A 41,092-nucleotide genomic window follows, 5' to 3' on the forward strand; every position below is an offset into this window, starting at 1 on the left:
AGATGTGTATAAGAGACAGAGCTCTGAGAGTCCGTCCTCTACTGAGAGGACAGGATATTTTTCTATTATATGCTCATAATAGGCAATAAGCTCTTCTGTGGAGATAGTCTTGCCCTCAAATTTATAAGCACCTTTCTCATAGAATTCGGAGGCAGCTACATCAAGAGCTATAAATACATCCTCACCAGGTTTATAACCAGAATCCTCTATCGCCCTCATTATAAGAGAGATGGCTTCAGTATTGCTTTTAAGGTCCGGAGCAAAACCACCCTCATCACCTACCGCTGTATTAAGACCCTCCTTTTTTAATATCTTTTTAAGGGTGTGAAATATTTCTGCACCGGCCCTTAATGCCTCACTGAAACTCTCAAATCTTACAGGCATTATCATAAATTCCTGAATATCAAGATTGTTGTCAGCATGGGCACCGCCATTTATTATGTTCATCATCGGCACAGGTAATACCTTTGCGTTCACACCTCCAAGATATTTGTATAAAGGAAGTCCCGACTCCACTGCACTGGCCCTCGCAACAGCCATGGACACGCCAAGTATTGCATTGGCACCGAGCCGTGATTTGTTTTCTGTTCCGTCAAGCTCTATTAATAATCTATCGATATCTGACTGCATGGATGACTCAAGCCCCCGAATCCTCGGTGCAATCTCTTCCATTACATTTCTTATTGCATTAAGAACTCCTTTACCAAGATATCTTTTACCGCCATCCCGCAATTCAAGGGCTTCATTCTGTCCTGTAGAAGCCCCTGAAGGAACCTTTGCAATTCCTATAGCTCCACTGTCAAGAACAACCTCTACCTCAACTGTGGGATTTCCCCTTGAGTCAAGTATTTCTCTTGCAAATACATCGACTATCTCACCCATCAGACTCCTCCTTTGAAAAATTCTCTTTGAATGAGTTTTATGCTATAAGCATTATAGCATAGTTTATTTATGGAATTAGCAGTGTTGCTGTAATGGCAAATTCTATTCCTTCTCTATTTCCCGAAGGACAAATTGTTCCATAATATTTCTTATCCGCTCCTCATCTATAGGTTCACCCCTGAGTTCTTCTCTCTGAGCTATCTGTCTCAGGATTGTTTCGAGGAATATTTTAAAGTGATTTAGGCGTTCAATGAATTTATGTAACAAGATATCTTCTTTCAATCCTCTCCTGAGATATCCTATAATTTCCTCTATAAAGCCTGAAAATTCTTCATAATCATCATATCTTAAAAGCCTGAATGTAAAACTCTGAAAATAGTGAATGTAATTTTTAAGACTCTCATGAAGACCCTCTCTCTTAGGATTATCAATCAAGAGGGAAACGATTCTGTGCATGACCATAATATCTTCTCTAAGTTTAAGTGAAAGCTGTTTCTTTGTAACAAAGGACGGAAAGATATCTTCTCCCATTATATAAGGATTAAAGAGCTGTAGGGTCTGGACAACTGATTGAGTTACAAAATTTTTTATTATTCCTGAGCTATTCTCTATCCTGCCTCTCTGTCTCTTCTGTCCACCTTTTTTTGTTATATCCTTAAGCTCCTGGAAAAAGACCCTTTTCGTCTCCATAGATATCTGATAGGATAATCCTGAAAGAAAATTGCTTATATCAGGCCTCTGGATTTTCAGAACTGTTATCTCCAAAAGTCTTTTTAATTCCTCGAGCTCGCTTCTTATAAGAAAAAGAATTGCTATGCTCCTGTTAAGAACAGCCTGGTCAGAGGTATCTGTCACAACATACCTCAGATCTCTCAGTATTCTGAAAAAACTGACCATGATCAGGGAAATATATTTTTTTATTGTCCTGTCCTCTATGGTCTTCAAGGTTTTTGAGATCAAAGGATTATCAATCCTGTCCTCTTCAGAAATAGCTTTTGTAAAAGGGTTGAAATATTTATTTTCCCTTATCTCCCTTGAGATGATATCTCCAATATCCTTATAACTTATATAGTGAATTGTCTGGTACTTCAGTAGATCAAATACCAAGGTTTTAATATTAACAAAGCTATCGTAAAGAAGAAGCAGCCCCTTCTCTGGTGAATCCTGTCTGTAAAGTTCATTTCTCAGGGTATCCCTTGCAGGAATGGTCATGAATCTCTGCTCTGCATATTTTCTGAACCAGTAAGAATTTTTTTCATTCTCTGGCATTAGAAGCTCTATAAGATTTATTATCCTAAGTATAACATCCCTTAAGACAAGAAATTCCTCATAAAAATTTCTTGATGGATAGTCCTGGTCTGAGAGCGAGAGATTTTCTATGATAAAAAGGCGATCAACTGCTCTCAGAAAAACTGAGAGCTCAGAGAGCGTCTGAGGTCTTTCCTCTTTTATATTTTGAAACCATCCCACAGTGTTTCAGAAGAGCTCAGTGAATCTTGTATTATGAATTTTGACTTATACGGAATCACATTAAAATGACCTGTTTCACATATAACGATTTTTAGGTGGTAGGTGAATTGCCATGCTGTAGACATCCTCGGCAGCCTCCATGAGGCCTTCTGAAAGCGTTGGATGGGCATGAATCATATTGGCTATATCCTTAACCTTCAGTCCAGCCTTTATGGCAAGGGCTGCCTCATGGATTATATCTGAGGCATGAGCACCAATAATGTGAACACCGAGCACCCTGTCTGTCTTGCCGTCTGCTACTATCTTAAAGATACCTGATATCTCACCCATTGCATGGGCCTTTCCGAGTGCCCTGTACGGAAATGTGCCAGTAACAACCGGAATACCTCGCTCTTTGGCCTGGTATTCCCTCAATCCTACAGAGGCTATCTCGGGCGATGTGTATATTGAGATGGGCACAACTGAATAATCAATGCTCTCATTACCACCGCAGGCATTGATTGCTGCTACAATCCCTTCCCTGGAGGCTACATGTGCAAGCAGCATGCCTCCGGTAACATCTCCCACAGCGTATATTCCCTTCTCAGATGTCTCCATCCTTTCATTAACCTTTATCTCACCCCTTGTACCCTTCTCTATGCCTGTTTTTTCCAGTCCTATATTTTCTGAGTTTAAGGCCCTCCCTATAGAAACAAGGAGCTTCTCTGCTCTGATCTCCTTTCCATCGGAAAGTTTTAATGAAACACCAGCCTCTGAGATGGAACATGATTCAACTTTTACCGATGTAAGAAGTTTAATCTTCTTTTTTTTCAGTTCCTTTTCCATTATATCTGATATTTCTTCATCTTCAGTTGAAAGGGCACGGTTCATGATTTCAACCATAGTAATATCTGTACCGAGCTCTCTGAATAGGCATGCAAACTGGCATCCTATAACACCAGCTCCAATGATTACCATGCTCTTCGGTATCTCTGTGAGTTTCCAGACATCATCACTGGAAAGTATATTGATGCCATCAACTGGAAGGCCCGGAATCTTCGCTGGTCTTGAACCAGTTGCGATTATGATTCTATCCCCTTCAAAAAGCTCCTCACTACCATCCTTTCCTTTTACCCTTACTTTCAGGCCACCGGCTAGTTCACCTCTTCCTTCTACGAGTTTTATATTTCTGTGTTTAAAGAGTGACCTTATTCCTTTGACCTGGGTACTTATAATCCTGTCTTTTCTTTCCATTATCTTTTTAAAATCAGGTCTTATCTCTCCATTTATAATGACCCCGTATTCATCTGCCTTTCTTATGATAGAAAGAGCCTCTGCAGAAGCAACAAGTGCCTTTGATGGAATACAGCCAAGATTAAGGCATGTGCCTCCAACCTCTCTTTCTTCAATAACAATCACCTCTGTTCCGAGCTGGGCTGCCTTGATTGCTGCCACATAACCACCTGGTCCAGCACCAAGAATAATCAGCCTCATTGTCTTTTAACCTCCCCTTTATCCTTCGCCTTATCAGGAAATAATTTAAAAATTCCCAGACTCTGAACTATATACCGAATTATAGCTATTAGGCTGAACTACCTTCCTCTTCTATAAATCTGGCATATTCAGAGGCATCCATGAGCTCATCAAGCTCTGAAGGATCCTCTATTTCTATCTTTGCAATCCAACCTTTTCCGTAGGGATCCTCATTTATAATCTCAGGAGATTCTGCAAGATCTTCATTAACCTCAATGACAACTCCTGTAACAGGAGCTATAACAGAGGAAGTGGCTTTAGTTGATTCAATCTCCGCCATCTCTGTATTTGCCTCTACCTCTGAGTCAATCTCCGGAAGGTCAATATATACAATATCACCTAGCTGGTCCTGGGCATAATCAGTAATGCCCACAATTGCCTTTTTACCGCTCAATTTCACCCATGTGTGCTCCTTATGATACTTGAGATCTTCTGGAATCTTCATCACTCTTCCTCCTCATCATGATTTTTATAAAGGGCAAGGCCCTTTTAAATTGAGGCAAAGATTGCAACTCTTTAATATGCGATGAGCAAAATTTTTATCCGATTTCAGTGATGGAAAAATTCATTAATCGGATCAACACTTACATTATAAATATGCATGCATTGAATTTCATATCATAGGTGATTGTACTTTGTCAATACTACTTTTTATTAATTATTGGAAGCTTCAGGTTTAAGAAATAGACCTGCCAAATTAGTTATTTTTAAATATATAACCGTAGCACCGTAACTCAAGTGAATTATATAAGACAGAAGAAGAAAAGATAATTTCAGGCTGATTTAAGAATATCTTCAAGCTCATCAAGTCTGAAAGGTTTTTTTAGAATACCTATTCCTTTATCCTTTAGAATGGAGGTCAGTTCATTATTTATGTAAGCAGAACACACTATTACCCTTGTCCCCTGTGTAATTTCACCCATCCTGCCCAGTAATTCTGTGCCATTTCCCCCAGGCATTCTGATATCTGTAAAAATAATATCAAATTTTTCTTTACTCAACTCTTCACAGGCATCCCTGATATTTCTCGCAATAACAACTTCATAGCCTCTTTTCCTGAGAGCCTTTTCAAGAAACCACAGTATTAATTCTTCGTCATCCACCACTAAGACTTTCTTCACATTTAAATTGAAAGCAATATTTATGCCAGCTTTATAAAAAACCGAATTTCTGCATTCTGTATCTTAACGCATCTCGTGAAAGATTAAGAAGTTTTGCTGCTTTTGTCTGATTATTTCCTGTCCTTTCCAGTGCCTGCCTTATTAGCTCCTTTTCTACCTCTTCTATATCTATACCTGACTCGGGGAGCCTGATGAAAAAGGAGTTTTTATTCTCCTTACTATATGCTGGATTAATTTCACAGGGAAGGTATTCAGGAAGTATTATGTCTCCTGATTCAAGTATCATTATTCGCTCAATCAGGTTCTTCAATTCCCTTACATTGCCCGGCCAGTGATAGTTCAGAAATTTTTCCTCAACTACAGGGTGGATACCCTTGACATTTTTCTTAAACTCCCGGTTATAGTGTTCAATGAAATACCTTGCAAGGACAAGCACATCCTTATCCCTTTCCCTCAAAGGTGGAAGCCTTACAGGAATAACATTAAGTCTGTAATAAAGATCCTCCCTGAAGGAACCTTCCTTTATAGCTTCTTCAAGGTTCTTATTTGTTGCAGCAATTATCCTCACATCTACAGTTATATCTCTGACACCACCTATCCTTTTAAAGGTCTTGTTCTCCAGTACCTTGAGGAGTTTTGTCTGAGTTCCGAGTTTCATATCACCTATTTCATCAAGATATACTGTCCCGCCATCTGCAAGTTCGAAAAGTCCCTTTTTGGTGGACTTCGCATCTGTGAATGCACCCTTTTCATAGCCGAAAAGTTCACTCTCTATAAGGCTTTCTGGAAGGGCTGTACAGTTTATCTCAAGAAAGGGTTTATCTGCCCTTTTTGATTGATAATGAATAACCTTTGCAAGAAGATCCTTGCCCGTTCCGCTCTCACCATGAAGCAGAATGGTTGTGGCATCAGAATAGGCAATCTTCTTTGCGATCTCTATAACCTTCTTTATCTCAGCTGATTCCCCTATAATACTTGAAAAATTGTATCGTTCTGAAAGTATATGTCTGTAAGTTGATACATCCTTTCTGAGAGAAACCGTCTCTGCAGCCTTTGCAATAAGTATATTTAACTTATCCATATTAAAAGGCTTTTCTATGAAATCGTAGGCACCGAGCTTCACTGTCTTAACAGCAGTGGGCACATCACTGTACGCTGTTATCATGAATACTATTGCATCCCTGTTGATCTCCATAATCTGTTCAAGAACATTAACTCCAGAAACATCAGGCAGATTTATATCCAGAAGAACAATGTCCGGCAACTCCTCCTTGAATATCTTCAAGCCCTCTGACCCTGTCTCAGCAGTAAAAACTGTATATCCATCCTTTGAAAGGCTCTGCTGAAGAGACCATCTCAAAAGCTTCTCATCATCCACTATGAGTATCTTTGTCTCGCTCATATGCGCTACACCTATGTAATTCTATAAGGAAGATAAACACTGAAAGTAGTACCCTTTCCTATTATGCTCTCAACCTCAATCCTTCCGCCGTGTTTTTCTATTATACCCCTGCTGATCGTAAGACCGAGGCTACTTGAACCTGATTGTCTTGTATAAAAAGGTTTAAAAAGGAGCTTAATCTCATCAGGTGGGATGCCAGGACCTGTATCGGAAAATAAGACAGCATGAAATCTTTCCTGAGTAATAAGCTCTATCTTCAGGGTTCCTCCTTCTGGCATATTCTGGATTGATGACTGAGCTATATTAAAAAAGGCCTGGTGTATATGGTCAGGGTCAACATAAAGCTCCTGATCCTCGGGTATTTGTAATACTATGTTAACATTACTCCTTTTTGCCTGGGGCTCTATGAATCTCACAAGCCTTTCAAAGATAAATTTTGCAGGTACATGTTTTAATGATAGATCCGGTGTTTTCGCAAATATTAAAAGATCTTTGACAGAGCGGTCAAGTCTTTCTACTTCATTGAGTATCTCCTTTATTATCGGCTGCCTCGGATCGGATGCAGGGAATTCCTCTGAAAGCACCTGGACTGCTCCACTTATACCTGCAAGAGGATTTCTTATCTCATGGGCGATAGCAGAAGCAAGTTCTCCCAGGGTTGCCATCTCCTGAACCCTTCTCATTTCAGCTAGGTGACAGAGTTCAAAGTCCTTTCTTGTTCTTTCAAGGTCTGATATAATTTCATTAATGCCTCTTGCCATATCTCCTATCTCGTCTAGCCTTTCTGTAATAATACGGGCTCTGAGATCATTTTTCTTCACCTTTTCAACTGTGCTAAGAATATCTCTGATAGGTTTTTCAAAAATAACTCCTGCAAGTAACCATATAATACCTGTTGATAGAACAACTAATATTATAAAATTTAAAAAAGCTTTTCTCTTAATACCTGATGCTGCCTCAAAATACTTCATGGAGCTTATCTCTATTCCCAGTATGGCTCTTATCTTTTTGTTGTCAGTGTGACATCTCTGACAGAACATCTCGTTATAAAGTGGAATATAAAGGGAATAGACGCCTGCAGTATTGGTGGTATCTTCTATGATTTTTGAGAATCTTTCTGCACTCTCGCCTGCTAATAGATGAATTTTTTCTTGAGGATAATAGGTATTTACTTCCGCCGGGCTGGATGAACCTATTACCAGTCCATCATCTCTTAGGAGCCTTATTGCTTTAATATCCCCGATGAGCTCAGATTCTATATACCTCTGAAAGTCCCTTCCCTTACCCTCAAGCATCAGGGCTACAAAGCCGTTCTTTATATGCTCTGATGAAAACCTTATCCTTTCTGAAAAATCCAGCTTGAACTGGCTGAGCGCTGCAACTGTGAAAAAAAGAGACTGTAACCCTAGCAGAATGGAAAAAAAAATGCTGAACAAGAAAGTAATTTTTTTTCTTAAAGTCAAGTTCAGAACCCGTTTTTTTTATTTAATATTTACTTCAGACCTCCGTAAGCATGGAGTCCGCTCAGAAGGAGATTCACACCGAGATAGGTAAATATAACAGCGAAAAATCCAATTGATGCAACAACCGCAATCTTCCTTCCTCGCCAGCCTCTTAAAAGCCTTGAATGAAGATAAAAGGCATAAACAAACCATGTAATAAGGGACCATGTCTCCTTTGGATCCCATGACCAGTAAACCCCCCATGCCTGGTCAGCCCATATAGCACCAAATATTAGTCCTCCAAGGGTAAAAATGGGAAAGCCAATTGCTATTGCCTTATAGGTTATCTCATCAAGGAGTTCTGGTGTAATATTAAAGGAAAGGATTATATTTTTTATTATATAACCGTATCTCCAGAGCCCAAAAAGTAAAAGCAATGCACCACTAAAACTCAGGATAGAGATAAAGATATTATCATTGAGAAAGGTTGACTTTAAAAGATAGCCCTTCTTAAAAATTACATCAGGTCTTCCAGCTTTAAAGACAAAATAATCAATACCCATTGATATGAGTAAAATCAATGTAAGACCAAGGCTCATGACCCAGAAGATGTAGGAAGCCTCTTTTCTCTTATCCGTGGTAATTATTAGATACATAATGGCTGTGGCAAAAGATAGGGCAAAGAGTGCATAAGCTATAAAGCTCATCATTACATGGGCAAGAAGCCAGTTGCTCTGCAGTGCTGGTACAAGAGGCTGGATCTCCTTTGATACACCCGACATTTCTATAAAAGCCAGTGCGAGACCTGCTATAGGAGTAACAAAGGCTCCGAAAGACTTGTTCTTATATCTCCATTCAATAACAAGATAAGCAAGAATGAGACACCATACAAAGAATATGAGAGACTCGTAGAGATTTGTTACAGGTATTGACCTTATGATTCCCTGAAGAGGTGACCTGATAACACCAGTATCCTCAAGAAGACGGTAAAAGTCACTCCACCTAATTAAAAAGGCGATGCTCTGGAAAGCAAAGCCTGCTGCTGTTAAGGTGGTTGCAATTGTTCCTACTGTCCTGTTTTTTATGGCAATATAGGCTATATAGCTAATCATTGCTAAAAAATAAAGGATTGTTGCTATTCCAAAAAATTGGGAAGAAGTCATTTTTATTGTACCTCCTTGATTATCCTGTCAATCTGCCTCTCAAAGGCTTCTCTGTTGCGGTTCACAGAACCTCCTATAAACAATCGCGTGCCTCCTTTTTCAGGAAGAAGTCGCAACCAGAGCCTCCTGTGACTAGTAAAAAATGTGATGTAAAGTCCTGCTGCCATTATAATACAGCCAAGATAAACAAGCCACACACCAGGATCGCGCCTTACTTGAAGACCTGTATACTGGACTCCCCAGTAATCAACAAATTCAAGACTTGAACCATCAGGCAGGTGCCATGTCTGGGGATACCTTTTAAGAATCCATCTGTTGAATTCCTTTTTATTAAACTCAACCAGGGCAGCTGGATTATTCATCTGCTCGGCATAGGTAAAGGGTCTTCCTGTTTCATCAAAGGCAATGGCAGGACTGAAATCTACAACCTTTGCCCTGAGACCACCAGGGAGGTCAAACTCTTCAAGGGGATGCACACTCTTTTCCAGGGCATGTCCATTTTTATCAATAAATCTAAATTTAAATATTCCCCTCACGCCAGGCCATGTGCCGTAGCTTGATTGATAAAAAGTATATCCCTTATATTTTAAGGGAGCATTGACCTCAATCCATTTCTCAAAGCTCAAGTCTTTATCCCTCACAGAAAGTAAACTCTTATAATCCTTAGGCATATCTGAATTTCCGTAGAATTCTACCTCAAAGTCCTCACAGGAAATCTCAAATCCTAGAGGCTCTATTCCGAAATGTTTAAGGGTTCCTTTTAGCTCTCCAGGAGTTGTATTCATAAGCCTTGCAGCCTCTTCAATGCTTCCCTTTGCCCTGTTCATTACATTAATTAAGTTTTCTACCATTACTTCATCCTGATGGGTCCAGTTCATTCCACCCCTGAAGGCAACTGAATAAGCCATGCCTTCTCTTATATTCAGAAAACCTTTAAATCCAAAAAATATTCCTATCAGAGCACCTGCAAGTATAATCAATATACTGAGGTGAGTAATATAAACTCCCAGCCTTGAAAAGGCACCCTTCTGGGAAAAAAGCTGTGATGAAGAATTATCTTCTTTGAGATTGAAACCGTGCTTTTTGAATACCTCTTTCAGGATTTCCTTCATGGTCTCGGGCTTTTTTGTTACCACAATCTCTCTTTTTACAGGCAGGGATAAAAATACCTCATCAGAAAGGGGTTTTATATCCTCCTTTACAAACTTGAGAACCTTTGGAAGCCTGTCAAGAGAGCATATAATGAGATTAGCAGCAAAAAGCATAAGCAGAGTGACAAACCACCAGGAACGATACATGTCTGTAAAGTGAAGTGCATCGAGTATCCTGTAAAGAGTTGGAGCAATCTCCGGATTAAAAAGTCGTGAAAGAAGCTCAATATTTTTCTGAGGTTCTGCTCTCTGTTCTATTATCGTACCAACTATTGATGTAAGGGATATAAGAAGGAAAAGCACAATGGCCAGTTTAATAGATGTAAAGAAATCCCATATCCTGTCTACTACTGTCTTTTTCTGTTCCATATCGCTCCTTAGATTTTTGATATATTATTTTACAGATTAGTGAAAAAATATTGCAACACCATTAAAATTATATGCTATTGGTGAACTTGATGATCTCCTTAAGTTTTTTTTCTGCCTTTCCCGAATCAATTGTCTCTTCTATTATCTCCCTTGCCTCCTGGTAACCCTTTGCCCTGCCAGCCACTATGAGGGCTACTGCTGAATTCATTACAACTACATCTCTTTTTGGACCCTTATGTCCTGAAAGGATATGAAGAGTTATGTTCGCGTTGTACGCCTTATCACCGCCTTTTAATTCTTTTTCTAAAACTCTACTAAATCCAAATTCTTCCGGCTTTATGGTAAAGGTTTCGATCCTGCCATCAAGACACCTTGTTACCTTTGTCTCATCAGTTAGCGTTATCTCATCCATGCCATCTCTACCGTGGACGGCCACGGCATACTCTGAACCCAGATTACATAATACCTGAGCAAGCGTCTCTGTGAGGTCGTCTCTAAATACTCCTATGAGCTGTCTTTTTGCATTCGCTGGATTTGTAAGGGGTCCAAGGATATTGAATATAGTTCTTATACCTATCTCTCTTCGTGGTCCTATTGCGAATTTCATAGCAGGATGGAACTGTGGTGCAAATAGAAAGCCAAAGCCTGTTTCAAAAAGACACCTCTCAACCTTTTCAGGTGTAAGATCTATTTTTATGCCGAGGGCCTCTGCAACATCTGCACTTCCAGCCTGGCTTGATACGCCTCTGTTTCCATGTTTTGCAACAGGAACCCCAGAAGCTGCAACCAATATGGCAGAGGTAGTTGATATATTGAATGTTCCTTTAATATCCCCTCCCGTTCCACAGGTATCAATTGTCCCCGGAGGTGATGATATTGTTATTGACTTTTTTCTCATAATAAGAGCTGCCTGTGTTATCTCGTCAACTGTCTCTCCCTTCATCCTGAGCGCCGTGAGAAAAGAGGCTATCTGACTATCTGTGCATTTGCCTTCCATTATCTCTGTCATGCATTCAGCCATCTCAGAAGGTGTGAGGTCTATTTTTTCAACAAGCTTCGCTATTGCTTCCTTGATCATATAGACCTCCCTTTAGTTTTAAGAAATTTTTTAGGATCTCGTGGCCATATCTCGTCAATATTGATTCAGGATGAAACTGCACACCCTCTATAACAAACTTCCGGTGTCTTACACCCATTATCTCTCCATCTTCGGTCCAGGCACTTATGATAAGTTCCTCAGGAAGGGATTCTCTTTCTATTACCAGAGAGTGGTATCTTGTTGCCTCAAAGGGGCTGGGTATGCCTTCAAAAATGGTCCTTCCATCATGGAATATCATTGATGTCTTTCCATGCATGAGATTTTTTGCCCGCACAATCCTTCCACCGAAGGCAGCACCTATTGCCTGATGGCCGAGACAGACTCCCAGAATAGGAATCTTCCCCTTGAAACGTTTTATAACATCTACTGAAATGCCGGCTTCCTTAGGGCTGCATGGTCCTGGAGATATGACTATCCTGTCAGGATTAATTTTTTCTATTTCAGGCAAGGTAATCCTGTCATTTCTGAATACTATTACATCCTCACCCAGTTCACCAAAGTACTGAACAAGATTGTATGTAAAGGAATCGTAATTATCTATCATGAGGAGCATCGTCCAGCCTCCGCAAGTTCCACAGCCTTCATCATGGCCATTGCTTTATTTACTGTTTCTTTGTATTCCAGTTCAGGAACTGAGTCCGCAACAATACCGGCTCCTGCCTGTACATAGACCATCCCTTTGTGTATTATGAGAGTCCTTATAGTTATGCAGGTGTCCATATTTCCATTCAGACTGAAGTATCCTACAGCACCTGAGTAAGGACCCCTCCTTACCGGTTCAAGTTCATCAATGATCTCCATTGACCTCACCTTAGGTGCACCTGTTACAGTGCCGGCAGGAAAACAGGACTTAAGTACATCGAAGCAATCGAGCCCTTTTCTGAGTCTACCCTCCACATTTGATACAATGTGCATTACATGACTGTAGCGCTCCACTGTCATGAATTCACTGACCCTTACGCTACCGATTTCTGCAACTCTTCCAACATCATTCCTTCCGAGGTCAACAAGCATCAGGTGTTCTGCCCTTTCCTTTGGATCATTAAGAAGTTCTCTTTCTAATTCTAAATCTTCTTCTTCGGTTTTACCCCGCCTTCTCGTTCCAGCAATAGGTCTCAGAGTTATCCGGTCTCCTTCAAGTCTCACAAGTATTTCAGGTGATGAGCCAACAAGACAGGAACCACCTATATCCAGAAAATACATATAGGGTGAAGGATTAATTAGTCTAAGGGCCCTGTAGATATCGAAGGCATCAACTCTGGTTCTCCTTTCAAATCTCTGAGAAAGAACAACCTGTACCACATCACCAGACATTACATATTCCTTTGCCTTTGATACAGCTCTGAGAAAATCCTCTTTACTGACGTTAGAAAGAAAATCTTTTTTTCTCTTCGGCTCTGCCGTGCAGGGACTTATAAAGCGGAAGTTTATCTTTTTTGTGAGTTTTTTTTTGATTGAATCAATCCTCTGCACTGCTTTTTCATAGGCGCTTTCAGGTTTATTTCCGGGTTCCACAAGGTTTACTATCTTAATGCTCTGCCTAAGATTATCAAAAATAAGAAGGGTATCTGTAAACATCAAATACATTTCTGGAAGATTAAGAGCGGGTTTTGCAGATATATTTATTCTCTCGAAGAACCTGACCATGTCATAGCCAATATAACCTACCAGGCCACCAAAGAATCTCGGAAGCCCCTCAATTTCCGGTGTCCTGAACTGGTTGATAAAGTCCTTTATATATCCAATGGGGTCTTCAGTTTTTATGCTCATTCTGGTATTTTTTTTAGTCAAGGTTATCTTTCCATTCCGGTATGTTATTACTGCTGATGGTTCTGTGCCGGCAAAGGAATATCTTGCCCACTTTTCACCGCCGATCACACTCTCAAGAAGAAAAGAAGGAGAGCTTTTCAGTTTCAGAAAGGCACTGACAGGTGTCTCAAGGTCTGCCACAACCTCTTCATAAATAGGAATTAGATTTGATTCCCTGGATAGGATTTTAAATGTCCTTAAGTCGGGATACATTTTTTATGATAGCTTAAAGGACATTCTAAGGGCAAGATAATAAAATTCTTGATATAATAAGTGTTTTCTGATAACCTATGTTTAGGATATGGCGGAGGACAAAAGGCCTTATAATGGTGCATATTCTCCTATGGCAAGGATAAGGGACTATTATCTCGGTCTTACCATCTCAAAAAAGATTCTTCTCGGATATATGATAATGGCACTTCTTCTGATAATAACCTCTCTCTTTACTCTCTTCAGCTTAGGAAGACTCAATTCAATTCAGGAGGCAATTCTTAACAGAGATGTAAAGATAATTGAACTGACAGAGAGGCTTTCAGAGGTGCTTGTCAGGGAGGAGGTATATGGAAGGCGCTATACCATACTCGGAAGTCCTGAGATGCTGGGGATATTCTGGAAGAGTGTTGATGAGGCAAAAGATTTAATCAAGACCCTTTCTGATATGGATAAATCAGCTGGAGGTCTTATAAAACTTCACGATGAATTTACAGAACTGTTTGTTAAATACTTCAGGCACTCAAGAGACCTTCTATCACCCGAGGCAAAAAGAAACGATCAGTTAATTAAGAAAAAACATGAAGAGCTTTCAGAATTCATAACAAAAATAAATGAAAATGCAAGGAAGTCCCAGAGGGCAAAGATACTTGAGGGCTCAATGATAAGTTTAAGGGCATACAGGATAGCTGGCATACTCTGTATGATAGGATTAATTTTCGGGCTTGTCTCTGTGGTCTTTATTACCCATGATATCTCATCATCAGTAGACAAACTGAAGAAGGCAACACAGGATATAGCAGAGGGCAGATTCGATTCTGTTCCTGACATTAAAAATAAAGATGAGCTTGGTGACCTTGCAAGGGCATTCACAGAAATGGCAAAAAGACTTAAGAAGCTTGAAGAGATGTATCTTGATGCAAGTCCTCTTACAAGGCTGCCAGGCGGCATAGCCATTGAGAATGTCCTCAGGAAAAGGATCAATTCAAAAACTCCACTGGCATTCTGTCTTGTTGATATGGATAACTTTAAGGCCTTTAATGATAGATATGGATATGCCAGAGGCAGTGAGGTCATAAAGGCACTGGGAAATATTATAGAGAAGGCAGTCAAGAAGCATGGCATGGAAGAAGATTTTATCGGACACATTGGTGGAGATGACTTTGTAATCATAACCGTTCCTGAAAGGTATCCGAAGATATGTGGGGAGATAATATCTGAATTTGACAGAGTTATTGTAGATTTCTACGATCCCGAAGACAGGAAGCTCGGATATATTATAGGAAAGACCAGGCAGGGTGTTGAGATGAAATTTCCGATCATGACAGTTTCAATAGCTGTTGTGACAAATCAGCAGAGGGAACTTACAGACCCTGTTCAGGTCGGTGAGATTGCAGCAGAGCTGAAGGAATATGCTAAAACAATCAAAGGCAGCCTCTATGTGGTGGACAAAAGAAGAAAAGATTCCCGACAGGCCCTCAGTGAAGAAAATGTAATAAGATTTCCAAGGCAGGTTACAGATGCTTAGGAAAAATATTTTTTATGTACTGCTAATTCTTCTTACAGGCTGTACTCCATCTTATGAGCCTCCTGTGATAGAACCAAAGAAGGAGTGTCCTGAGCATATTGAGCCTAATTTCCTGCTCATTTTTAGGGAATATGCCTTTATACCTCCTGAGGAATTCGGACCAAAGGTTAAAGGACTGGAGGCCTTGCTTTCCAGAAAGAATCTTTCTGATAGTGATAAGGGGCTTTATCATCTACGCCTTTCGATTCTTTTCAGTCATTTTAAAAATCCAAAAGTGGATTATAACAGGGCTTTAAAAGAACTTGAGCTCTATCTCTTACTTTCAAAAGATGAAGATAAACTGGTCCAGTTTTACCTGGACCTTCTAAGGGAGATTGTCAGACTTGATAAGGAAGGAAAAGAGTTAAGACACAAGCTGGAACTTCTTAAAGGTCTTGATCTGGATATAGAAAAGAAAAGAATCAAGCCCAGATAATCAATAATTGCATAGTTGACTAAATTTACTGATAAAAAAATAGGTTTCACGGTCTTCACAGAGCTACAGAATTTCTTATTCACTTAAAAGGTACGTTAGTTAATAAAGATATTCTTGATATTCCATATAATTTGTCGTAAGAGGTTACAAAAAGACTTTGGAGTAAAGTATTCCTTTTATAAGTATAAATTTTTCATCATTTCAAAATATTCAAAGTTGCGAAATTTATTGACAAATGATAAACCATTCTGATATTTTAAATGAAGCGTTGTATTCAGAGAATTTTAAAGAACTGTAATAAGTGTAGAGGTATAGATTATGGAAAAGAAGAAGATGGCAATTGTTGCAGCAAGTGGTACCCTTGATAAGGCCTATGCTGCGCTTGTTATTGCTTCGACAGCTGCTACCCTTGATACAGATGTGAGGATATTCTTTGCCTTTGGTGGTATGAATATCATTCATAAGGAAATGAACAAAAAGATTCCACCTCCTCCCGGAATGGAAGGGCTTCCTGAACTTATTAAGAGCATAAAATGGGCATCTCTTCCTGAGATGCTTCAGATGGCAAAGGATGCTGGTGTAAAACTCATTGCATGCTCTGCAACAATGCAGATGCTGGGATACAAAAAGGAAGACTTTGTTGAAGGAGTGGAGATTGCTGATGCGGACAAATTTGTAGAATTTGCCCTTGAGGCTCAAAGCAGCCTTTTCATATAACCTCCCTTTTGAATTGAGGTTGAGGTCAGTTTTAATAATTATCTGCCTCAACCTCTTTTTTTATACACAATTTTTGGTCCTCTGGTAAAATTCTATATGAGCAAAGAGGTTATAATCCTTCTCGGTCCAACCTCTGTAGGAAAGACAGAGGTTTCGGTGATCCTTGCTGAGAGATTAAATACAGAGATAATTAGTGCAGATTCCATGCAGGTCTACAGGGGAATGGATATCGGAACTGCGAAACCATCATTAGCATTGAGAAGTAAGATAAAGCATCATATGATAGATATTTGCGAGCCCTCTGAGGAATTCAGCACTGGTAGATACATAGAGGAGGTTAAAAAAATAATAGATAGACTTCATGATGTAGGAAAGATTCCTATTGTAGTGGGCGGAACAGGTTTGTATATAAGGGCAATGACAAGGGGATTATTTTCAGGTGTCTCTGCAGACTGGGGTTTGCGTGAAGAGCTTAACAGAATGGAGGATGAGCAGCCAGGCTATCTCTATGAATATCTCAGAAATCTTGATCCTGAAGCCGCATCAAGGATAATGGCGTCTGACAGAAGAAGACTGATAAGAGCAATTGAAGTGTGCCTTCTAATGAAGGGAAAGATATCAGAATTCCAGAGAGAACATACAAAACCCCTTCCCTATAATTTTATAAAAATCGGGTTAATGAGAGATAGAAAGGAGCTTTACAGGCTTATAGAAGAAAGGATTGATAGAATGATTGAGGCAGGGCTCGTTGGAGAGGTCAAGTGGCTTCTTGAGCAGACTCCTTCAAGAACAACCCTTCAGGCTATAGGATATAAAGAACTAATAGGTTATTTAAAGGGAGAGATCAGTCTTCAGGAGGCGATAAGATTAATTAAGAAGAGGACAAAGCTTTATGCAAAGAGACAGTTCACCTGGTTTAAAAAGGAGCCTGATATAACATGGATTGATGTAACAGGCATAAGAGAGCCCGAAGAGATTCTCGCAAGGATACTGCCATACATTGCCCTTAAAATATCCACCAGTGATCCTGGACATCAAGATTTGTGAGTCCAGATTCCTTTGACTTATTCATAAATCTTACATATCTTATATTCCAATTAATTTCTTTAACTTGCATGCTTGCCAGAGGTATAAAGAAGGTCGCTACATCTGCAATTTGTAAAGAGGATAAATTATTTAATTGTTTATTCGAACAGATAATTAATAAGGTTAAAGAAAGTTTTCCTGATGCTAAGGTTGTAAGTTTGGAATACCCTCAATATTAATAATTATCGTGAAGGGGTAAACCCCTTCACGATACACTATTTAGATTCAGTCACTTTCCTCAACTGTTAAATTCTTAATTTCAACGCCACCTTTATTGCCTCTATCATGCTTGATGGATTTGCAATTCCTTTCCAGGCAATATCAGAGGCTGTGCCGTGGTCAGGAGAGGTTCTTATGATTGGAAGACCTACTGTAATATTTACTGCTCTTTCAAAGGCAATTAGTTTAAGTGGTGCAAGACCCTGGTCATGGTACATGGAAACCACTATGTCATATTCATCATGGAGGGCTTTATAAAATATAATATCAGGCGGCAGAGGACCAAAGACACGCAATCCCTGCTCTTTTGCCTTTCTGATTGCAGGTGCAATAACCTTTATCTCTTCATCTCCAAAAAGCCCTTCTTCGCCAGCATGAGGATTGAGACCAGCAACACCAATTCTCGGTAACATGAACCCGAACATCTCCATTCCCTTCTGTGCAAAGAGTATTGTTTTAAAAACTTTTTCCTCTGTAATAAAGCTTGGCACATCCTTCAATGCAACATGGATCGTGGCAAGGATTATCTTAAGGCCTTTATCTGAAGCTCCAACAGGTGGTGCATAAAAAAGCATAGCAACATCTTCTGCATTAGTAAGCTCTTTAAGCAACTCTGTGTGGCCAGGCCATGTGTAACCTGCTCTTTTAAGAGAGGTTTTCGAAATTGGTGCTGTGACAATTCCATGGACATAGCCTTTAATGGCAAGGTCTGTGGCAATTTTTATGTATTCAACTGAGGCATAGCCACCTTCAGAAGAAGGTATGGATTTTTTAAAATCCTTAAGCAATCCTGTATCAATGAAATAAATGGTAGAGGGACGATGAGCTAAGGCGATTACCTCTTCAGGTTTTGTATAAACTATATCTAAATTTTCACCTTTTAATAAACCTGATGCCTCTTCAATAACAATTCTATCACCTATTATTACGGGCACAAAGTCTTTCTCTAAGCCCTGACCTTCTTCAGCCTTCAGCCTAAGAACTGCCTTAAGCGTTACCTCTGGACCGATTCCACCAGGGTCTCCTATGGTTATTGCAAGCTTCCTCATTATTAGTTATTATAATAACCTATGCTTACGCCACAAAGTCAGTTCGAGATCATTAAGAGGGGTACTGTGGAGATTATACTTGAAAAGGAGCTGCTCCATAAGCTAGAGCGTTCTTACAGGGAGAACAGACCCCTTACTGTAAAGGCTGGTTTTGACCCAACCGCACCCGATATCCATCTTGGCCATACAGTACTTCTTGAAAAAATGAGGCAGTTTCAGGAGCTCGGCCACAGAGTGGTATTTTTAATCGGAGATTTCACAGGAATGATAGGTGACCCTTCGGGCAAGAGTGAGACAAGAAAACCTCTGACAAGAGAAGAGGTTATTGAGAATGCGAAGACCTATAAGGAACAGATATTCAAGATACTCGATCCTGAAAAAACAGTTGTTGAATTCAATTCAAGGTGGTTTTCAAGGATGACAGCTGAAGAGTTGATAAAGCTTGCATCTCATTATACTGTGGCCAGGATGCTTGAAAGGGATGATTTTAAACAGAGATTTTTAAGCCAGACACCTATCAGTATCCATGAGTTTATCTATCCTTTAATACAGGGTTATGACTCAGTTATGCTTGAGGCCGATATCGAGCTTGGAGGCACAGACCAGAAATTTAACCTTGTTGTAGGAAGGGAGCTTCAGAAAGAGTACGGCCAGGAGCCTCAGGTTATTATTACTATGCCCCTTCTTGAGGGCACAGATGGTGTAAAGAAGATGTCAAAGAGTCTTGGTAACTATATAGGAATAAATGAATCTCCTGAGGATATCTTTGGAAAAATCATGTCAGTAAATGATGAACTTATGCTGAGATACTACGAACTCCTCAGCCGCATCTCCAATGAAGAACTGGAATCATTAAAAAGGGGAATAAAGGATGGCTCGATCCATCCGCTGGAGGCCAAGGAGAGACTTGCCCTTGAGATAGTGGAAAGATATCATGGTAGAGAAAATGCTCTCAGGGCAAAGGAGCATTTTGAAAGGGTAATAAGAAGAAAGGAAACTCCTCAGGATGTACCTGTTTATGAGATAAAAGGAGAGGATGAGCTATGGATTCCCAAGATTCTTAAAGACTCGGGAATTGTAAAAAGCACATCAGAGGCAAGGAGACTGATAATCCAGGGAGCAGTAGATATAGATGGCAGGACTTTTACAGATCCTGAACAGAAACTGAAACCAGCAGATTATATTATCAGGATCGGTAAGAGGAGGTTTTTGAAGGTAAAAAAATCGTTTTCTATAAAACAGTAAGGAGATAAATCTTTAGGTAAGCCTTCAAAAAATTCCAGGGACAATTGAGATATTTATGAAAGATCCCCTGATTCTTTTTTTGCCATTCCTGATATGGCAATAGAATCGAGCTTATTTATTTTCTTTATATACAGCCCTGCATCTTGAAGGCTTTTCTTGAACTCCTCGAGGCTAAACATACCTCCATCAGGATGTCTTGTTAGCAACCTTACAGGAAGGCTTTTAAGAAAAGGTTTTAACGGTTCTTCAAAGAAAAAATCTCCTGAGGGCTTGAGGACCCTTGAAATTTCTTTAATCCCTTTCTTCCAGTCTTCAAGGTGATGCAGTACACCAATTGAGAAGACTGCATCAAAGGTATTCTCACGAAAATCAAGAGCCATAGCATCACCATGTATGAATTCAACCTTTCCCTTTAAATCCTCAACTATGAGACTCCTTGCTTTCTCAATGTTCCTCGGATCAATATCAATGGCAATAATCCTTTCAGGCTTAAATGTCTTAAAAATAGCAATCGCACCTGTACCGCTGCCAGCTCCAATCTCAAGACAGAGACTGTAGCTTCCTTTATCAGACATTCTTTTGAGCATGGGTATTTCAAAATGCCTCTGAAAAAAGGACCTGAGAGGATTCATGACAATGAGTCTTTCAAAAAGATTAAGCTCCATAATAAAGTATAACATTTTGATTAAGTTTCTTAATAAAAATCATTAAATCCAAAAAGTGATTCAAAATCAGGGAAATTTGAAGCGGCGAAATGTGTTAAAATAAAAATAATTTCTCTATTAGAACTATTCGATGAAAGAGCCTGAGATAACAGAAGAGCTGATTCGCGAGCACGGTTTAACTGAGGAGGAGTATGAGAAAATACTCGATATCCTCGGCAGGAAGCCTACATTTACTGAGCTAGGCATATTCTCTGTAATGTGGTCAGAACACTGTTCGTACAAGAGCTCGAGGATACATTTCAGACACTTTCCCACAGAGGCTCCATGGGTTATTCAGGGACCTGGTGAAAATGCTGGAGTGATAGACATAGGTGATGGTCTTGCAGCAGTTTTTAAAATGGAGTCTCACAATCATCCCTCCTACATAGAACCCTACCAAGGTGCTGCAACAGGAGTTGGAGGCATTCTCAGGGATATATTTACAATGGGTGCAAGACCTGTGGCAAGTCTTAATTCCCTGAGATTTGGAGACCCGAAAGACCCCTATCAGAAACATCTCTTCCACGGTGTAGTTGGTGGAATTGCTGGCTACGGCAACTGTATAGGTGTCCCCACAGTTGGAGGCGAGATATATTTTCATACCTGCTATAATGGCAACATCCTTGTAAATGTCTTCAATCTAGGTATCGCAAAAAAAGACAGGATATTTCGTGGCAGAGCAGAAGGAATAGGAAACCCTGTTATTTATGTAGGCTCAAAAACTGGAAGAGATGGTATACATGGTGTTACAATGGCATCAGAAGAATTCACCGATGATGCCCAGCAGAAGAAACCGAATGTTCAGGTAGGAGACCCCTTTACAGAAAAACTTCTTCTAGAGGCATGCCTTGAGGCAATGTCAAAAGACCTGATTGCTGGAATTCAGGATATGGGTGGAGCAGGATTGAGTTCCTCATCCTCAGAAATGGCCGGCCGGGCAGGAACAGGTATAGAGCTAGAGCTTGAAAAGGTACCCCTTAGAGAAGAGGGCATGATTCCCTATGAGATAATGCTCAGCGAGAGCCAGGAAAGGATGCTCATAGTTGCAAAGGCGGGAAAAGAAAAAGAACTCCTTGATATATTTAAAAAATGGGATCTCGATGCAGTCATTATAGGAAAAGTTACTGATGATGGAATGCTCAGAGTAAAGTGGCACGGAAAGGTTGTTGCTGAAATTCCGGCCAAAAAGATATCCGAAGATGCACCAAAATATGATAGACCCAGAAAAAGACCAGCCTGGCAGGATGAGCTTCAGCAGCTTAATCTCGAACATATCCCTATACCTAAGGAATTTAATTCTGTCCTTCTTAAACTTCTTTCATCCCCAAGTATTGCATCAAAAGAGCTCGTCTGGGAGCAGTATGACCATATGGTAAGAACAAATACAGTTGTAAGGCCTGGTGCTGATTCAGCAGTTATAAGAATAAAAGGTACCAGTAAAGCAATTGCCATCAGTGTTGATTGTAATTCTCGCTATTGCTATCTTGATCCTTACAGAGGAGCAATGCTTGCAGTTGCTGAGGCTGCAAGGAATGTTGCGTGCTCAGGTGCGAGGCCATTGGCTATAACTGATAATCTCAATTTTGGAAATCCTGAAAAACCTGAGGTTATGTGGCAGTTTGTTGAATCCATTAAGGGGATAGCAGAGGCATGCCGGGTGCTCGAGACACCTGTTGTTTCGGGGAATGTGAGTTTTTACAATGAAACAAAAGGAAGTGCTATCTATCCAACTCCCACCATTGCCATGGTCGGAATCCTTGAAGATGTAAAGAAGGCAAGGAATATAGGTTTTAAAGAAGGACTTGAGGTCTTTCTTCTAGGAGATACTTATAATGAACTGGGCGGCTCAGAATACCTCTACCTCATACACGGAATTGAGAGAGGACTTCCTCCGGTCATTGATCTTGAAAAAGAGAAAAGACTTATCAGACTTCTTGAGAAACTTGTAAAATTAGATGTCATCCATTCCTGTCATGATTGTTCTGAAGGAGGACTATCTGTATGTATTGCTGAATCTGCTATTTATGGAAACACGGGAGCTGAGATTGATCTCAGCATTATCTTAAAAAATAACACTCTCAGACCGGATAGCCTTCTTTTTGGAGAATCTTCTGGAAGAGCAGTAGTCACTGTTCACAGGTCTAAGAGCAGGGAACTGATCCAGATGGCAGATGAATACGGTATTTCCTGTCAGCTTATTGGCAGAACAGGCGGTGATAGGCTTCTATTAAAGGGGTATATTGATCTTTCAATCTCAGAAATAAGTAATTCCTATAAGAATTCACTGAAGGAATTATTTGGATGAAAAAGAGACTTATCTATACACCGAAAGAAGAGTGCGGGATTTTTGGAATATACGGTCATCCCGAGGCAGCGAATCTTACATATCTGGGACTTTATGCCCTCCAGCACAGGGGTCAGGAAGGTTCAGGCATATGCTCTTCTGATGGTAAACAGGTATATTATGAAAAGGCACTGGGGCTCGTTGCTGATATTTTCACTGAAAAGAGGTTAAAAAAACTTCCCGGTTTTATCGCTATAGGCCATAATAGATATTCAACAGCAGGAGGCAGTTTCTTGAAAAATGTTCAGCCTATAGTTGCCAATTTCTCCCTTGGAACAATCTCCTTAGCCCATAATGGAAATCTTGTGAATGCCTATGAACTCAGGCAGAAACTTGAAAAAGATGGCGCCATATTCCAGTCAACTTCAGACAGTGAGGTAATAATCCATCTTATAGCCCATTCAAGGGATGGTTCTCTTCACGAAAGAGTAATCTCTGCTGTACAGAAGATATCAGGAGCATTCAGCCTTCTTCTGATGACAGAAAAGGAGCTCATTGCAATAAGAGATCCCTATGGTGTGAGACCGCTGAGCCTTGGTATATTTGATGGTGCCTATGTAGTGGCCTCGGAAACCTGTGCCTTTGACCTTATAGGTGCAAAATATATAAGGGATATTGAGCCGGGCGAGATGCTTGTTATAAACGAACATGGTCTAAGCTCAAGAAAGATTCTTTTCTCACCCAGAAGATCTTTCTGTATATTTGAATTCATCTATTTTTCAAGACCTGATAGCATGATCTTTGGATACCAGAGCGTTGACAGGGTCAGAAAAATACTTGGAAGAAATCTTGCAAAAGAATCCGAAACAGAGGCAGATATAGTGATACCTGTTCCTGATTCCGGTGTACCTGCAGCCCTGGGATTTGCTGAGGCAAGTGGCATTCCTTTTAATTTTGGCCTCGTAAGGAATCATTATGTAGGAAGGACATTCATAGAGCCAAAGCAATCCATAAGACATTTTGGTGTTAAGATCAAACTCAATCCCATCCGTGATGTTCTTGAAGGTAAAAGGGTAATAGTTGTTGATGACTCTATTGTAAGGGGAACGACGAGTAAGAAGATTGTCAAGATGCTCTTTGAAGGTGGTGGTGCAAAGGAGGTTCATATGAAGATAAGCTCACCACCAACCATCGGTCCGTGTTTCTATGGAATTGATACACCGACAAGACAGGAACTGATTGCATCAACCCATCTTGTTGAAGAGATAAGGAAATACATAACAGCCACAAGTCTTCAGTATCTCAGTATTAAAGGACTCCTATCGGCAGTTGATAAACCCGAGGATTACTGTACTGCCTGCTTTGATGGAAATTATCCAATAGAATTTCCAAGGGAAGAGACAGAACAGCTCGAGATGATATTCACTGCCTGAGGAAAAAACAGTGTGGAAGGATAATATCTCCTTTATCCTTGTTGAACCAAGAGAACCCGGCAATATCGGTGCTTCTGCAAGGGCTATAAAGAATATGGGATTTTTGAATCTGGAACTTGTTAATCCCTTCAGAGAAAAAATATTTAATGAAAAGGAAATTAAAAAAAGACTTGAAGATTCAGAGGCAAGGTGGTTTGCAACTGATGCTATTGATATTTTAAGAAAGGTAAGGATCCACAGAACACTCCATGATGCAATATCTGATAAATCTCTGGTTGTCGGTACAACAAGACGCATTGGAAAAAGAAGGGGAGTAATCTTATCAGTGAAGGAAGGAATAAAAAGGATACTTGAGGTGGCATCATCTAACAGAGTTGCCATACTCTTTGGAAGGGAGGATAAAGGTCTTTTTAATGAAGAGGTAAAGGAATGCGGTTTTTTAATGACCATACCCACCTCAAAAAGGTCTCCTTCACTTAATCTTGCCCAGGCCGTACTTATAATCGCCTACGAACTACATTGCCAGGTAACAGAATTCTCTAATGAAAAAGAGATAATTGAAATGCCCTTAATAAAATTTGTAAACCATGAAGATATAGATGATCTCCTTAAAAGAATCAGGGAGGCCCTGAAGACCCTCGGCTATATTCCAAGGGGTGACAGAGATCTTGAAGAGAAGGTCATGAATAACCTTGGTTTTCTCCTCAGGAGAGCAGGTCTTACAGACTGGGAGCTTAATATGCTTCACGGTATATGCACAGCAGTGATTAGAGCTAGGGAGGATATGCAATCAGTAATGAGTTAAAAACCCTTATATTTACTTATGTTAAAATAACACACTGAAAGGAGCCTTTTGTGATACCTTATAAAGATGACAATCCAACACACACTTTTCCCTTTTTTACTGTTACAATCATTTGCCTGAATGTGGGAATATACCTTTTGCAGGTAATCACCTCCAGCACCGAAAGATTTGCCCTGCTTTATGGTGCCATACCTTCAGCAATACTTACCTTTGAGTCCAATCAGCCGATTCACCCTGTAGTAACACTATTGACCTCCATGTTTCTTCACGGCGGATTGTTTCACCTTGCAGGAAACATGCTTTATCTCTGGATATTCGGCAACAATATTGAAGATACCCTCGGTCATATAAAATTTCTATTATTCTATCTTCTTGCTGGAGTTTTTGCTGCCTACAGTCACGCAATTGTTGAAGGTCCCTCATCAAATATTCCCATGATCGGTGCAAGCGGTGCAATCTCTGGAATACTTGGTGGCTATCTTATCCTTTATCCCCATGCCAGAGTCCACACATTAATGATCTTCGGATTCTTTGTCCAGGTGGTTAGAATTCCAGCCTTGATAGTTATAGGATTTTGGGCTATTATACAGATATTGAATGGTCTCATTACAGCAGGTATTGGAGGCCAGGGTGGAGTTGCCTGGTTTGCCCATATAGGAGGATTTCTGTTTGGGTTGTTTACAATAAAATTATGGAGACCAAAGAGGAGGTATTATTATAGATGGTAGTGACATGTCCCCAGTGCAAGGTAAAATTGAAGGTTGATGATGCAAAGATTCCCGCCCAGGGTGCAAGATTCAAATGTCCTAAGTGCTCTACTGCAATTTTTGTAAAACCACCAGAGCAAACAAAGGTTGAATCCACACCCGCTTTTACAGGGAAAAAAGAAGATATTACTCAGGTATCAAGCGGACTTGATATGAAAAAGGTACTAATTGCACATGGAGATGAGCAGTTGCTTAAAGAGATGGAAAGACTTGTACGTGAGGCAGGATATATACCTGTAGTTTCACAGGATGGAATTGAGGCTATCGTGAAGGCATCAAAGGAATTGCCTTTTGTGGCAGTTCTTGATGTTGCCCTTCCTAAGGAATACGGTTTTGATGTATGCAGGAAGCTTAAAGAGATTGAATATACAAAGGATATTAAGGTAATACTCATTACATCTGTCTACGACAAAACAAGGTATAAAAGGCCTCCTGTATCTCTTTACGGTGCAGATGATTATATTGAAGAGCATGAGGTAAAAGAAGCGCTTATAAAAAAAATAAAGGCTATAAAATCAAGTCCTGCAGATGAAAGGGCTTCACCTGATACACAGAAAGACATAACTCCTCCTGAAAAGAAAGAAAGGCTCTTACCAAAAGGCCTTGATAGCTTTATCCCGCCCGGTGAGACAGAAAAGGTAAAAAGTGAGCCCTCCAAGGTGCAGCCTCGGGAGGTTATTTCAGAAAAAGCCATAGAACCAGAGGCCAGAGTATCTATTGGGGCTGAAGCAACTGATGAGATGGCAGAAAAGGCAAGAAGGCTTGCAAGGACAATTATATCTGACATATATTTTTACAATCCCCAGAAATTTGAGGATGCTGTAAAAAAAGGCACATTTTATGAAACCTTTCAGGAGGAGCTCAAGGAAGGCCTTAAATTATATGAAAGCCGTATCCCGTACGAGGTCAGAAAAAGGGCTGATTATTTTAAAGAGCAGATAGAGGCCTTTATAGAAAGCAAGAAAAAATAAAAAATTAAGAAAAAGCGAGAAAAAACCAAAAAAAACTACGAATCAGCTAAAAATTCCTTTATCATATCCTTATTTAACCTTGCTTAAAGATCGTAAGGCTTAATATATTATTAGCACTCTCATTAATTGAGTGCTAATAATATTTTTCTTTGCTCACTTTGTGAGCAGAAATTTAATTAATGGATAGAGAAAGGAGTGAAGCGCCTATGAAGTTTAAACCTTTGAAGGAAAGAGTATTTATTAAGTATTCAGAGGAAATGGAAAAGACGCCTGGCGGTCTTTATGTGCCAGATACGGCAAAGGAGAAACCCCAGAAGGGTGTGGTCGAGGCAGTAGGTCCTGAGGTTAAAGAGGTAAAGGTTGGTAATACCGTGCTATTTGATAAGTACTCCGGTACCAAAATAAACCTTGATAATCAGGAATACCTGATTATAAAAGAAGAAGATATCCTTGGGATATTAGAAGAATAAAGGAGGTTGAAGCTTATGGCAGCAAAACAGCTTATATTCAATGAACATGCAAGACAGAAGATACTTGATGGTGTGACAATTCTCACAAACGCTGTAAAGGCAACACTTGGGCCTCAGGGAAGGAATGTAATAATTGACAGAAAATTCGGTTCCCCTCTTATTACAAAGGATGGTGTTACTGTTGCAAAAGAGATAGAGCTGAAGGATCCCTTTGAGAACATGGGAGCCCAGCTCGTAAGAGAAGTGGCAAGCAAGACATCAGATACAGCCGGTGATGGGACAACAACAGCAACTGTTCTTGCCTATGCCATCTATAAAGAAGGGATGAAACATGTAGTTGCTGGTGCGAATCCAATGGAGCTCAAGAGGGGCATAGAGAAGGCTGTCGAGACAGTTGTTGAAGAGCTAAAAAAACTCAGCAAGCCAGTTCAGGATAAAAAAGAGATTGCCCAGGTTGGAACTATCTCAGCAAATAATGATCCTGAGATAGGAAATCTAATAGCCGATGCAATGGATAAGGTTGGCAAGGATGGAGTAATAACAGTGGAAGAGGCAAAAGGTTTAGCTACAACCCTTGATGTTGTTGAGGGAATGCAGTTTGACCGTGGATATATCTCTCCCTACTTCATCACTGATCCCGAAAGGATGGAGTGCGTCTATGAGGATGTCTTTATACTGATTCATGAAAAGAAGATCTCCTCAATGAAAGACCTTATCCCTCTGCTTGAAAACATAGCAAAAATGGGGAAGCCACTTCTAATCATTGCAGAGGATGTTGAGGGTGAAGCCCTTGCAACACTTGTTGTTAACAAACTCAGGGGAACACTTCAGGTCTGTGCAGTGAAGGCACCGGGCTTTGGTGAGAGAAGAAAGGCAATGCTTGAGGATATCGCAATCCTTACAGGTGGTACAGCAATAACCGAAGACCTGGGCATAAAGCTTGAGAATATAAAAATGTCTGACCTCGGAAGGGCAAAAAAGATTGTTGTTGACAAAGAGAATACCACAATAGTTGAGGGTGCAGGAGATCACCAGAAGATACAGGGAAGAATAAAGCAGATAAAGACACAGATTGAAGAGACAACCTCTGATTATGACAGGGAAAAGCTACAGGAACGCCTTGCAAAACTCGCAGGAGGTGTTGCAGTAATCAGGGTTGGTGCTGCTACAGAGACAGAGATGAAGGAGAAGAAGGCAAGGGTTGAGGATGCCCTTCATGCAACAAGGGCTGCTGTAGAGGAAGGAATAGTCCCAGGTGGTGGAGTGGCCCTTTTAAGATGCATACCAGCTCTTGAGAAACTTAAACTCGAGGGTGACAGACAGGTCGGTGTGGAGATTGTGAAGAAGGCCCTTGAGGAGCCTATTAAGAACATTGTCCAGAATGCAGGCCTTGAGGGTGCTGTGGTTGTTGAGAAGGTCAAGGCTTCAAAGGATGTAAACTACGGCTTTGATGCACAGAAAGAGGAATTTACTGATATGATGAAGGCTGGTATAATTGACCCCACAAAGGTTACAAGGCTTGCACTTGTTAATGCAGCCTCAGTGGCAGGCCTGATGCTCACAACAGAGGTAATGGTGACGGAGATACCTGAGGAAGAAAAGTCTAAGATGCCTCATCCGGGCATGGGAGATATGTACTAAGAATTTAAGCCGGGCAGAAATTCTGCCCGGCTTAAATTTTATCTATTACTTCTGTACTGCAGTATAAACTCCATCCCAGTCTTCAGGTGGTGGATTCAGGATATAATTTTTGCATCTTTCCATAAATACCATTGATGCCCTGTCATTAAATTTATTGAAAATTTCTCTGAATATTACTTCTGCCTCAATGAATCTCCTTTTACTGTAAAGATAAAGGGCTTCTTCAAATCTCCGGATCATGTGGGAAATGGAAGACTCAGGTGATAGCACCTCATAGATATTAACAGGCTCCTTCCTGCCTTTTACCCTTATTAGGTCGAGCTCCCTGATAAGGAATTCACCTTCAGGAAGATTTTGGTATGTGAAGGAGCTTATGATTATCTCTGTTCCATAAAATTTATTCAGTCCTTCAAGCCTCGAGGCAAGATTAACTGTATCTCCAACCGCTGTGTAATCAAACCTTATATCGGTTCCCATGTTTCCAATTATGGCCTCACCTGTGTTAATTCCTATACCTATCCTTAGCTCAGGGTATCCTTCATTTTTTAGCCTTTCATTAAGGACTCTTAGTTCCCTTATCATTTCTAAAGCAGTGTAAACTGCTTTTTTTGCATGCTGGGGTAGCTCAAGCGGTACATTATAGATTGCCATTATAGCATCACCAATATACTTGTCAAGCATACCGCCGTTTTTAAGGACAATCCTTGTCATTGGATCAAGATATTTATTAAGAAGGCCTACAAGCCTTTCAGGCTCAAGGGCTTCTGAGATTGCTGTAAAGTCCCTTATATCAGAAAAGAGCACTGTTATAACCCTTTTTTCTCCACCGAGCTTCATGGCATCAGGATTCTTGATTATGATATTTACCAGCTCTGGTGATACATAGCTTGAGAAAGCCTTTTTGAGAAAGCGACTCCTCTTCTCTGTTATTAGATTTCTGTAGGCCTCTGAAACTGTATAAAAAAGAAAAAGGGACACAAAGGGATAGAGTACAGAGAGATCAAGAAAGTAGTTTTTAAAGATCATTATATTAAAGCTCAAGGAAAGTATAGTTATAAAAATGAAGAGACCAAGGGAGAAGAGGGTTTTAGAAGTTCTTGCTGAAAGTATGGCTAAGAGAAGGACTGGCATGCAGATAAAAAATATATCGAGCAAGGCTACCCAGGAATTATAAATAAGATAATGGCCTTTAAGGATATTTGATGCCACCGTTGCATGGATCTCCACACCCGGCATTACTGGATCAAAGGGTGTATTGCGGACATCAGCAATGCCTATCTCAGTGGCTCCTATAAAGACTAAGGAGCCCCTGAATTCTTCAGGTTCTATTCTTGACTTTATTAAATCAACAGCAGGGATTGTTTTAAATGAGCCACCTTTACCATAGTAATTAATTGAAAGTGCACCGCTTTCATCAGAAGGTATAACTTCCTTTCCAAGAAGAAGCCTTGAAATGCCGAATTCTTCAATCTCTACTATGATTTGTTCGTCTCTGTAACGCCTTATTGCCTGAAGTGCAAGGGATGGATATATATCACCGTTATAGATAAATAATAGATTTGCCTTTCTGATAAGACCATCTTTATCTGGCAGAATATTAAAAAAACCTGTCTCTGCCTTTATGGACGGAATATTGAGCTCAGCATGGGGAAATTCCCTCAAAGGAAGGACTTTTATGTCACCTTTTGTCTTTATGAGTTTTATCCTTGAATTTCTCAAAACTGAGAGACTTTTATCTGAAATGAATGTCTCTTCATCCCTCAGATAGTATCCTGTGATAACCTTTGAGGATTTATTGATTCTATCTGACAGGATTCTGTCAGACTCAGGATTTGATGGCTCTGAAAATACCATGTCAAGGCATATAACCTCTGCATACCTTAGATTTTCAATTAATCTTGCAATAATCCTCCTGTCCCATGGCCATCTTCCCAGCTCATCTATGCTTTTTGAGTCAATGGCTACAATAAGTATTCTACCGTCAGGTTCAATCTCACCTCTAAGCCTGAATCTTGCATCTTTCAGTTTTAGTTCAATAGAATTCAGAAAATCAGGTTTAAAAAAATAAAGAAGAGAGGTCAGGATAATTGCTATTAAGGCTAAAAGAAGATAAAAAAGGCCCTTTGCCTTCATGCATTATTATGACACAGGTCATAGAGCAGAATACAGTTCTGAGATTAAAATTAAAATCATGAATATTAGAACACTCAGATACCTTATTCAGTGGGGTATCCTTTCTGTTGTCCTTTACGGAGGATATAAGTTTTACCTCTTTGTGGATAGTCTTGAAAAAGGTCTTGTCCCCTCTTTTGAGAGACCATCCATTGTTGATGGCTTTCTGCCTATAGGTGGGCTAATGGCAATTAAGCTCTGGTTTATGGAAGGAATTTTTGACCCAGTTCATCCAGCTGCAATTGTTATACTCGGTAGTGCACTTTTGTTAGCACTGGTTCTTAGAAAATCCTTCTGTGGATGGATATGCCCTGTAGGAACTCTATCTGAGCTTCTTTATAAAGGAGGCAGCAGACTTTTTGGAAAGAATTTCAGACTGCCCGTTTATCTTGACTATCCCTTGAGATCTATTAAGTATTTAATTATGGCTTTCTTTATTTATGTGATTATCTTTAAAATGAATTCACAGGCAATAGCTACATTCCTTTCAACCCCTTACTGGAAGGTTGCAGATATAAAGATGCTGAAGTTTTTTATAAATCCCTCTACAACAACTGTTATAGTACTATCAGCACTTTTTGTTCTCTCCTTTCTTTATAAAAACTTCTGGTGCAGATATCTCTGTCCCTATGGAGCACTTCTTGGACTCCTTGCCCTTATCAGTCCTTCAAGGATTAGAAGGGACAAATATAAATGTATTTCCTGTAAACTCTGCTCAAAGAACTGTCCTTCAATGTTGCCTGTTGATAGAAAAAAATATATCCACTCACCTGAATGTACAGGCTGTTTAACCTGTGTGAGTTACTGCCCTTCTGACTGTCTTGCCATAACCTTCGGAGGCAGGACCTTGAACCCCTTTTTATTTACTGCTGGAGTTTTGTGTTTATTTTTCGGATTGATTCTCCTTGCCAAGATTATAGGGAAATGGAAATCTCATATATATCCTCATGAGCTCCTTTCCCTCATGCCTTTCATTGATAAATTCTCCCATCCCTGATTTTATTCTGTAAGTTTCAGCAGTGTCTCAACATTCATAATATGTTTGCCCTCCGGATATTCCCTTTTATACTGAAACAACCTCTCCCTTGCCTGCCTTTTAAAACCCAGTTCATAAAGGGTCATGGCTGTAAGATAAAGGGCTGTTTCCCTCTGGGGTACCTCTGGATACTCCTCCAGTATAAGTAAATATTCTGCAAGGGCTGCTTCAGGATTTCTTAAAAATCTTGAATACACTGCTCCCCTCTCTAGTCTTGCATCAGATCTTATTTCAGGGTTATCTGAAAGGTCAAGGGCAATCTGATATATATAAAGTGCCTCATCGTATTTTCCGCTATCAGCAAGATAATGGCCATAGTTTATATTCCATCTCGCAATTATATGGGGAAGGGCACCTGATATCTCCCAGTCCCTTGGTGGTTTCGGGCCTGTTATCTCAGAAAGTCCTGTCTTCGCTCTTTCAAGAGCCGTGCCTGGTTCAACCTTTACAGGATCAGCAGGAACATAACCACGGGTATTCTGGACCATGGTATCTGGTTTGAGTGCCTTTTCTCCCTTCTCATAACCAGAAATGGATACCACATCCTCATTTCCAAAGAATACATTTGCCTGCCCCTGTGTGAGCATCATGAACTCTGTGCCTTTGATACCAGCAACTGCAGTGGGACTTTTCACCCGGTAATTGACAGTCTGACCTGTGAATCTAGTAATCGTTGCCCTTAGCTTTCCCTGTGTAATAGAAAATAATCCGTCCTTTCTTCCATCGCCAATTATGTATTCATTTATCTCAAACTCTGTATTCTCTGAAAGGGTGAAGGTGCTACCATCACTGAGTTTAATTAAAGCCCAGCTTTTTTGTTCTGTCTTTATCCAGTAACCTTTTTCAAGAGAAAGACCCCTTTTTGCCTTTTTATAAGGTATGCCAGCCTTTTCCCTGTAAAACACTGACCCATCAGTCTTTTCGATCTCACCGATTGAAGCAAAGGCAGTATGGAAGGTTAAAAAAATAAAGACAACCATAAAGTAATATTTCATTTTCTTTATCTCTTTCATATCCGCACCTCCCTAATTCAAGAGGAATGTGAAAATTCCCTTGACAGGAGTTATTATATAATGATAGCTCTAAAACAAGAAAGGTAAAATTCACATGGGGGTAATTTATATGAGGAAATTAGCTCTAATCGCTACAATTAGCTTAAGCATGGCTTTTTGCTCTATCTTGTATGCTCATACAATTGGCTTTAAAAAGGACATTGAAGTAGGGATAATAAAAAAAGATGGTATGAGGCTGAGTGGCATCTTAAAAGAATTTCATGATGCAACTGGCATAATTATTCCAGAACCCAATGATAGAAACATCGAGCCCATTCCTCCAGAGTTTGAGGCCTTTCCAAAAAGTCTGACTGTAAAACCTCAGGAACCACCAAAGCTCCCTCAGCCAGTTCTTAAACTATCTCAAACAAAGGTGACAAAGGGTATTAAGTGTATTGATTCAGAAGGAGAGGCAGCTATAATTAATAATGATATCCCCTCTGCAAAGGCAGAGGCTATAGCAAGGGCAAAGTGGAATGCCATTGAACAGGTAGCGGGAGTGCAGGTAAGAGCTCAGACAGTTGTTCAGAACATGGCACTTGTTGATGATATGGTCACCAAACAGATAAAGGGTCTTGTAACAGGATACACATTAAAAAAGGGATGGCAGGAAGATGGTGTTTATAAAGTGATTGCTAATGTGTGTATTGAGACTTCTCTGGCAGATGATGCAGCAAGTATGCTCGGCCTGAATAATTCTATTGCAGTATTCATACCTGCAAGAAAGCCAAGGCTTGTGAGTGAGACCGAGGAGAGACAGATAAAAGGAACAGGAAAAAGAGAGACCTATGGCTTTAAGACAGAGGATGAATATGAGGAAAGTAATATTTTAAGCGAGACCATTATTGGAAGGTTAACAGAAAAGGGGTTAACAGTTATTGATATAGCACCCGGTAATATTACAGAGGCAAGGCAGGTTGAGGATGCTATAAGGAGTGGAAATTATCTCATCCTCAAGAGCTACATGTATCAATACCTTTCCAATATACTTCTGATAGGAAAGGTGGATTACACCATATCCACAAAAAAGGGACAGGACATTGGCTATGGAATCTCTATGCCCTTTAATAATGTGACCACAAGACTTACTTACAGGATTGTAGCAAGGGATCCTGAAACAGGTCGGATAAGAGTGCTTGCCGCTGGTGAAGAAGAAGGAAAGGGACTTGCCCCCAATATAGAGGATGCAGCAGCCAGGAGCATGAAGGACCTTGCTGAGAAATTCACACCTGTTGTATTTGATAAACTCAGTCAATACATCCAGGGTATAACAAAGAGGGTCAGGATAAGGGTTCTCGATATAAAGGACACAGGAACCAGTTTTGCTATTAAAGAGATCATTCAGAACACAGCCTGGGTTACAGAGGTAGAGGAAAAGGGGCTTGGCGAATTTATGATTGCCTATCCAGAAAACACAGTCTATCTTGCAAACAGTCTCAGCCAGAAGGGATTTGAGGTGGTGGATTTTTCTAATTATTCTCTCACCCTGAGATACAGGGGCTTATAAAATGGAACTCTATGAGCAGATAAATAAATTAAGGGACTATCTATTGAGTCTACCTACCGGAAGATACATAGGTAAGATTATCCTTTTCGGAAGCCATGCAAAGGGATATGCTACCAGGGATTCAGATATTGATATTCTTCTTATTACCATAAATGGTAAAGCTCTAAGGGAGGAGCTATTAGATAGTATTTATGATTTTATGACAGAAGAGGGCATTCCCATTGAGGTGGTGTTTGGAAATGTAAATGACATTTATTTTTCAAAAGACCCTTTTATATCAAATGTGCTCAGATACGGCGTGGAGGTATATTCAATGAATGAATCAGAACTCAAAAGATCGGTCATAGAAGGTCTGTTAGGTCTTGCTGAAGAGTATCTTAAAGGAGCAGAAGAGATAGCAAACAGTGGTCATTTGAGGATAGCAATAGATGCAGGTTACAACGCAGCAGAACTGGCAGTAAAGGCCCTTATTCTTTTAAAGCAGGATGATTTGCCAGGTAGCCATGGTGGCATTGCAAGCCTTTTTGGGCCAGCTTTACATAAAGACTGCTGAAATAGAGAGAGCTTGGAAGGGCTCTAAACAGAGCACTTGAATTGAGAAACAGGGCAAGATACAGGATAGATGCTTCCATTAACAAAGAGGAAGTTTTTTCTGTGCTTGAGCTTGCAAAAAAGTTACTTTATTTTGCTACCTTAAAAAAGGACTCCTTTTTTGGAGGAGAACAAAAAATGTAAAGGAGGTTATTGATGGTAAAAAGAGCATTTATAATTTTCTTCCTTTTTCTTGGCTGTGCACCTATGGTAGTGAAGATTGATCCAACCACCTTTATTGTAGATACAGGTCCAAAAGAAAATATTCCTCCAGTATGCAGGTCTGCCTATGAATCCGTAACCCCAAAGGTAGCTGTAGCAAATTTTACAAACAATACCACCTTTGAATATGCAAGGGTTGTCCAGGAAAATGTGCGAGGAGCATCCCAGAGAACAGCAGTAGGTGGTGCTGCAGCAGGAGTGGCTCCTGGTGCAGCAGGCATTGTATGGGGCGTAAAGGAGAGAGCACAGTTTGAGAGAGAATCCCAGAGGATAGAGCGAGAATTTAATGCGAAACTTTCAGAGAGTGTTGAAGATGGAATAACCGATGAGATAGTTAATATGGGCGGTGCAAAGGTTTATACAAGGAGTGAGATGAAGAAGGTGCTTGAGGAGCATAAATTCCAGGCATCAGGTCTCGTTGATGAATCCACACTTGTTCAGTTAGGAAGGATTGCTGGAGTTAGATACATTATCACGGGTTCAGTAAATAATGTGGACCTTAAGTGGGTTACCCTTGAGGAGGCAAGGGCAGCGGCAAAGGATATATTTGGAAAGGTTGGCATGGTAATGGCAGCTGGCATGGAGGCACAGGAGGGCTGGAATATTAATGCTGAGATTTCCATAAGAATAATCGATGTTGAGACAGGAGAGATACTTTTTTCAAAGATTGTCCGCGGCAGGCATGTAATTGGAAAGATGGCCTATCCGAATTTTGATGCGATGATAGGTGGAATAAAAAAGGCTGCATCAAATGCTATTGCTGATGCAAGACCAGAACTGTCAAAATGGTTTACTGTTAAGGGTTATATCCTCCAGACCAGAACCTCTCCTGATGGCAGACAGAGGGCTGCACTCGTGAGCATAGGTGAGAAGCATGGCCTGAAACCTAATTCTGAGCTTATAGTTTATACCTTCCAGGAGATTCAGGATCCCTTTACAGGAAAGCCATCCTGTGACACAGTCAGACTTCCGGTAAGGCTCATTGTTACAGAACAGCTTCAGGCAGACAAGGCCTGGACAATAATAGAGGGCAATCCAGACCAGGTCAAGCGTGTGAGGATGGGCCAGCTTGTAGAAAGGGCACCTCTAAGAGGAAAGGGTTTCTTCCAGACTATAGGTCATTGATGTGAAAATTACCTTTACAACTGAGAGAGCTCATTATATTATAAGTTGAGAATATGAGCTATCTTTAAGGAGGTCTTTATGAAAAAGCTTTCTTTAATAACACTTCTTCAAATGGTAATCTTACTTTTTATTTCAGGATGTGCAAAAAAGCCTGTTGAAAAATGCCTTGCTCCAGAAGATAATGCTCCACACCATTATCTAATGGGTATGGAAGCCCTTGAAAGAGGAAAGACAGATACAGCAATAGAGAAATTTGAAAGGGCGCTATACTGTGATGAAAAATTCTCAATGGCACAATCTGCTATGGCAATAGCCCTTGCTGAGAAGACAAGGCTGCAGAAGGATCCAAAATTCAGGCAGATTGAGCTGGAGAGAATAGAGGAAAGGCTTAAGAAGGCAAGAAAGCTTATGAGGAGTCCAGAGGATCAATTTGACTACAATTTGGCAGTAATGAGAGTGAATACTATATTAAAAATTGATGACTGGCTTAATAAGGTAGAGGATGCCTACAGGGACACAATGAAGCTCAAGGTAGATGAAAGGAAGATGATCTATTATCAGGGAACAGAGGCAGGCCATTACTTTATGGGTATTGCCTATCTCGATGCCCTCGAATTTCAGAAGGCAAGGGACAGGTTTGCCGATGTACTAAATGCAAGGCGTGAAGGAAAGTGGCATGCACCTGCTGATAGGGCCTGGAAAAAGACAGATAAGATTGTCAGGGCAATGGCAGGTATCACTATTGGAGATGTTGGTAAAAAGATTGCCATTAAGGATGCTATAACAAGGGGAGATCTCGCAGCCCTTTTAATTGATGAGCTGAAACTTGATAAACTCTTTGCTGGCAGGATCCCTGTCCGTACAGAGGTGGAAAAACTCAGGCCAGAGTTTGTCCCTGCTGATATAATGGATCATCCCTTTAAGGAAGAGATAATCACTATTCTTAAATGGAAGGTTAGGGGTCTTGAGCCAAAGTATGATGAGACCACAAAGGCCTATCTCTTCAAGCCAGAGGATTTAGTAAAACGTGGTGAGATGGCATTCATCCTTGAGGATGTGCTTATAAAAATAACAGGTGATGAAAGGATTGCTACTGCCTATTTCGGTCATGAGAGGTCACCATTTCCTGATGTGAGACCGACATCACCTCTTTACAATGCAGTTATGAACATGACAACCCGCGGCATAATGGAGCCGGAGCTTTCTGGTGAATTTAGAATAGATGATCCGGTTGATGGTGCAGAGGCACTCCTTGCAATAAGGGTCTTAAAACAGAGAATGAATATTTATTAATCAGGAGGTTAAAAATGAAAAGAGTTATAGTACTTATTTTTTCAATCCTTCTAATGGCATGCCTTGCCCTTGCCCAGCAGGACATACACCAGCATACGGCTGAGCCATCTCCACAGATATCAGCCACATTCCAGCTTGCAAATCAGTGGCTCCAGCAGAATAATCTCTCTATCACAACAACACCTGAACAGGCATTTGTAAATGATTATCTTCTTGTTGCAGCAGAGGGACTTCCCTCACCTACAGCAAGGACACCAGGACAGAGAAGGATCACTGCTGAGCGTGCTGCAACTGCACTTGCATACAGACAGCTTGCTGAGATACTTGAAGGAGTTGCTGTTGTTGGCGACACCCTTGTTAAGGATGCAGAGCTCCAGTATGATGTTGTAAGGACAGCAGTTGCTGGTTTTATAAAAGGTGCAGAGATTGTTTATAAAGAATGGAACCCCCAGGAAGAGGTTGCCCTTGTAATAGTAAAAGTAGGAATGTCAGGACCGAAGGGTTTTGGCAGCCTGATGTATGAAAAGATAATGGGCGACCCGAATATAAAAAAAGACCTACTTAAACCAGAACCCTCTTTTAAAACAAAGCCTGTTACTCTTGAAGAGAATTATGATGGTCTTATAATTGATGCCACAGAGGTGAATTTCAGGCCTGCTCTTATTAACAGGATATTCACACCAAAAGGAGATATCCTTTATGACCCATCAAAGGTGAGTCAGAAGGTCCTTGTAGAACAGGGCTGTGGTGAATATACAAACAGTATAGAGAAGGCAAAGGCAGCCCTTGAGAAGAGGGGGGTAAAAAATCCCCTTATTGTGAAGGCAGCTGGGACAGTCACTCCTTCAGACCTGCAGGTCTCTGAGGAAGATGCAGTGAGAATCTATTCAGCAAACCAGAAAGCCAATTTCTTTGCCTCTGCAAAGGTAGCCTTTGTCCTGAGATAAAAAGGAGTTGGGGTTGAGGAAGAGAGATAGATTAAAGGTTTTAAAACTCAGCCCCAACATTTTATTTTTTCTTATACTGATATGTGCAGTTCATGTAATTACAAACCGCGCCTCTTCAGCAGAACTCTCAAGGGATCAGGAGCAGAAGATAGAAAAGATAGCCCTGATTCTTTCAGAAGAGCTTGCCAGCAGAAATATAAAAGGTGTAACCCTAAAAAACTTTTTTGACCTGAGGGGCAGGACAGGCTCCTTTGAGAAGATACTCTCTGAAAAACTCAGAAAGGCCCTCATAAAATTCAGTAAAAGAAGATTTAAGGTTTTCACAAAGGATTCCGAATTTATTATAAAAGGCACAGTTATACCATATTCTGAAAAAAACAGATTTGACCTGAAGATAGAACTCATTAAGATAAAGACACAATCACAAGATGAAGAGGTTCTTTTTACATATACAGGAATTTTTAAAAGATGAGTGATGATTTAAAGGAGGAATTGACATGGTGGTTGGAGCATCTGAGATATTTGTCCTTTTTATTCTGTTGATTTTTATAGGTATCTTTGCGGTCTGGCTTTTTGCTCTGATTGACATCTTAAAGAGTGAGTTTACCGGCTACAATAAGATTATCTGGATACTTGTTGTACTCTTTATCCCACTTGTTGGCGCAGTATTGTATTTTATCATCGGAAGAAAGCAGAAACTTAATCAGCGCTGAAAAGGAGATTTGTAATGGGTTATTTATTTTTCCTCTTTGCACTTGGCAATCCTGTTTATACTGCTCATGACCCTAGATATACTGCATGGAGACCAGGTAGAAAAGAGACAACTCTTTCAGGCTCAAATCAGTATGCCTTTAGAGGACTTGCAATAAAGGCAAAATGGAGAGCAGTCACAGAGGATGTCAAAAACCATAAAAAGGCTCCAATCACTGATAAAAGGGTTTTGCTTGGCATTGCAATCTTTTTAATAATCATAGGAGTGATGGCATTAAACCCCGCATTAAGTCTTTTGCTTTTTATAATTTCTGGTGTAATTTCAATAGTGGCAATAATTAAAGGTAAGGGATGGGTTAGAGTCATAGCTTTAGTTATATGTATTCTTTCAGTTATATTGATAATATCAGTAATGACAAAGGCAAAAAGTCACATGGATATATACAGAAAGAGCATTGAAGAGTTGAAATGACAATAATAAAAAGTTATGTATTGAGCAATCTTACTGATGTGAAAAAAATAATATTGATATTGTTTCTGCCGATTTTATTTTTACCCAATCTTGCCTATGCTGAGGAGGTTGAAAAATACAGATGCATAGAGGTAAGGACTGATCTTATAAAAAAAGATATTCAATACAGCATAAAAAAGGAAAACACTGCTGAGTTTATACTGAAGGATTGTATTCCTGAAAATCTGAAAATCAGTATAGGAGAGCTCAAGTTTACATATCAACAATCAAAAAGACTTGTAGAAGATGGCAGGATTGAAAAAAATGATCTTTTTATAATTGAGTGTTCTCAACCGTTCTTTGAAGATGAATTAAATATTTATAAAGTTAATCCCATAGAATTTGATAAATACATGAGACAAAGAAGGATAAAATATAATGTTTCAAAGATTTCACCTATTATTACTCCTGAGTATCCACTTTATCCAACTTTAAAACAGGTTGCAGAAAGGCTAAATCTTGAAATACCCCATAGAACATTTATTATTTTCAGTGGTTTTGGTGGTTCCTATGAATTTTTCTGCTACATTGATGGAAAACCAAAAAAGCCCTTAAAGGATAAATGCACATATACCTTTGATGAGGTCCTTGATATTCATGCAAAGAATGGAAATACTTCAGCAATTAGGGATTTAGTTGAAAAGTATCTTAAGAGATTTGACTATGAAAAGGCAGAAAGGGCTTACAGGAAGTTAATGGAATTATCTGGAAGTATTGCCTATGAAGGACTTGCGCAATTTTACCTTGCTACAGGTCAATATAACAGAGCAAAGGAAGAGATGCTTAAACAACTTCAAAACTCTCCCTATGATGCTCAATTATATATTTCGCTGGCAAAAATTTATCTATACGAGAAGGAGTATGAAAAGGCAAAATCACTCATTAATAAAGCCTTAAAACT

General features: G+C 40.0%; 39 protein-coding genes. 23 read left to right on the top strand and 16 right to left on the bottom strand.

Annotation, left to right across the window (positions count from 1 at the left end; genetic code table 11):
* The 12 genes from N2257_03715 to trpE form a co-directional block, all read right to left on the bottom strand.
* Window positions 1–882: enolase (locus N2257_03715; protein ID MCX7793501.1), on the bottom strand; the 882-nt coding region annotated here is incomplete at its 3' end.
* A 102-nt stretch (window positions 883–984) separates the two neighbouring features.
* Window positions 985–2,352, bottom strand: coding sequence for a hypothetical protein (locus tag N2257_03720; GenBank protein MCX7793502.1), 1,368 nt, complete (start codon window positions 2,350–2,352; stop codon window positions 985–987).
* 75 nt (window positions 2,353–2,427) lie between these two features.
* Window positions 2,428–3,825 carry a dihydrolipoyl dehydrogenase gene (gene lpdA, locus N2257_03725; protein ID MCX7793503.1) on the bottom strand — a complete coding sequence of 466 codons (1,398 nt, stop codon included), beginning with the start codon at window positions 3,823–3,825 and terminating at the stop codon, window positions 2,428–2,430.
* 88 nt (window positions 3,826–3,913) lie between these two features.
* Window positions 3,914–4,309, bottom strand: a complete 396-nt coding sequence (gcvH, locus tag N2257_03730; GenBank protein MCX7793504.1) for a glycine cleavage system protein GcvH — start codon at window positions 4,307–4,309, stop codon at window positions 3,914–3,916.
* 328 nt (window positions 4,310–4,637) lie between these two features.
* Window positions 4,638–5,003, bottom strand: coding sequence for a response regulator (locus N2257_03735; GenBank protein ID MCX7793505.1), 366 nt, complete (start codon window positions 5,001–5,003; stop codon window positions 4,638–4,640).
* Between the two features lie 13 nt (window positions 5,004–5,016).
* Entirely contained in the window at window positions 5,017–6,387 is a 1,371-nt protein-coding gene (locus N2257_03740) for a sigma-54 dependent transcriptional regulator (protein ID MCX7793506.1), read from the bottom strand.
* An 11-nt stretch (window positions 6,388–6,398) separates the two neighbouring features.
* Window positions 6,399–7,682, bottom strand: coding sequence for an ATP-binding protein (locus tag N2257_03745; GenBank protein MCX7793507.1), 1,284 nt, complete (start codon window positions 7,680–7,682; stop codon window positions 6,399–6,401).
* A gap of 197 nt (window positions 7,683–7,879) precedes the next feature.
* Window positions 7,880–8,992, bottom strand: coding sequence for a c-type cytochrome biogenesis protein CcsB (gene ccsB / locus N2257_03750; protein ID MCX7793508.1), 1,113 nt, complete (start codon window positions 8,990–8,992; stop codon window positions 7,880–7,882).
* 2 nt (window positions 8,993–8,994) lie between these two features.
* Window positions 8,995–10,512, bottom strand: a complete 1,518-nt coding sequence (locus tag N2257_03755; protein ID MCX7793509.1) for a cytochrome c biogenesis protein ResB — start codon at window positions 10,510–10,512, stop codon at window positions 8,995–8,997.
* Window positions 10,513–10,579: 67 nt separating this feature from the next.
* Complete coding sequence (gene trpD, locus N2257_03760) at window positions 10,580–11,590, bottom strand: anthranilate phosphoribosyltransferase (protein MCX7793510.1); 1,011 nt, start codon at window positions 11,588–11,590, stop codon at window positions 10,580–10,582.
* Window positions 11,559–12,164 (bottom strand): aminodeoxychorismate/anthranilate synthase component II, encoded by a 606-nt coding sequence (locus tag N2257_03765; GenBank protein ID MCX7793511.1) that lies wholly within the window; start codon window positions 12,162–12,164, stop codon window positions 11,559–11,561. Before N2257_03765 ends, trpD begins: the two co-directional genes overlap by 32 nt.
* Window positions 12,152–13,633, bottom strand: coding sequence for an anthranilate synthase component I (gene trpE / locus N2257_03770; protein ID MCX7793512.1), 1,482 nt, complete (start codon window positions 13,631–13,633; stop codon window positions 12,152–12,154). The genes N2257_03765 and trpE overlap by 13 nt, the downstream gene beginning before the upstream one ends.
* Before the next feature lie 88 nt (window positions 13,634–13,721).
* Here trpE and N2257_03775 point away from each other — a divergent pair, with 88 nt between their 5' ends.
* The 4 genes from N2257_03775 (at window position 13,722) to miaA (ending at window position 17,397) form a co-directional block, all read left to right on the top strand.
* Window positions 13,722–15,158: a diguanylate cyclase gene (locus tag N2257_03775; GenBank protein MCX7793513.1), complete on the top strand. Its 1,437-nt coding sequence runs from the start codon at window positions 13,722–13,724 to the stop codon at window positions 15,156–15,158.
* Window positions 15,151–15,633: a hypothetical protein gene (locus N2257_03780; GenBank protein ID MCX7793514.1), complete on the top strand. Its 483-nt coding sequence runs from the start codon at window positions 15,151–15,153 to the stop codon at window positions 15,631–15,633. Before N2257_03775 ends, N2257_03780 begins: the two co-directional genes overlap by 8 nt.
* Before the next feature lie 318 nt (window positions 15,634–15,951).
* Window positions 15,952–16,350 (top strand): DsrE/DsrF/DrsH-like family protein, encoded by a 399-nt coding sequence (locus N2257_03785; GenBank protein ID MCX7793515.1) that lies wholly within the window; start codon window positions 15,952–15,954, stop codon window positions 16,348–16,350.
* Between the two features lie 96 nt (window positions 16,351–16,446).
* Window positions 16,447–17,397 carry a tRNA (adenosine(37)-N6)-dimethylallyltransferase MiaA gene (gene miaA, locus N2257_03790; GenBank protein ID MCX7793516.1) on the top strand — a complete coding sequence of 317 codons (951 nt, stop codon included), beginning with the start codon at window positions 16,447–16,449 and terminating at the stop codon, window positions 17,395–17,397.
* Between the two features lie 284 nt (window positions 17,398–17,681).
* Here the strand turns inward: miaA and pdxA are convergent, their stop codons facing one another.
* Complete coding sequence (gene pdxA / locus N2257_03795) at window positions 17,682–18,704, bottom strand: 4-hydroxythreonine-4-phosphate dehydrogenase PdxA (protein ID MCX7793517.1); 1,023 nt, start codon at window positions 18,702–18,704, stop codon at window positions 17,682–17,684.
* 21 nt (window positions 18,705–18,725) lie between these two features.
* Between pdxA and tyrS the strand changes: the two genes are divergently transcribed.
* Window positions 18,726–19,949: a tyrosine--tRNA ligase gene (tyrS, locus tag N2257_03800; GenBank protein ID MCX7793518.1), complete on the top strand. Its 1,224-nt coding sequence runs from the start codon at window positions 18,726–18,728 to the stop codon at window positions 19,947–19,949.
* Between the two features lie 53 nt (window positions 19,950–20,002).
* On the opposite strand, the gene N2257_03805 is transcribed toward tyrS, so the two are convergent.
* Window positions 20,003–20,614: a class I SAM-dependent methyltransferase gene (locus N2257_03805; GenBank protein MCX7793519.1), complete on the bottom strand. Its 612-nt coding sequence runs from the start codon at window positions 20,612–20,614 to the stop codon at window positions 20,003–20,005.
* A gap of 130 nt (window positions 20,615–20,744) precedes the next feature.
* On the opposite strand from N2257_03805, the gene purL reads away from it, so the two are divergent.
* From purL to groL, 7 genes are all read left to right on the top strand, one after another.
* On the top strand, window positions 20,745–22,958 hold the full coding sequence (purL, locus tag N2257_03810; protein ID MCX7793520.1) for a phosphoribosylformylglycinamidine synthase subunit PurL: 2,214 nt from the start codon (window positions 20,745–20,747) through the stop codon (window positions 22,956–22,958).
* Window positions 22,955–24,370: an amidophosphoribosyltransferase gene (purF, locus tag N2257_03815; GenBank protein ID MCX7793521.1), complete on the top strand. Its 1,416-nt coding sequence runs from the start codon at window positions 22,955–22,957 to the stop codon at window positions 24,368–24,370. The genes purL and purF overlap by 4 nt, the downstream gene beginning before the upstream one ends.
* Before the next feature lie 10 nt (window positions 24,371–24,380).
* A complete protein-coding gene (locus tag N2257_03820) occupies window positions 24,381–25,175 on the top strand; it encodes an RNA methyltransferase (GenBank protein MCX7793522.1) in 795 nt (264 codons plus the stop codon).
* Between the two features lie 50 nt (window positions 25,176–25,225).
* A complete protein-coding gene (locus N2257_03825) occupies window positions 25,226–25,903 on the top strand; it encodes a rhomboid family intramembrane serine protease (protein MCX7793523.1) in 678 nt (225 codons plus the stop codon).
* Window positions 25,897–26,913, top strand: a complete 1,017-nt coding sequence (locus N2257_03830) for a zinc-ribbon domain-containing protein (protein ID MCX7793524.1) — start codon at window positions 25,897–25,899, stop codon at window positions 26,911–26,913. The genes N2257_03825 and N2257_03830 overlap by 7 nt, the downstream gene beginning before the upstream one ends.
* 206 nt (window positions 26,914–27,119) lie before the next feature.
* Window positions 27,120–27,383, top strand: coding sequence for a co-chaperone GroES (gene groES / locus N2257_03835; protein ID MCX7793525.1), 264 nt, complete (start codon window positions 27,120–27,122; stop codon window positions 27,381–27,383).
* Between the two features lie 15 nt (window positions 27,384–27,398).
* Window positions 27,399–29,024, top strand: a complete 1,626-nt coding sequence (groL, locus tag N2257_03840; protein ID MCX7793526.1) for a chaperonin GroEL — start codon at window positions 27,399–27,401, stop codon at window positions 29,022–29,024.
* A gap of 45 nt (window positions 29,025–29,069) precedes the next feature.
* Here the strand turns inward: groL and N2257_03845 are convergent, their stop codons facing one another.
* On the bottom strand, window positions 29,070–31,157 hold the full coding sequence (locus N2257_03845) for an adenylate/guanylate cyclase domain-containing protein (protein MCX7793527.1): 2,088 nt from the start codon (window positions 31,155–31,157) through the stop codon (window positions 29,070–29,072).
* Between N2257_03845 and N2257_03850 the strand changes: the two genes are divergently transcribed.
* Window positions 31,156–32,193 (top strand): 4Fe-4S binding protein, encoded by a 1,038-nt coding sequence (locus tag N2257_03850; GenBank protein ID MCX7793528.1) that lies wholly within the window; start codon window positions 31,156–31,158, stop codon window positions 32,191–32,193. The two genes, N2257_03845 and N2257_03850, sit on opposite strands and share 2 nt — an antisense overlap.
* 2 nt (window positions 32,194–32,195) lie before the next feature.
* On the opposite strand, the gene N2257_03855 is transcribed toward N2257_03850, so the two are convergent.
* Complete coding sequence (locus N2257_03855) at window positions 32,196–33,245, bottom strand: FecR domain-containing protein (protein MCX7793529.1); 1,050 nt, start codon at window positions 33,243–33,245, stop codon at window positions 32,196–32,198.
* Between the two features lie 109 nt (window positions 33,246–33,354).
* Here N2257_03855 and N2257_03860 point away from each other — a divergent pair, with 109 nt between their 5' ends.
* From N2257_03860 to N2257_03905, 10 genes are all read left to right on the top strand, one after another.
* Window positions 33,355–34,791 (top strand): hypothetical protein, encoded by a 1,437-nt coding sequence (locus N2257_03860; protein MCX7793530.1) that lies wholly within the window; start codon window positions 33,355–33,357, stop codon window positions 34,789–34,791.
* A 1-nt stretch (window position 34,792) separates the two neighbouring features.
* Window positions 34,793–35,344, top strand: a complete 552-nt coding sequence (locus tag N2257_03865) for a nucleotidyltransferase domain-containing protein (GenBank protein ID MCX7793531.1) — start codon at window positions 34,793–34,795, stop codon at window positions 35,342–35,344.
* Window positions 35,345–35,385: 41 nt separating this feature from the next.
* Window positions 35,386–35,526 carry a hypothetical protein gene (locus tag N2257_03870; protein ID MCX7793532.1) on the top strand — a complete coding sequence of 47 codons (141 nt, stop codon included), beginning with the start codon at window positions 35,386–35,388 and terminating at the stop codon, window positions 35,524–35,526.
* 12 nt (window positions 35,527–35,538) lie between these two features.
* On the top strand, window positions 35,539–36,729 hold the full coding sequence (locus N2257_03875; GenBank protein ID MCX7793533.1) for a CsgG/HfaB family protein: 1,191 nt from the start codon (window positions 35,539–35,541) through the stop codon (window positions 36,727–36,729).
* A gap of 78 nt (window positions 36,730–36,807) precedes the next feature.
* Window positions 36,808–38,022, top strand: a complete 1,215-nt coding sequence (locus N2257_03880) for an S-layer homology domain-containing protein (GenBank protein MCX7793534.1) — start codon at window positions 36,808–36,810, stop codon at window positions 38,020–38,022.
* Between the two features lie 14 nt (window positions 38,023–38,036).
* Entirely contained in the window at window positions 38,037–38,969 is a 933-nt protein-coding gene (locus tag N2257_03885) for a hypothetical protein (GenBank protein MCX7793535.1), read from the top strand.
* Between the two features lie 13 nt (window positions 38,970–38,982).
* Entirely contained in the window at window positions 38,983–39,441 is a 459-nt protein-coding gene (locus N2257_03890; GenBank protein ID MCX7793536.1) for a hypothetical protein, read from the top strand.
* 25 nt (window positions 39,442–39,466) lie between these two features.
* On the top strand, window positions 39,467–39,682 hold the full coding sequence (locus tag N2257_03895; GenBank protein ID MCX7793537.1) for a PLD nuclease N-terminal domain-containing protein: 216 nt from the start codon (window positions 39,467–39,469) through the stop codon (window positions 39,680–39,682).
* 14 nt (window positions 39,683–39,696) lie between these two features.
* Complete coding sequence (locus N2257_03900) at window positions 39,697–40,152, top strand: hypothetical protein (protein MCX7793538.1); 456 nt, start codon at window positions 39,697–39,699, stop codon at window positions 40,150–40,152.
* On the top strand, window positions 40,149–41,092 hold a 944-nt coding region (locus N2257_03905; GenBank protein MCX7793539.1), incomplete at its 3' end, for a hypothetical protein. The genes N2257_03900 and N2257_03905, both read left to right, overlap by 4 nt.

The organism is Thermodesulfovibrionales bacterium, from assembly GCA_026417875.1.
GTDB lineage: Bacteria > Nitrospirota > Thermodesulfovibrionia > Thermodesulfovibrionales > CALJEL01 > CALJEL01.

Coding starts and splice junctions, on each gene's coding strand:
- lpdA (MCX7793503.1), bottom strand. CDS start 3,825: ATGAGGCTGATTATTCTTGGTGCTGGACCAGGTGGTTATGTGGCAGCA.
- gcvH (MCX7793504.1), bottom strand. CDS start 4,309: ATGAAGATTCCAGAAGATCTCAAGTATCATAAGGAGCACACATGGGTG.
- N2257_03740 (MCX7793506.1), bottom strand. CDS start 6,387: ATGAGCGAGACAAAGATACTCATAGTGGATGATGAGAAGCTTTTGAGA.
- N2257_03745 (MCX7793507.1), bottom strand. CDS start 7,682: ATGCTTGAGGGTAAGGGAAGGGACTTTCAGAGGTATATAGAATCTGAG.
- ccsB (MCX7793508.1), bottom strand. CDS start 8,992: ATGACTTCTTCCCAATTTTTTGGAATAGCAACAATCCTTTATTTTTTA.
- N2257_03755 (MCX7793509.1), bottom strand. CDS start 10,512: ATGGAACAGAAAAAGACAGTAGTAGACAGGATATGGGATTTCTTTACA.
- trpD (MCX7793510.1), bottom strand. CDS start 11,590: ATGATCAAGGAAGCAATAGCGAAGCTTGTTGAAAAAATAGACCTCACA.
- N2257_03765 (MCX7793511.1), bottom strand. CDS start 12,164: ATGCTCCTCATGATAGATAATTACGATTCCTTTACATACAATCTTGTT.
- trpE (MCX7793512.1), bottom strand. CDS start 13,633: ATGTATCCCGACTTAAGGACATTTAAAATCCTATCCAGGGAATCAAAT.
- N2257_03775 (MCX7793513.1), top strand. CDS start 13,722: ATGGCGGAGGACAAAAGGCCTTATAATGGTGCATATTCTCCTATGGCA.
- N2257_03780 (MCX7793514.1), top strand. CDS start 15,151: ATGCTTAGGAAAAATATTTTTTATGTACTGCTAATTCTTCTTACAGGC.
- N2257_03785 (MCX7793515.1), top strand. CDS start 15,952: ATGGAAAAGAAGAAGATGGCAATTGTTGCAGCAAGTGGTACCCTTGAT.
- miaA (MCX7793516.1), top strand. CDS start 16,447: ATGAGCAAAGAGGTTATAATCCTTCTCGGTCCAACCTCTGTAGGAAAG.
- pdxA (MCX7793517.1), bottom strand. CDS start 18,704: ATGAGGAAGCTTGCAATAACCATAGGAGACCCTGGTGGAATCGGTCCA.
- tyrS (MCX7793518.1), top strand. CDS start 18,726: ATGCTTACGCCACAAAGTCAGTTCGAGATCATTAAGAGGGGTACTGTG.
- N2257_03805 (MCX7793519.1), bottom strand. CDS start 20,614: ATGGAGCTTAATCTTTTTGAAAGACTCATTGTCATGAATCCTCTCAGG.
- purL (MCX7793520.1), top strand. CDS start 20,745: ATGAAAGAGCCTGAGATAACAGAAGAGCTGATTCGCGAGCACGGTTTA.
- purF (MCX7793521.1), top strand. CDS start 22,955: ATGAAAAAGAGACTTATCTATACACCGAAAGAAGAGTGCGGGATTTTT.
- N2257_03830 (MCX7793524.1), top strand. CDS start 25,897: ATGGTAGTGACATGTCCCCAGTGCAAGGTAAAATTGAAGGTTGATGAT.
- groES (MCX7793525.1), top strand. CDS start 27,120: ATGAAGTTTAAACCTTTGAAGGAAAGAGTATTTATTAAGTATTCAGAG.
- groL (MCX7793526.1), top strand. CDS start 27,399: ATGGCAGCAAAACAGCTTATATTCAATGAACATGCAAGACAGAAGATA.
- N2257_03850 (MCX7793528.1), top strand. CDS start 31,156: ATGCATTATTATGACACAGGTCATAGAGCAGAATACAGTTCTGAGATT.
- N2257_03845 (MCX7793527.1), bottom strand. CDS start 31,157: ATGAAGGCAAAGGGCCTTTTTTATCTTCTTTTAGCCTTAATAGCAATT.
- N2257_03855 (MCX7793529.1), bottom strand. CDS start 33,245: ATGAAAGAGATAAAGAAAATGAAATATTACTTTATGGTTGTCTTTATT.
- N2257_03860 (MCX7793530.1), top strand. CDS start 33,355: ATGAGGAAATTAGCTCTAATCGCTACAATTAGCTTAAGCATGGCTTTT.
- N2257_03865 (MCX7793531.1), top strand. CDS start 34,793: ATGGAACTCTATGAGCAGATAAATAAATTAAGGGACTATCTATTGAGT.
- N2257_03875 (MCX7793533.1), top strand. CDS start 35,539: ATGGTAAAAAGAGCATTTATAATTTTCTTCCTTTTTCTTGGCTGTGCA.
- N2257_03880 (MCX7793534.1), top strand. CDS start 36,808: ATGAAAAAGCTTTCTTTAATAACACTTCTTCAAATGGTAATCTTACTT.
- N2257_03885 (MCX7793535.1), top strand. CDS start 38,037: ATGAAAAGAGTTATAGTACTTATTTTTTCAATCCTTCTAATGGCATGC.
- N2257_03895 (MCX7793537.1), top strand. CDS start 39,467: ATGGTGGTTGGAGCATCTGAGATATTTGTCCTTTTTATTCTGTTGATT.
- N2257_03900 (MCX7793538.1), top strand. CDS start 39,697: ATGGGTTATTTATTTTTCCTCTTTGCACTTGGCAATCCTGTTTATACT.